At 70.9% G+C, this 57671-nt stretch carries 51 protein-coding genes (2 of these 51 cut by a window edge); 29 read left to right on the top strand and 22 right to left on the bottom strand.

Going from position 1 to position 57671, the window contains the following annotated elements; translation table 11 throughout:
- The 5 genes from AB0I77_RS22210 to AB0I77_RS22190 form a co-directional block, all read left to right on the top strand.
- Positions 1-1294, top strand: partial view of an urease subunit alpha gene (locus AB0I77_RS22210; protein WP_363284383.1) — the 3' portion only. It extends 428 nt beyond the left edge of the window; only the last 1294 of its 1722 coding nucleotides appear in the window; its start codon lies off the left edge, out of view; it ends in the stop codon at positions 1292-1294.
- A 23-nt stretch (positions 1295-1317) separates the two neighbouring features.
- Positions 1318-1992 carry an urease accessory UreF family protein gene (locus tag AB0I77_RS22205; RefSeq protein ID WP_363284382.1) on the top strand — a complete coding sequence of 225 codons (675 nt, stop codon included), beginning with the start codon at positions 1318-1320 and terminating at the stop codon, positions 1990-1992.
- Positions 1993-2159: 167 nt separating this feature from the next.
- A complete protein-coding gene (ureG, locus tag AB0I77_RS22200; protein ID WP_363284381.1) occupies positions 2160-2837 on the top strand; it encodes an urease accessory protein UreG in 678 nt (225 codons plus the stop codon).
- Positions 2834-3592, top strand: coding sequence for an urease accessory protein UreD (locus AB0I77_RS22195; protein WP_363284380.1), 759 nt, complete (start codon positions 2834-2836; stop codon positions 3590-3592). The genes ureG and AB0I77_RS22195 overlap by 4 nt, the downstream gene beginning before the upstream one ends.
- Before the next feature lie 131 nt (positions 3593-3723).
- Complete coding sequence (locus tag AB0I77_RS22190; protein WP_363284379.1) at positions 3724-5319, top strand: alpha/beta hydrolase; 1596 nt, start codon at positions 3724-3726, stop codon at positions 5317-5319.
- Positions 5320-5404: 85 nt separating this feature from the next.
- Here the strand turns inward: AB0I77_RS22190 and AB0I77_RS22185 are convergent, their stop codons facing one another.
- The 6 genes from AB0I77_RS22185 to AB0I77_RS22160 form a co-directional block, all read right to left on the bottom strand.
- A complete protein-coding gene (locus tag AB0I77_RS22185; RefSeq protein WP_363284378.1) occupies positions 5405-6124 on the bottom strand; it encodes a lysophospholipid acyltransferase family protein in 720 nt (239 codons plus the stop codon).
- A 213-nt stretch (positions 6125-6337) separates the two neighbouring features.
- The gene (locus AB0I77_RS22180) at positions 6338-7567 is read right to left on the bottom strand and encodes a SpoIIE family protein phosphatase (protein ID WP_363284377.1); all 1230 of its coding nucleotides are present in this window, start codon (positions 7565-7567) and stop codon (positions 6338-6340) included.
- A gap of 82 nt (positions 7568-7649) precedes the next feature.
- Complete coding sequence (locus AB0I77_RS22175; protein WP_363284376.1) at positions 7650-10106, bottom strand: SpoIIE family protein phosphatase; 2457 nt, start codon at positions 10104-10106, stop codon at positions 7650-7652.
- A 109-nt stretch (positions 10107-10215) separates the two neighbouring features.
- Positions 10216-11430, bottom strand: coding sequence for an ornithine--oxo-acid transaminase (gene rocD, locus AB0I77_RS22170; protein WP_363284374.1), 1215 nt, complete (start codon positions 11428-11430; stop codon positions 10216-10218).
- The gene (gene ddaH, locus AB0I77_RS22165) at positions 11427-12248 is read right to left on the bottom strand and encodes a dimethylargininase (RefSeq protein ID WP_363284373.1); all 822 of its coding nucleotides are present in this window, start codon (positions 12246-12248) and stop codon (positions 11427-11429) included. Before ddaH ends, rocD begins: the two co-directional genes overlap by 4 nt.
- Before the next feature lie 124 nt (positions 12249-12372).
- Complete coding sequence (locus tag AB0I77_RS22160) at positions 12373-12888, bottom strand: Lrp/AsnC family transcriptional regulator (protein WP_363284372.1); 516 nt, start codon at positions 12886-12888, stop codon at positions 12373-12375.
- A gap of 100 nt (positions 12889-12988) precedes the next feature.
- Here AB0I77_RS22160 and AB0I77_RS22155 point away from each other — a divergent pair, with 100 nt between their 5' ends.
- Genes AB0I77_RS22155 through AB0I77_RS22140 form a run of 4 tightly spaced genes read left to right on the top strand, consistent with a single transcriptional unit; the run spans position 12989 to position 17050 of the window.
- Positions 12989-13738, top strand: coding sequence for a LytTR family DNA-binding domain-containing protein (locus tag AB0I77_RS22155; protein ID WP_363284371.1), 750 nt, complete (start codon positions 12989-12991; stop codon positions 13736-13738).
- A gap of 2 nt (positions 13739-13740) precedes the next feature.
- A complete protein-coding gene (locus AB0I77_RS22150; protein ID WP_363284370.1) occupies positions 13741-14100 on the top strand; it encodes a hypothetical protein in 360 nt (119 codons plus the stop codon).
- 14 nt (positions 14101-14114) lie between these two features.
- Positions 14115-15839, top strand: a complete 1725-nt coding sequence (locus tag AB0I77_RS22145) for a cation acetate symporter (protein ID WP_363284369.1) — start codon at positions 14115-14117, stop codon at positions 15837-15839.
- Positions 15836-17050, top strand: a complete 1215-nt coding sequence (locus AB0I77_RS22140; RefSeq protein WP_363284368.1) for a histidine kinase — start codon at positions 15836-15838, stop codon at positions 17048-17050. Before AB0I77_RS22145 ends, AB0I77_RS22140 begins: the two co-directional genes overlap by 4 nt.
- 20 nt (positions 17051-17070) lie before the next feature.
- Here AB0I77_RS22140 and AB0I77_RS22135 read toward each other — a convergent pair whose 3' ends face one another.
- The gene (locus tag AB0I77_RS22135) at positions 17071-17241 is read right to left on the bottom strand and encodes a hypothetical protein (RefSeq protein ID WP_363284367.1); all 171 of its coding nucleotides are present in this window, start codon (positions 17239-17241) and stop codon (positions 17071-17073) included.
- 1037 nt (positions 17242-18278) lie between these two features.
- Complete coding sequence (locus AB0I77_RS22130) at positions 18279-18590, bottom strand: hypothetical protein (protein WP_363284366.1); 312 nt, start codon at positions 18588-18590, stop codon at positions 18279-18281.
- 82 nt (positions 18591-18672) lie between these two features.
- On the opposite strand from AB0I77_RS22130, the gene AB0I77_RS22125 reads away from it, so the two are divergent.
- On the top strand, positions 18673-18933 hold the full coding sequence (locus tag AB0I77_RS22125; protein ID WP_363284365.1) for a hypothetical protein: 261 nt from the start codon (positions 18673-18675) through the stop codon (positions 18931-18933).
- Positions 18930-19172, top strand: a complete 243-nt coding sequence (locus AB0I77_RS22120; protein WP_363284364.1) for a hypothetical protein — start codon at positions 18930-18932, stop codon at positions 19170-19172. The genes AB0I77_RS22125 and AB0I77_RS22120 overlap by 4 nt, the downstream gene beginning before the upstream one ends.
- Here the strand turns inward: AB0I77_RS22120 and AB0I77_RS22115 are convergent.
- The 4 genes from AB0I77_RS22115 to AB0I77_RS22100 form a co-directional block, all read right to left on the bottom strand.
- On the bottom strand, positions 19139-20092 hold the full coding sequence (locus AB0I77_RS22115) for a cytochrome c oxidase assembly protein (RefSeq protein WP_363284363.1): 954 nt from the start codon (positions 20090-20092) through the stop codon (positions 19139-19141). The two genes, AB0I77_RS22120 and AB0I77_RS22115, sit on opposite strands and share 34 nt — an antisense overlap.
- 114 nt (positions 20093-20206) lie before the next feature.
- A complete protein-coding gene (locus AB0I77_RS22110) occupies positions 20207-21232 on the bottom strand; it encodes a 6-phosphofructokinase (RefSeq protein WP_363284362.1) in 1026 nt (341 codons plus the stop codon).
- A 261-nt stretch (positions 21233-21493) separates the two neighbouring features.
- A complete protein-coding gene (locus AB0I77_RS22105; RefSeq protein WP_363284361.1) occupies positions 21494-22222 on the bottom strand; it encodes a glutamine amidotransferase in 729 nt (242 codons plus the stop codon).
- Between the two features lie 18 nt (positions 22223-22240).
- The gene (locus tag AB0I77_RS22100; RefSeq protein WP_363284360.1) at positions 22241-23479 is read right to left on the bottom strand and encodes a MurT ligase domain-containing protein; all 1239 of its coding nucleotides are present in this window, start codon (positions 23477-23479) and stop codon (positions 22241-22243) included.
- Positions 23480-23627: 148 nt separating this feature from the next.
- Here AB0I77_RS22100 and def point away from each other — a divergent pair, with 148 nt between their 5' ends.
- The gene (gene def, locus AB0I77_RS22095) at positions 23628-24167 is read left to right on the top strand and encodes a peptide deformylase (RefSeq protein ID WP_363284359.1); all 540 of its coding nucleotides are present in this window, start codon (positions 23628-23630) and stop codon (positions 24165-24167) included.
- Between the two features lie 71 nt (positions 24168-24238).
- Here def and AB0I77_RS22090 read toward each other — a convergent pair whose 3' ends face one another.
- Positions 24239-24883: a TetR family transcriptional regulator gene (locus AB0I77_RS22090; RefSeq protein ID WP_363284358.1), complete on the bottom strand. Its 645-nt coding sequence runs from the start codon at positions 24881-24883 to the stop codon at positions 24239-24241.
- A gap of 175 nt (positions 24884-25058) precedes the next feature.
- Between AB0I77_RS22090 and AB0I77_RS22085 the strand changes: the two genes are divergently transcribed.
- The gene (locus AB0I77_RS22085; protein WP_363284357.1) at positions 25059-26285 is read left to right on the top strand and encodes an acyl-CoA dehydrogenase family protein; all 1227 of its coding nucleotides are present in this window, start codon (positions 25059-25061) and stop codon (positions 26283-26285) included.
- 67 nt (positions 26286-26352) lie between these two features.
- Here the strand turns inward: AB0I77_RS22085 and AB0I77_RS22080 are convergent, their stop codons facing one another.
- The 5 genes from AB0I77_RS22080 to AB0I77_RS22060 form a co-directional block, all read right to left on the bottom strand.
- Entirely contained in the window at positions 26353-26589 is a 237-nt protein-coding gene (locus AB0I77_RS22080) for a DUF6213 family protein (protein WP_363284356.1), read from the bottom strand.
- A 25-nt stretch (positions 26590-26614) separates the two neighbouring features.
- On the bottom strand, positions 26615-28000 hold the full coding sequence (locus tag AB0I77_RS22075) for an NADP-dependent succinic semialdehyde dehydrogenase (protein ID WP_363284355.1): 1386 nt from the start codon (positions 27998-28000) through the stop codon (positions 26615-26617).
- A 75-nt stretch (positions 28001-28075) separates the two neighbouring features.
- Positions 28076-28549, bottom strand: a complete 474-nt coding sequence (locus AB0I77_RS22070) for an NUDIX domain-containing protein (RefSeq protein ID WP_363284354.1) — start codon at positions 28547-28549, stop codon at positions 28076-28078.
- Positions 28546-30084 (bottom strand): ATP-dependent DNA ligase, encoded by a 1539-nt coding sequence (locus AB0I77_RS22065; RefSeq protein ID WP_363284353.1) that lies wholly within the window; start codon positions 30082-30084, stop codon positions 28546-28548. The genes AB0I77_RS22070 and AB0I77_RS22065 overlap by 4 nt, the downstream gene beginning before the upstream one ends.
- Positions 30085-30113: 29 nt before the next feature.
- On the bottom strand, positions 30114-31055 hold the full coding sequence (locus tag AB0I77_RS22060; RefSeq protein WP_363284352.1) for an NAD(P)/FAD-dependent oxidoreductase: 942 nt from the start codon (positions 31053-31055) through the stop codon (positions 30114-30116).
- A 79-nt stretch (positions 31056-31134) separates the two neighbouring features.
- On the opposite strand from AB0I77_RS22060, the gene AB0I77_RS22055 reads away from it, so the two are divergent.
- The 6 genes from AB0I77_RS22055 (at position 31135) to AB0I77_RS22030 (ending at position 36378) form a co-directional block, all read left to right on the top strand.
- Entirely contained in the window at positions 31135-31713 is a 579-nt protein-coding gene (locus AB0I77_RS22055; RefSeq protein ID WP_363284351.1) for an XRE family transcriptional regulator, read from the top strand.
- Between the two features lie 98 nt (positions 31714-31811).
- On the top strand, positions 31812-32789 hold the full coding sequence (locus tag AB0I77_RS22050) for an NADPH:quinone oxidoreductase family protein (RefSeq protein WP_363284350.1): 978 nt from the start codon (positions 31812-31814) through the stop codon (positions 32787-32789).
- Complete coding sequence (locus tag AB0I77_RS22045; protein ID WP_363284349.1) at positions 32786-33967, top strand: acyl-CoA dehydrogenase family protein; 1182 nt, start codon at positions 32786-32788, stop codon at positions 33965-33967. Before AB0I77_RS22050 ends, AB0I77_RS22045 begins: the two co-directional genes overlap by 4 nt.
- A complete protein-coding gene (locus AB0I77_RS22040; protein WP_363284348.1) occupies positions 33964-35037 on the top strand; it encodes an acyl-CoA dehydrogenase family protein in 1074 nt (357 codons plus the stop codon). Before AB0I77_RS22045 ends, AB0I77_RS22040 begins: the two co-directional genes overlap by 4 nt.
- A gap of 171 nt (positions 35038-35208) precedes the next feature.
- A complete protein-coding gene (locus AB0I77_RS22035; RefSeq protein WP_363284347.1) occupies positions 35209-36063 on the top strand; it encodes a phosphatidylinositol-specific phospholipase C/glycerophosphodiester phosphodiesterase family protein in 855 nt (284 codons plus the stop codon).
- 120 nt (positions 36064-36183) lie between these two features.
- Positions 36184-36378, top strand: coding sequence for a hypothetical protein (locus AB0I77_RS22030; RefSeq protein WP_363284346.1), 195 nt, complete (start codon positions 36184-36186; stop codon positions 36376-36378).
- 30 nt (positions 36379-36408) lie between these two features.
- On the opposite strand, the gene AB0I77_RS22025 is transcribed toward AB0I77_RS22030, so the two are convergent.
- The 3 genes from AB0I77_RS22025 to AB0I77_RS22015 form a co-directional block, all read right to left on the bottom strand.
- Positions 36409-37650, bottom strand: a complete 1242-nt coding sequence (locus AB0I77_RS22025) for a phosphodiester glycosidase family protein (protein WP_363284345.1) — start codon at positions 37648-37650, stop codon at positions 36409-36411.
- Between the two features lie 75 nt (positions 37651-37725).
- Positions 37726-38124 (bottom strand): DUF779 domain-containing protein, encoded by a 399-nt coding sequence (locus tag AB0I77_RS22020; protein WP_363284530.1) that lies wholly within the window; start codon positions 38122-38124, stop codon positions 37726-37728.
- 50 nt (positions 38125-38174) lie between these two features.
- The gene (locus AB0I77_RS22015; protein ID WP_363284344.1) at positions 38175-43403 is read right to left on the bottom strand and encodes a family 43 glycosylhydrolase; all 5229 of its coding nucleotides are present in this window, start codon (positions 43401-43403) and stop codon (positions 38175-38177) included.
- Between the two features lie 244 nt (positions 43404-43647).
- Here AB0I77_RS22015 and AB0I77_RS22010 point away from each other — a divergent pair, with 244 nt between their 5' ends.
- Entirely contained in the window at positions 43648-45159 is a 1512-nt protein-coding gene (locus AB0I77_RS22010; RefSeq protein WP_363284343.1) for an MFS transporter, read from the top strand.
- Between the two features lie 110 nt (positions 45160-45269).
- Here AB0I77_RS22010 and AB0I77_RS22005 read toward each other — a convergent pair whose 3' ends face one another.
- On the bottom strand, positions 45270-46391 hold the full coding sequence (locus tag AB0I77_RS22005) for a glycosyl hydrolase 53 family protein (RefSeq protein WP_363284342.1): 1122 nt from the start codon (positions 46389-46391) through the stop codon (positions 45270-45272).
- A gap of 245 nt (positions 46392-46636) precedes the next feature.
- On the opposite strand from AB0I77_RS22005, the gene AB0I77_RS22000 reads away from it, so the two are divergent.
- The 9 genes from AB0I77_RS22000 to AB0I77_RS21960 form a co-directional block, all read left to right on the top strand.
- Positions 46637-48004: an amidohydrolase gene (locus AB0I77_RS22000; protein WP_363284341.1), complete on the top strand. Its 1368-nt coding sequence runs from the start codon at positions 46637-46639 to the stop codon at positions 48002-48004.
- Positions 47994-49034: a LacI family DNA-binding transcriptional regulator gene (locus tag AB0I77_RS21995; RefSeq protein WP_363284340.1), complete on the top strand. Its 1041-nt coding sequence runs from the start codon at positions 47994-47996 to the stop codon at positions 49032-49034. The genes AB0I77_RS22000 and AB0I77_RS21995 overlap by 11 nt, the downstream gene beginning before the upstream one ends.
- A gap of 78 nt (positions 49035-49112) precedes the next feature.
- Complete coding sequence (locus AB0I77_RS21990) at positions 49113-49862, top strand: glutamine amidotransferase (RefSeq protein ID WP_363284339.1); 750 nt, start codon at positions 49113-49115, stop codon at positions 49860-49862.
- Positions 49863-49873: 11 nt separating this feature from the next.
- Complete coding sequence (deoD, locus tag AB0I77_RS21985) at positions 49874-50602, top strand: purine-nucleoside phosphorylase (RefSeq protein WP_363284337.1); 729 nt, start codon at positions 49874-49876, stop codon at positions 50600-50602.
- 151 nt (positions 50603-50753) lie between these two features.
- Positions 50754-51809: a BMP family ABC transporter substrate-binding protein gene (locus AB0I77_RS21980; RefSeq protein WP_363284336.1), complete on the top strand. Its 1056-nt coding sequence runs from the start codon at positions 50754-50756 to the stop codon at positions 51807-51809.
- A gap of 16 nt (positions 51810-51825) precedes the next feature.
- Complete coding sequence (locus AB0I77_RS21975; protein ID WP_363284335.1) at positions 51826-53430, top strand: ABC transporter ATP-binding protein; 1605 nt, start codon at positions 51826-51828, stop codon at positions 53428-53430.
- On the top strand, positions 53427-54551 hold the full coding sequence (locus AB0I77_RS21970; RefSeq protein WP_363284334.1) for an ABC transporter permease: 1125 nt from the start codon (positions 53427-53429) through the stop codon (positions 54549-54551). Before AB0I77_RS21975 ends, AB0I77_RS21970 begins: the two co-directional genes overlap by 4 nt.
- The gene (locus tag AB0I77_RS21965; RefSeq protein WP_363284332.1) at positions 54548-55483 is read left to right on the top strand and encodes an ABC transporter permease; all 936 of its coding nucleotides are present in this window, start codon (positions 54548-54550) and stop codon (positions 55481-55483) included. The genes AB0I77_RS21970 and AB0I77_RS21965 overlap by 4 nt, the downstream gene beginning before the upstream one ends.
- 97 nt (positions 55484-55580) lie before the next feature.
- Positions 55581-57671, top strand: the 5' portion of a protein-coding gene (locus AB0I77_RS21960; protein WP_363284331.1) for an esterase-like activity of phytase family protein. Its footprint extends 897 nt past the window's final position; 2091 of the gene's 2988 nt are visible here — the first part of the coding sequence; it begins with the start codon at positions 55581-55583; its stop codon lies beyond the right edge, outside the window.

Genomic DNA, 57671 nt, shown 5'->3' with positions numbered 1-57671 from the left:
CTTCATCTGCCCGCAGATCGCCGACGAGGCGCTGTCCGCCGGCGTCACGACCTTGGTCGGCGGCGGCACCGGCCCGGCCGAGGGATCGAAGGCGACCACCGTCACGCCCGGCCCCTGGCACCTCGCGCGCATGCTGGAGGCGATGGAGCAGTACCCGCTGAACATCGGCTTCCTCGGCAAGGGCAACACCGTCTCGCACGATTCGATGCTGTCGCAGATCCGCGGCGGCGCGCTGGGCCTCAAGCTGCACGAGGACTGGGGCTCCACCCCGGCCGTCATCGACGCCTCGCTGACCGTCGCCGACCGCACCGGCGTCCAGGTCGCCATCCACACGGACACGCTCAACGAGGCCGGGTTCGTCGGCGACACACTGGCGGCGATCGCCGGACGCGGGATTCACGCCTACCACACCGAAGGCGCCGGCGGCGGGCACGCGCCGGACATCATGACCGTCGTCTCCGAGCCGCACGTGCTGCCGAGCTCGACGAACCCGACGCGGCCGTTCACCGTCAACACGGCCGAGGAACACCTCGACATGCTGATGGTGTGCCACCACCTCAACCCGGCCGTCCCGGAGGACCTGGCCTTCGCCGAGTCCCGGATCCGGCCGTCGACGATCGGCGCGGAGGACATCCTCCACGACCTGGGTGCCATCTCGATCATCTCCTCCGACGCCCAGGCCATGGGGCGCGTGGGCGAGGTCGTCATGCGGACCTGGCAGACGGCTCATGTGATGAAGCGGCGGCGGGGAGCGTTGCCGGGGGACGGGCGCGCCGACAATCACCGGGTACGTCGCTATGTAGCCAAGTACACGATCAACCCGGCCCTCGCGCAGGGCCTCGCCCGCGAGATCGGCTCCGTCGAGACCGGCAAGCTCGCCGACCTGGTGCTGTGGGAGCCGGCGTTCTTCGGCGTCAAGCCGCACCTGGTCGTCAAGGGCGGGCAGATCGCGTACGCGCAGATGGGCGACGCCAACGCGTCCATCCCGACGCCGCAGCCGATCCTCCCGCGGCCGATGTACGGGGCGATCGGACGGGCGCCCGCGTCCAACTCGTTCAACTTCGTGGCGCCGCTCGCCATCGAGGACGGGCTGCCGGAGCGGCTCTCGCTCGGCAAGCGGTTCGTGGCGATCGAGTCGACGCGGGCCGTGACCAAGGCCGACATGCGGGAGAACGACGCGCGGCCACGCGTGCAGGTCGATCCCGACAGCTTCGCCGTGCACATCGACGGCGAACTGGTCGAGGCGACGCCCGCCGCGGAACTGCCCCTGGCCCAGCGGTACTTCCTCTTCTGATGGCACGGGGTTGAGAGGTTCCGATGTCACGAGCAGCACTTCTCGTCCTGGCCGACGGCCGCTTTCCCGCCGGGGGGCACGCGCATTCCGGCGGTGCCGAGGCGGCCGTCAAGGCCGGGCGGATCACGGGGGCCGCGAGCCTGGAGGGCTTCTGCCGGGGGCGACTGCACACGGCGGGGCGGGTGGCCGCCGCGCTGGCTGCTGCGGCCGTACTCGGCGTGGATCCCCGGGCGTTGGACGCGGCCGCGGACGCGCGGACACCGTCGCCCGCGTTGCGTGTTGCCGCGCGCAAGCTGGGGCGGCAGTTGATGCGGGCCGCTCGGGCGACCTGGCCCTCGGACGAACTCGACGCTCTGGCAAGGGAGTTCCCCAAGGGGGCCCATCAGCCGGTGGTGCTCGGGATGACGGCGCGGGCGGCGGGGCTCGGGGCGCTGGATGCCGCTTACTGTGCGGCGTACGAGAGTGTCAGCGGGGCGGCTTCGGCCACGGTGCGGTTGTTGAGTCTCGATCCCTTTGACGCGACCGGGGTGCTGGCTCGGTTGGCGCCGGAGCTGGATCGTGTCGCGGATCAGGCGGTGGAGGCGGCGGGGCTGTGTGTCGACGAGGGGGTCGATGCGTTGCCCGCGGCGTCCGCGCCGTTGCTGGAGATCAGTGCGGAGGCGCATGCCGCTTGGGCTGTACGACTGTTCGCGTCGTGACTGGGGCTCCGTGACTGGGGGCTCCGCCCTCAGACCCCGTATCGGCCTGAACGGCCTCGTCCTCAAGCGCCGGACGGGCTGGAATTGCCTGGACCGGGATGAAAAGGAACCGCAGACAAGACACAGCAGACAAGACACAGCAGCCAAGACATACAGGAGCCGCCTTTATGCACCTCGACCACTCCCACGACGGCCCCGCCGCCGTCAGCGCCGACGCCCACCGCCCCGACGGCTCCCACCGTGCCCTCCGGATCGGGCTCGGCGGGCCCGTCGGATCCGGGAAGACCGCCACCGTCGCCGCGCTCTGTCAGGCGCTGCGCGACGAGTTGTCCCTCGCCGTCGTCACCAACGACATCTACACGCGCGAGGACGCCGAGTTCCTGCTCCGGGAGGCCGTGCTGCCGCCCGAGCGGATCACCGCCGTGGAGACGGGGGCCTGCCCGCACACCGCGATCCGGGACGACATCTCCGCCAACCTCGAAGCGGTCGAGGATCTGGAGGACGAGGTCGGGCCGCTGGATCTGATTCTCGTCGAGTCCGGTGGCGACAATCTCACCGCGACCTTCTCCAAGGGGCTCGTTGACGCGCAGATCTTCGTGATCGACGTCGCCGGCGGTGACGACATTCCGAGGAAGGGCGGCCCGGGCGTCACCACCGCCGACCTGCTCGTCGTCAACAAGACCGACCTCGCGCCGTACGTCGGCTCCGACCTCGGCCGGATGGCGGCCGACGCGAAGGCGCAGCGAGCCGAACTGCCGGTCGTCTTCCAGTCCTTGCGGGCTGAGGGCGGGGTCGCCGACGTCGCCGCATGGGTGCGGGCCCAGCTCGCCGCGTGGACGGCATGACCGCGAGCGGAGTGCGGGCCACCGCTCGGATCGTCGCACGGGACGACGGCCGGGGCGGTACGTCCCTGCCCGTCCTGGAGGGCGACGGGCCGCTGGCGCTCAGACGCACCCGGGGGACGGGCAGCGAGGCGCGGGTCATGCTCGTCGGCGCGATGAGCGGGCCGCTCGGCGGCGACCACTTCACGGTGGAGGCCGGCGTGGAGGCCGGGGCCCGGCTGCGCCTCGGATCGGCCGCCGCCACCATCGCCCTGCCGGGCCAGGCGAAGGGCGAGGCCCGCTACGACGTGCGCCTCACCGTCGCCGACGGGGGCGAACTGCACTGGCTGCCCGAGCAGTTGATCTCCGCGCACGGCAGCGAGCTGTACGTCACGACCCGCGCCGACCTCGCTGCCACGGCCCGGCTCGTGCTGCGCGAGGAGCAGGTGCTCGGGCGGGCGGGGGAGGAGCCCGGGCGGCTCAGCAGCCGTCTCGTCCTGCGGGTCGGCGGGCGGACCGTGCTCGACCAGGAACTGTCCTGCGGGCCCGGAGCGCCGGGCGGCTGGGACGGGCCCGCGGTACTCGGGGGGCACCGCGCCGTCGGCCAAGTCATCGTCGTACGGCCGGAGTTCGTGGACGAGCCGGTGGCGGCGCGGGTGCTGGGGGAGGGCGCCGCGGTCGTTCCGCTCGCCGGGCCCGCCGCCCTGGTGACCGCCGTGGCACCGGACGCGCTACGGCTGCGGCGGGTGCTGGAGGAAGCGATGACGTCTCTCGGTTAGGTCAAGGTTCGCCGAGCGAACGTCTTGTTCCGCTTATCGGATTGGCAAAGAAGGTAAACAACCTCTGTTCTCGGGCCCCGCACAGCCGAGAGGATCCCCGTACTCATCAACGACGTACGGGGAGGCCTCACTTGAGAGACAAGAGAGCGACAAGACGGGCGGCGGCGTTCGGTTCCGCCGGGGTGCTCGTCACGGCGACCCTGATAGCCGGGGCCGTCGCGGCGCCCACCGCGAGCGCGGACGCCCGCCACGGCCAGGACCGCGAGGCCCGGGGCGCGACGATCGCCGCCGCCAAGGCCGCGAAGACCGGGATCGACTGGCAGGACTGCCCGGCCGACTGGGGCCTGGAGAAGCCGATCCAGTGCGGCTACGTCACCGTGCCGCTCGACTACGCCAAGCCGTACGGCAAGCAGATCAAGCTCGCCGTCGACCGCATCGGCAACACCGGCACCAAGGAGGAGCGCCAGGGCGCCCTCATCTACAACCCCGGCGGACCGGGCGGCTCCGGTCTGCGCTTCCCGCGCCGGGTCACCACCAAGGCCCCCGTCTGGGTCAACACGGCCAAGGCGTACGACTTCGTGGGCTTCGACCCTCGCGGTGTCGGCCACTCGACGCCCATCTCCTGCGCCGACCCGCAGGAGTTCGTGAAGGCGCCCAAGATGGACCCGGTGCCGGACTCCGAGGCCGACAAGCTCGCCCAGCGCAAGCTCGCGCGCGAGTACGCCGACGGCTGCTACGAGCGCAGCGGCGAGATGCTGCCGCACATGACCACGCCGAACACCGCGCGCGACCTGGACGTCATCCGCGCCGCGCTCGGCGAGAAGAAGCTCAACTACCTCGGCGTCTCCTACGGCACCTACCTCGGCGCGGTCTACGGCACGCTGTTCCCGGGCCATGTGCGCCGGATGGTCGTCGACAGTGTCGTCAACCCGTCGCGGGAGAAGATCTGGTACGAGGCCAACCTCGACCAGAACGTAGCCTTCGAGGGCCGCTGGAAGGACTGGGAGGACTGGGTCGCCGCCAACGACGCCACCTTCCACCTCGGCGGCACCCGCGCGGAAGTCCAGTCGAAGTGGCTGGAGTTGCGCGCCACCGCGAAGAAGAGCCCCATCGGCGGGGTCGTCGGCCCGGCCGAGCTGACCAACTTCGTCCTGGGCGCGCCGTACTACGACTCCTCGTGGGTGCCGGTCGCGACGGTGTTGAGCGAGTATTTCGCCGGTGACACCCAGGCACTCGTCGACGCCGCCGCCCCCGACCTCACGGACACCGCGGGCAACGCGGCCTCGGAGAACGGGAACGCCGTCTACACGGCCGTCGAGTGCACCGACGCCAAGTGGCCCACCAGCTGGCGGAAGTGGGACCGGGACAACACCCGGCTGCACCAGGACTACCCGCTCCTGACCTGGGCCAACGCCTGGTTGAACCTGCCGTGCGCCACCTGGCCCGTCAGGCAGCAGACCCCGGTGGACGTCCAGACCGGCAAGGGGCTGCCGGGTGTGCTGATCGTGCAGTCCGAGGGTGACGCCGCCACCCCGTACGGGGGCGCCGTCGAACTGCACAAGCGCTTCAAGGGCTCCCGGCTGATCACCGAGAAGGACGCGGGCTCCCACGGCGTGACCGGCCTGGTCAACCCGTGCGTCAACGAGCGGGTGGACACCTACCTGCTCACCGGCAAACTGGACGGCGCGGACGTGACGTGCACCCCGCACGCCACACCGAAGCCGTAGACGTAGCCGACTCCGTGCGGCGATGAGGGGCGGCCGGGACATCCGGCCGCCTCTTCTCATGCGGAACACGCGGATCGCGCAGACGTCAACTCAGCGGGATCCGGGGAAACCTGCGACGCTCGTTGGCGGTGGCTTCCTCCGCCTTCACCACGGCCGCGTACTGGTCGACGTACTCCTGCTCGGACAGCGTCAGGATGGCGTACATGATCTCGTCGGTGACGGCGCGCAGGATCGCCTTCTCGTTCTCCATCCCGTCGTAGCGGGAGAAGTCGAGGGGCTTGCCGAAGCGGATCACCACGGGGTGGATGTTCGGGACGACCTTGCCGGGCGGCTGCGCCTCGAAGGTGCCGATCATCGCGCACGGGATGACGGGCGCCTTGGCCCTGAGCGCCATCACGGCCACGCCGACCTTGCCCTTGTAGAGCCGGCCGTCGTGGGAACGCGTGCCCTCGGGATAGATGCCGAGCAGTTCGTCCTTGCCCAGGACGCCGAGCCCCTCACGGATCGCGGCCTGGCCGGCCTCCTTGCCGGAGCGGTCCACCGGGATCTGCCCGGCGCTGCGGAAGAAGAACGCGGTCAGCCGGCCCCTGATGCCGGGGCCCGTGAAGTACTCGGCCTTGGCGAGGAAGGTGATGCGCCGCTTGAGGACCGCGGGCATCAGGAAGTGGTCCGCGAAGGAGAGGTGGTTGCCCGCGACGATCGCCGGGCCCGTATCCGGTACGTGTTCGAGGCCCTCGATTCGGGGCCGGAAGGCCAGTCTCAGCACGGGGCCCAGCAACACGTACTTGAGCACGTAGTAGAACAACGGGTCGCTCCTCACTCCGGCGGATCGGCGGGGCCGCCGTGTTCCAGCAGGTCAACCGGCGTGTTGTGGGGGTGCCAGTGTAGGGGCAGGCGGAAGACGGGGGAACCTGGGCGACCTCGCCACCCGGCCCCGGGCAAGGGCCCGTTGAGGGCTTGCCCCCAGCTTGAGGGCCTGCGCACATCAGCTTGAGGGTCTGCCCTCGCCGGCTCACCCTCACAGCCGCACGATGATGAGCGCGGTGTCGTCGGTGGCACCTCCCGGAGGCAGCAGTTCCAGCAGGACGGCGTCCGCGAGGGCCTCGGGGTCCTCCTCGCGGTGCCGGCCGAGGGAGTCGGCGAGCCGGGCCAGCCCCGTGTCGATGTCCTCGCGGCGCCGTTCGATCAGGCCGTCGGTGTACAGCACGAGGGTGGCGCCCTCGGTGAAGGTGGTACCGGCCTGCGGCCGGGGAAGCGGGTCGGGGCGGGCGTCGAGCGGCGGATCGGTGGCCCGGTCGAGGAACTCCACCCCGCCGTCGGGATGGACCAGCACCGGCGGCGGATGGCCGGCGCTGCTGTAGGCGATGGTGTGGTGGTCGAAGTCGATGAACGTCGTGACGACGGTGGCCGATTCCGCGCCGTCGACCACATGGGCGTACCGCCCCAGGACGTCCAGCGCCTGCGCCGGGCCCTCGGCGACCCGGGAGGTGGCGCTGAGCGCGCTGCGCAGCTGGCCCATGACACCGGCGGCCGGCAGCCCGTGGCCCACCACGTCGCCCACGGACACCCCGAGACGGTGGCCGCCGACCAGGTCGACCAGGTCGTACCAGTCGCCGCACACGTTCAGCGCGCCGACCGCGGGCCGGTAGCGCACGGCCGCCCGGTGGTCGCCCACCTGTCGGCGGGCGGGCAGCATCGCCTCCTGGAGGGCCAGGGCCACCTCGCGCTCACGGGCGTGCGCCCGCCGCAGCCGGTCGTTGAGCTCCTGAAGCTCGCGGGCGCGGTTGTACAGCTCGGCCTCCAGTACCCGGGCCCGGCCGGAGCCGCGGCTGCCGCGGGCCCGGATCAGTTCGGTGACCTCCTCCACCCGGTGCACCAGCAGCACCACCTGCCCGTCCGGGCCGAGCACCGGCGCGTTGCACGGGCTCCAGTACCGCTCCTCCCAGTGCCCGGGCCGTTCGGGATCCTCGACGTCGTACCGCTGGAGGGCCATGGCGTCGCGCTCGCCGGTGGCCAGCACGCGGCGCAGCGAGGCCTCCAGGTTGCGCATGCCCGTCGCCGCGGGGTCGTTGGGGTTGTCCGGGAAGACATCGAACAGCCGGCGTCCGATGACCTGGTCGCGCTTGCGGCCGGCCCCGCGCAGGAACTCCTCGTTCATGTCCGCGAAGACCAGCTCGGGCGTGAGCAGGGCCACCATTCCGGGCAGGGCCTGGAACACCGCCGCGTAGTCGATCGCCGAATCGTTCATGGCTCCCGCTCTCGCCGCCAGGATTCCACCAGTTTCCCACGATATGGGTGAGTCAAAGTCGTATCGTCAAGTCGTATCGTCGTCATATTGCCGGACCCGTCAGGGACTGCTCCGCCCAGATGATCTTCCCCTCCGGGGTGAAGCGCGTGCCCCACCGCTGGCTGAACTGGGAGACCAGCAGCAGACCGCGCCCGCCCTCGTCCGTGGTGCGCGGATGACGCAGGTGCGGTGCGGTGGCGCCGCCGTCGAACACCTCGCAGATCAGCGCCCGCTCCTTGATCAGGCGCAGCCGGATGGGACCGGCGGCGTGCCGTATGGCGTTGGTCACCAGTTCGCTGACGACCAGCTCCGTGGTGAAGGCCAGCTCCTCCAGGTCCCATTCCGTCAGCTGCCGCGCGGCGGCCTTGCGCGCCTCGGCGACGACGGCCGGGTCGCCGGGCAGGTCCCAGTCCGCGACCTGGTCGTCGCCGAGGAGCCGGGTGCGGGCCATCAGCAGGGCCACGTCGTCGTCCGGACGGGCCGGGACCAGTGCGTCGACCACGGTCCGGCAGCGCAGGTCGATGGAGGCCGTGTCCCGCTCCAGGGCTCGGCGCAGCCGCTCCCGGTCCGCGTCCACGGCCTGCTCGGGCCCGCCGGCCAGCAGACCGTCGGTGTGCAGGGCCAGCACGCTGCCCTCCGCCAGGGCCAGCTCGACCGACTCGAAGGGCGGACCGCCCGCGCCGAGCGGCGACCCCTGCGGAAGATCGACGAACACGACACTCCCGTCGGGCAGCACGACGGCGGGCGCGGGATGGCCCGCGGACGCCATCGCGCACTGTCCGTCGACGGGGTCGTAGACGACGTAAACACACCCGGAGCCCAGATCCTGGGTGCCGTCGGACTCGGGCTCCGGCCCGACACCGTCCTCGCGGGCGTTCCGCGCGACCAGGTCGTCGAGGTGGGCGAGCACCTCCTCGGGCGGCAGATCCAGCGCCGCGAGGGTCCGTACGGCGGTCCGCAGCCGGCCCATGGACGCGGCGGCGCCGATGCCGTGCCCGGGCACCTCGCCCACCACGAGGGCCACCCGCGCGCCGGACAGCGGGATCAGGTCGTACCAGTCGCCGCCGAGGCCGGTCAGCTCGTCGGCCGGCCGGTAGTAGGCGGCCACCTCCACCGCGTTCTGCTGCGGCAGCCGGTGCGGGAGCAGGCTGCGCTGAAGGACCAGCGCCGCGTCTCGCTCGCGGGTGTAGCGGCGGGCGTTGTCGACGCAGACGGCCGCCCTCGACACCAGGTCCTCGGCCAGGCTCAGGTCGTCCGCGTCGAAGGGGTCCTGGCGGCGCCGCCGGAAGAACGTCGTCACGCCCAGGGTGACGCCCCGCGCGCGGACCGGCACGATCAGCACGCTGTGCAGCCCCAGCTCCAGGAAGGTGGCCGCACGGCCGCCGGGCAGGCCCGTCGCCCACTCCTTGGCACGCGGATCGAGCCGCTCCTCGTACCAGGACCGGCCGGTGGTCAGACTGCGGACCGGGGGCGAACCGGCCAGGTAGGCGGCCACCTCTCCGATGCCGACGACGGCCTCGGGAAGGTTCTCGTCCACCGACTGCTGCCCGGCCCGGCGCAGCGGCACCAGGTCCGTGTCGCTCAGCGGCCCGGGGGGCAGCTCGCCCCCGCGCAGCACCGACTCCAGCAGGTCCACGCAGACCAGGTCGGCGAATCCCGACACGGCCACGTCGGCCAGCTCCTGCGCGGTCCGCGTGATGTCCAGGGTGCGGCCGATCCGCTCCCCGGCCCGGTCCAGCAGGGCCAACCGCTGCCGTGCCCGGTGCCGATCGGTGATGTCGACGACCGTGTAGTACACGCCCATCGGACGGCCCTGCTCGTCGTCGAGCCGCGTGAACGACAGCATGTGCGCCGTCTCCCGGTGCGGCGCGGACCGCAGCCGGGCCACGTGCTCGTACCCCACCACCGGCTCACCGGTCGCCAGCACGCGCCGCATCTGCGCCTCGACCGATTCGGCGTCCATCCCCGGCTGGATGTCCGCCAGCCGCCGCCCGAGCCGCTGCTGTGCCGGTCCGCCGCCGAACTCCTCCAGAGCCGCGTTCGACCACACGAAGCGCAGGTCCACGTCCACGACGGCGATGCCGACCGGCGAGCGGGCGACCATCTGCTCCAGCGTCGGCCGGCTCATGTCCCAGCCGGGTGCCTGAGCCATCTCCGACAGCAGCACCAGCCATCTCGCCGGCCCCCGGGCGTCCACGGCCGAGGTGATCCGCACCATCACTCTGACCGGCTGCCCGTCCCGGCGCCGGGCGGTCAGCAGCCCCGCCCAGCCGCCTGCCGCACGGCACCGCTCGCCCAGCTCGGGCACGCGCCCGGCATCCTCGGCGGCCAGCAGGCCGGTCACCTTGGTACCCACCACCTCGGCGGCCGGGTACTCGAGCAGCCGCTGGGCGCCCCGGGTCCAGCTCGTCACCACGCCCCGCGCGTCGAGCAGCAGGGGCGCGGCGTCCGCCACGTCGAACCGCTGCCGGGCAACGCCCCGCTCCTCGTCTGCGCCCACGGCCGACCTCTCTGTCGCTGAGAGCGGTCTACCACCTCTTGTCCCTATCTTCACCCTTCCGGTCCGGGCTGCCTCCCGACCGCGGCCGAGCGGGAAACGCGGACAGGGATCAGAGCACCCTCTCCAGCACTCCGATCGCGGACCGCAACTCCTCCGCCGTGATCGTCAGCGGCGGTGCGAGGCGGATCGTCGAACCGTGGGTGTCCTTGACCAGGACGCCCTCCTCCATGAGGCGCCCGCTCACCTCGCGTCCGGTGCCGAGGGCGGGGTCGATGTCCACGCCCGCCCACAGCCCGCGCGAGCGGAATCCGACGACGCCCCGGCCCACGAGCTCGGTGAGCCCGTCGCGCAGGATCACGCCCAGCTCGGCCGCCCGGCGCTGGAACTCGCCCGTCTCCAGCAGCTCGACGACCGCCGTGCCGACCGCGGCGGCCAGCGGGTTGCCGCCGAACGTCGAACCGTGCTCGCCCGGCCGCAGCACACCGAGCACCTCCCGGCGGGCGACCACCGCGGACACCGGGACGATGCCGCCGCCCAGCGCCTTGCCCAGGAGCAGCACGTCGGGCACGACCGACTCGTGCTCGACGGCGAGCGTGCGGCCGGTGCGGCCGAGGCCCGACTGGATCTCGTCCGCGATGAACAGACAGCCCTTGCGGCGGGTCAGTTCGCGTACGCCGGTCAGGTAGCCCTCGTCCGGGATGACGACCCCCGCCTCGCCCTGGATGGGTTCGATCAGCACGGCCGCCGTGGTCTCGTCGACCGCCGCCTCCAGCGCGGCCAGGTCGTTGTACGGGACGATCCGGAAGCCCGGGGTGAACGGGCCGAAGCCCGTCCGTGCCGTCTCGTCCGTCGAGAAGCTGACGATCGTCGTCGTACGGCCGTGGAAGTTGTCCGCCGCGACCACGATCGTCGCCTGGTCGGCCGGGACGCCCTTCACCTCGTACGCCCACTTGCGGGCCACCTTGATGCCGCTCTCGACCGCCTCGGCGCCCGTGTTCATCGGCAGCACCATGTCCAGGCCCGTCAACTCCGCGAGCCGCTCGGCGAATTCGGCGAGCTTGTCGTTGTGGAAGGCGCGCGAGGTGAGCGTGAGCCGGTCCAGCTGGCGGTGCGCCGCCTCGACCAACGCGGGGTGGCGGTGGCCGAAGTTGAGGGCCGAGTAGCCGGCCAGCAGGTCGAGGTAGCGGCGGCCCTCGACGTCCTCCACCCAGGTGCCCTCGGCACGGGCGACGACCACGGGCAGCGGGTGGTAGTTGTGCGCGAGGACCGGCTCCTGAGCGCGGATGAGGTCGGCGGACGTACGCGTGCGGGCGGGTGCGGTCATGAGCGGATCTCCTGAGTGCAGCACTTGATGCCGCCGCCGGCCTTCTGGAACTCGGACAGGTCGACGGGGACGGGGACATAGCCGCGGTCGGCCAGACGGGCGGCGAGGGCCTCGGCCCGGGGCGCGATGAAGACATGGCGTCCGTCGGAGACGGAGTTCAGTCCGAACGTTCTCGCGTCGTCGCGGGTGGCGAGCACCGCGTCCGGATACAGCCGCGCGAGCACCTCACGGCTGCCCGACGAGAACGCCTCCGGGTAGTACACGATGTTTCCTTCGTGCCCGCCGTCCAGCACGAACAGCGCCGTGTCCAGGTGGTAGAAGTACGGGTCCACCAGCGTCAGGCTGATCACCGGGTGGCCGAAGAACTCCTGCACCTCGCGGTGCGCCTCACGGGTCGTACGGAATCCGGTGCCGGCCAGCATGTACCGGCCCGTCCACACCAGGTCGCCCTCGCCCTCGCAGACGGAAGCGGGCCGGTGGACGTCGTAGCCCGCCGTCTTGAACCAGGTGTCGTAGTGCGTGGATTCGGGGCGGCGCTCGGGGGCGTGGAAGAGGGAGCCGAAGACGCGGCCGTCGACGACGACCGCCGAGTTCGCGGCGAAGACCATGTCCGGGAGTCCGGGGACCGGATCCACGGTGTCGACCGCGTGGCCGTGGGCCCGGTAGGCGCGGATCAGCGTCTGCCACTGCTCGTGGGCCAGATCGACGTCGACATGGTTGTCGGGATGCATCCAGGGGTTGATCGCGTACTGCACGGCGAAGTGTCTGGGTTCGCAGACGAGGAAGCGCCGTCGGCGCGGCACACGGGAATCGGTCACAGAGGGGTACCTCCGCTTCCTGCGGTGTCGACTGAGGGTTGACACCAAGGTAGGAACTGACCCAGACGGCCGACAAGGAACGAGACTTGCGCGTTCGCGCAGGAACGCTGCGTCTTTGGCCCCTTCAGCGCAGGTCTGTTGCGCGCCCCGGCGTTTCCTCCGGCGCGGCCTGGCTGGCGCCCGCCTCCGGGCTTTCCGGGAGCAGATGGGACAGCACCATCACGCTGATCGTCTTCCGGATGAACGGCTCGATGCGGATCCGCTCCAGCACCTCCTCGAAGTGCTCGACGTCCCGCGCCCGCACATGCAGCAGCGCGTCCGCCCCGCCCGTCACCGTCATCGCCGCCGTGATCTCCGGATGGTTGCGCACGACCTCCGCGAGCCGCCGGGGCGGGGCCGCGCCCTCGCAGTACACCTCGACGTACGCCTCCGTGCGCCAGCCCAGCGCCGACGGCTTCACGGTGGCCGTGAACCCCGTGATGACGCCCGTGTCGCGCAGCCGGTCCACGCGCCGCTTGACCGCCGTCGAGGACAGCCCGACGCTCGCGCCGATCTCGGCGAAACTCGTCCTGGCGTTCGCCATCAGCGCGGTGAGGATCTTCCGGTCGAGCTCGTCGAACGGCGTGGGCCTGCTGTTCATCCGGGCACTGTATCCAGCACCCGCGTACCACCCCCTCCAGCGGTACCTCCGCACCTCGGAACGTGTCCTGACGTAGGAATTGCTCCTACACTCCGGGTTCATGCTGCGCGCCCTGGCTGTCGACGACGAACGCCCCTCGCTGGAGGAACTGCTCTACCTCCTGAACGCCGACCCGCGCATCGGCAGCGCGGAGGGCGCCGGCGACGCGACCGAGGCGCTGCGCCGCCTCAACCGTGCGCTGGAGTCGGGGCCGAGCGGGCCCGAGGCGATCGACGTCGTCTTCCTCGACATCCAGATGCCCGGCCTCGACGGGCTCGACCTGGCCCGGCTGCTGACCGGGTTCGCACAGCCGCCGCTCGTCGTGTTCGTCACCGCCCACGAGGACTTCGCCGTCCAGGCCTTCGACCTCAAGGCCGTCGACTACGTCCTCAAACCCGTCCGCAAGGAACGGCTCGCCGAGGCTGTCCGCCGGGCCGCCGAACGCAGCGACGCAGGCCCCCGCATCCCCGTGCACGAGCCCGACCCCGACCACATACCCGTCGAGCTCGGCGGCGTGACCCGCTTCGTCTCCGTCGACGACATCACCCATGTCGAGGCCCAGGGCGACTACGCCCGGCTGCACACCGGCCGGGGCAGCCACCTCGTCCGGATCCCGCTGTCCACCCTGGAGGAGCGCTGGCGCACCCGCGGCTTCGTCCGCATCCACCGCCGCCACCTGGTCGCCCTGCGCCACGTCGGCGAACTGCGCCTGGACGCGGGCACCGTGAGCGTCCTGGTCGGCGCCGAGGAGCTCCAGGTCAGCCGCCGCCACGCCCGCGAGCTGCGGGACCTGCTGATGAGGAGGCCCTGACGGTGCCCCAGAGCCCCGCCGAACGCCGTGTCGTCGTCACCGGCCCGCCCCGCCGCTCCCGCCCGGTCCCCGGCTACTACCGGCCACGCACCGAGATCGACGAGCAGACCACCCTGGGCCACACCTACGTCCGCTCCCTGATGCGCAGCCAACTGCGCGCCGCCCTCACCGTGTTCGCGGTCCTCGTGCTGCTGGTCGGCCCGCTGCCGCTGCTGTTCGCCGCGATGCCGGACGCCCGCCGCCTGGCCTGGGTGGTGCTCGGCTTCTGCCTCTACGCGCCGCTGGTCCTGCTCGCCCGCTGGTACGTGCGGCGCGCCGAGCGCAACGAACGGGACTTCGTGCGCCTCGTCGAAGACCGATGAGCTGACGGGGACCGATGAACTCCAGCTACGCCGTTCCCGCCGTCGCCCTGGTCGTCGTCGCGACCGTCCTCGTCGGCGCCTTCGGCCTGCGCATCTCCCGCACCACCTCCGACTTCTACGTCGCCTCCCGCACCGTCGGCCCCCGCCTCAACGCGGCCGCCATCAGCGGCGAGTACCTCTCCGCCGCCTCCTTCCTCGGCATCGCCGGCCTGGTCCTCGTCCAGGGCCCGGACATGCTCTGGTACCCGGTCGGCTACACCGCCGGCTATCTCGTCCTGCTCCTGTTCGTGGCCGCCCCGCTGCGCCGCTCCGGCGCCTACACGCTGCCCGACTTCGCCGAGGCCCGGCTCGGCTCCCAGGCGGTACGGCGACTGGCGGGCGCCTTCGTCGTCGGCGTCGGCTGGCTCTACCTGCTGCCCCAACTCCAGGGCGCCGGGCTGACGCTGACCGTGCTGACGGGGGCGCCCGCGTGGCTCGGCGGAGTGATCGTCTCGGTGGTCGTGGTCGCCACCGTCGCCGCCGGCGGCATGCGCAGCATCACCTTCGTGCAGGCCTTCCAGTACTGGCTCAAGCTCACCGCACTGCTCGTCCCCGCCCTCTTCCTGGTCCTCGCCTGGCAGAGCGACGGCGCCCCCCGCCACGCCTTCGAGGAACCGTCCACCTTCCGCGAGCAGCGGGCCGTCACCGTCGACGAGAGTCTCGACCTGGAGCTGGACCGGCCGCTGACCGTCACGGTGAGCGGCACGGTAGACGGCCGCCCGCACGACGACCAACGCTTCCGGCTCTCGGCGGGCACCCACCGCATCGAGCAGGGCACCCGGCTGACCTTCGACAAGGACACACCCGTCCCGGCCGCCGACCGCGACAGCAACGGCGGCATGTCGACCTCCCCGACCGCGAGCCGCGAGGAACGCCCCCTGTACGCCACGTACGGGCTGATCCTCGCCACCTTCCTCGGCACCATGGGCCTGCCCCACGTCGTCGTCCGCTTCTACTCCAGCCCGCACGGCGTCGCCGCCCGCCGCACCACGGTCGCCGTGCTCGCCCTGATCGGCGGCTTCTACCTGCTGCCGCCCGTGTACGGCGCCCTCGGCAGGCTCTACGCCCCCGAACTCACCCTCACCGGCGACGCGGACGCCGCCGTCCTGCTGCTGCCCGAGCGCGTGATCGGCGGCCTCGGCGGCGACCTGCTCGGCGCGCTGGTGGCGGGCGGGGCCTTCGCCGCGTTCCTGTCCACGGCCTCGGGGCTCACCATGGCGGTGGCTGGCGTGCTGACCCAGGACGTCCTGCCGACACGTGGCGTACGGCACTTCCGGCTCGGCACCGTGCTCGCCATGGCCGTACCGCTGGCGGCGAGCGTGCTGGTGGGCGGGCTGCCCGTGGCCGACGCGGTGGGGCTCGCCTTCGCCGTGTCGGCCTCCTCCTTCTGCCCGCTGCTCGTCCTCGGCATCTGGTGGCGGCGGCTGACCCCGCCGGGCGCGGCCACGGGCATGCTGGTGGGCGGCGGCTCCGCGTTCGTGGCCGTGGCGGTGACCATGGCGGACGTCCCGAGCACGGGCCCGCTGCACGCCCTGCTCGCCTGGCCCGCGCTCTGGTCGGTGCCGCTGGGCTTCCTCACCATGGTGCTGGTGTCCCTGGCCACCGCGGGCCGGGTCCCGGCGGGGACGGCGGCGATCCTGGCGCGCTTCCATCTGCCGGAGGAACTGCGGGAGGAACTGCGCGAGGAGGTGAAGGCATGAGCGGATTCGTCGCCGGGTTGTGCGTGGCGATCCTCCCCCTCCTGGCCGCCGGGTTCTGGCTCGGCCGGCGCACCGCGCGTCCCCAGAACCTCGGCGGGCTCGGCACGCCGGTCGAACACGCCACCTTCCAGACCCTGCACACCGCCTCCCTCGCCGCGCCCCCGCTGCGGGCGGGCCTGACGGAGGAGACCGCCCGCAAGTCGGCCCGCAGACTGCGCACACTGCTCGGCACGGACGCCCTGTGCCTGACCGACCAGCAGGAGGTCCTGGTCTGGGACGGCGTGGGCGACCATCACCGCGCCGAGATCATGGAACTCCTCGCCGGACCGCTGGAGACCGGCCGGGGCGAGGCGTTCCGGCTCAAGTGCGACGAGCCCGACTGCCCGGTGCGCTGGGCGGTCGTCGCCCCGCTCACCGTCGACGACCGCGTCCACGGCACCCTGGTCGCCTGCGCGCCCCGCGAGTCCGCCGTCCTGGTCCGGGCCGCCGGGGAGGTCGCCCGCTGGGTCTCGGTGCAGTTGGAGCTGGCCGACCTCGATCAGTCCCGCACCCGCCTGATCGAGGCCGAGATCAAGGCCCTGCGCGCCCAGATATCCCCGCACTTCATCTTCAACTCGCTCGCGGTGATCGCCTCTTTCGTGCGCACCGACCCCGAGCGCGCCCGCGAACTGCTTCTGGAATTCGCCGACTTCACCCGCTACTCCTTCCGCAGGCACGGCGACTTCACCACCCTCGCCGACGAACTCCACGCCATCGACCACTACTTGGCACTCGTGCGGGCACGCTTCGGCGACCGCCTCTCCGTCACGCTCCAGATCGCCCCCGAGGTACTGCCGGTCGCGCTGCCGTTCCTCTGCCTCCAGCCGCTCGTCGAGAACGCGGTCAAGCACGGGCTGGAGGGCAAGGCGGCGCCGGCCGGCAAGAGCCACATCAGCATCACCGCGCAGGACACCGGCGCCGAGGCCCTGGTCGTCATCGAGGACGACGGCGCCGGAATGGACCCCGTCCTGCTGCGCCGCATCCTCGCGGGCGAGGTCAGCCCTTCGGGCGGGATCGGACTGTCCAACGTCGACGACCGGCTCCGCCAGGTCTACGGAGACGACTACGGCCTGGTCATCGAGACCGCCGTCGGCGCGGGCATGAAGATCACCGCCCGGCTGCCGAAGTACCAGCCGGGGGTGCACTCGGCGAGCCGGCTCACCGGCGGCTGAGGATCAGGTGGCAGTACCCGTCATGTACTGCGGCTGGCCACCATCCCGAGGGTGATCAGCCCGAGCACGACCCAGCCGAACCACAGCCAGCCGTTGCTGCCGAGCGCCACCGTGTAGGCGGTCACCGTGACGAGTCCGCCGACGGTGAGCACCCCCATCGTCTTGGTCGAGCCGTCCGTAGAACCGGGCATCGCAACACCCTCCTCATGGTTCGTTCCCCTCCATGGTGCCCCTGTTCCGCGTCCGAACGGTGCATACGACGAAATGTGTGCCGTTCTTCCAGGGGCCCGCGCTTGTCCAGGGGCCTGCCGTGTACACCGACGGGTCGAAGCCGTAGTGGCCCGGCGGCACCTACGCCCGCACGCCACGTCGGACTCGGTGCGCGCCTCGGCGAGCGTGACGTCGGCGCCCAGCCGGGCCTCCCGGTTCGACCGGACGTCCAGACGGTCCCGCCGCTGCATGGTCGCCGTGTCCGCGAAGGCCGACCCCGGCTCGCGGTGCCCGCCCAGCACCAGACAGGCGGTGCGCCGCCCGGCGGCCTCGAAACCGTCCGAGGCCGGCACCAGGGCTGGCTGCGCACGTCGCCGAGCTTCTCCCGGACCTCCCGCGTCCGCTCCTCGCAGCGAACCGGCCCCATTCGCCGCACCTCGTCCACCGAGTCGGCCGCCACCTGCCCGTCCGGCGCCTGGTCCCGGCAGGTGGGGTCCAGGGGTCCAGCGCCAGCCGGGGCACCCTCGGCGGGCTTGAGCCAGGTGTTGCCGGGGGACCTCAGCGGTGGGGTGCGCCACCGCGGGACCTGAGCCGTGCGGCTCTGCTGCGGGCCTATGCCTTGTGGCGCTGGCGACGGGCCTATGCCCTGGGGTCGTGCGGGTGTGCCGTGGCCTTCCGGCCCGGCGGCCCTGCCGTGACCTTCCGGCCCCCAGCTCTCCCGTAGCCTTCCGGTCCCGCAGCCGCCCTGTAGCCCTCCCGCCCCGCAGGCGTCCCGTAGCCCGCGTGCCCCGAGTTCGCCTCGACGCCACCCCCCCGGACTCGCGGGCGGCTCGAATCCTTGGGGAGCCGCAGGTGGTGCGGGTGCCCCCCGCCCACGGTGGCTGCGACCCGAGGTCGGTCAGGGTTCGGGCATAGGTCTCGGCCTGCGATGTGACGATCCGCGACAGCGCCGCCTCCGCCTCCTGAGCGGTCAGCCGCTGTCCGGGATCCTTCGCGAGCAGCGCCCGCAGTACGGCCCTCAGCGCCCGGCCCGCACGACCGACCGCGGCTCCTCCACGACCACCGCGGTGATCTCGGCGAGGTGGGACTCCCGCTCGAAGGGGTCCAGGCCCTCGACGGCGTAGTAGAGCGTGCAGCCCAGCGAGAAACAGGTCGGCGGCCGGGCTGGGCGCCCCGCTGCACGGAGATACCGTAGTCGGTGAGCAGGACGCGTCCGTACGGCGACCCGGTGCGGTCCGGCGCGAGCAGGGATGTTCGCCGGTTTCACGTCCCGGTGCAGGACACCCCGCTCGTGCCCGGCGGTCAGCGCGTCGAGTACGGCGCCCCCCACGCGAGCGCACTCGGCCCGGGCGAGGGGCCCGCAGGTCCACGGCGTCCGTCACGTACTCCATGACGATCCAGGGCAGCCCCTCGTGCTCCAGCACGTCGTGCACGGTCACCACATGCGGATGGCCGCGCAGCCCGGCCGCGCGCCGGGCCTCCCGCTCGTGACCGGCCTCGGCGGGGTCGCGGAACACGATCTCCTTGAGCGCGACCTCGCGGGCGAGTCTCTCGTCGTGGGCGAGCCACCCATGGCCCATACCGCCACTGCCGAGCCGGTTCAGCAGCACACACCGGCCGGCGACGACCGGGCCCACTGGTGGCGGGTCCCCTGCTCGCCGGGGCGGTCGTGACCGGGTCACCGGCCGGTGGCGAGCTGCTCACCTCCGGTGGTGGGTCGGGGTCGGGCGGCGGGCTCGACGGCGGCGGTGTCGTCGTCGACTCGTCGGGCGTGGACACCGGGGGAGCGGTCGACCCCCCGGAAGTGTCCGCGCCCCCGCCCACCCTCGAGGAACGCTCGTATCCCCGCCACTTCGCGCGAAGTGTCGAAGAAGCCCGTCAACGCCCGCGTGCGTTCAATGAGGCCAAGTAGGCGTTGTATGCCTCGAGTTCCTTGTCGCCGTCCCGGTCGGCGGCCCGGTCCTCGCGCTTGGACTGCCGCTGCTCGGAGCTGTACCACTGGAAGAGCAGCGCGATCAGCACCAGCACGGACGGAATCTCGCTGAACGCCCAGGCGATGCCGCCGGCCGCGTTCTGGTCCGAGAGCGCGTCGATACCGAGCGAGGCGGGCGGGTTCTTGAACGTCTCGACCATGGGCTCGGACGCCATCATGAGCGCGATGCCGAAGAAGGCGTGGAAGGGCATGCCGGCGAACAGCTCCAGCATCCGCATCAGATAGCCGGGGCGGCTGGGCCCCGGGTCCACCCCCATGATCGGCCAGAAGAAGACCACACCGACGGCGAGGAAGTGCACCATCATCGCGATGTGCCCCGTCTTGGACCCCATCAGGAAGTCGAAGATCGGTGTGAAGTACAGCGCGTAAAGGCTCGCGATGAACAGCGGGATGGTGAAGGCGGGGTGCGTGATGATCCGCATGTACCGGCTGTGCAGGAACATCAGCAGGAACTCCCGCGGCCCCTTGCGGCGACCGCGTCCCGCCGCCGGCAGCGCCCGCAACGCCAGCGTGATCGGGGCGCCGAGCAGGAGCAGGATCGGCGACAGCATGCTGATCACCATGTGCTGCACCATGTGCACGCTGAACATGACCATGCCGTAGTCGTTCAGCTTGGTGCACATCACGAGGCCGACGCTCAGCACGCCCAGGACGTACGCGATCGTCCGCCCCACCGGCCACGCGTCCCCGCGCCGCCGCAACCGCACGACACCCCACCCGTACAGGGCCAACCCCAGCAGACAGGCGACGAGGAAGAACGGATCAGCCGACCACTGAAGTCCCCGTCCCAGCGTGAACGGCGGCAGATCCATGGTCATGCCGTGCCCGCTGTGATCCATCCAACGGCTCCTGATTCATGGGGGTTGTACGAGTCTGTCCGCCCCAGATTAGAACTGCCCCCGGCGACGATCGTCACCGGGGGCTACCGAACGAACCGAGCTCTCACCGGCACGTCACAACACGCACTCCGCCTCGGCGTACCGCTCCGCGGGAACCGTCTTCAACGTCTCCACAGCCTCCGCCAGCGGCACCATCACGATGTCGGTCCCCCGAAGAGCCGTCATCTCCCCGAACTCCCCCCGATGCACAGCCTCCACCGCATGCCACCCGAACCGAGTCGCCAGCACACGGTCGTACGCCGTAGGCGTCCCACCCCGCTGCACATGCCCGAGGATCACCGGCCGGGCTTCCTTCCCCAGCCGCTGCTCCAGCTCGATCGACAGCTGCCGCGCGATCCCCGCGAAGCGCTCGTGACCGTAGACGTCCTTGGCACCCTCGTCGAAGGCCATCGTGCCGGGCCTGGGCTTAGCCCCCTCCGCCGCGACGACGATCGCGAACCGCTTCCCCGCCTCGAACCGCTCGCCGACCTTCGCGGCCAACTCCTCGATGTCGAAGGGCCGTTCCGGTACGACGATGGCGTGGGCGCCCGCCGCCATCCCGGAGTGCAACGCTATCCAGCCGGTGTGGCGGCCCATGACCTCCACGACCAGCACGCGCTGGTGGGACTCGGCGGTGGTCTTGAGCCGGTCCAGGGCCTCCGTCGCGACACCCACGGCCGTGTCGAAGCCGAAGGTGACGTCGGTGACCGCGATGTCGTTGTCGATGGTCTTCGGGACGCCCACGATGGGCAGCCCGGCGTCCGACATCAGCCGGGCCGCCTTGAGCGTGCCCTCGCCGCCGATCGGGATGATCGCGTCGAGACCGAGCTCCGCGACGTGGCCCCGGGCGCGCTCCACACCGTCCCGCAGGTGCGAGGGCTGGACCCGGGAGGAGCCGAGGATCGTGCCGCCGCGCGCCAGGATGCCGCTCACCGCGTCGAGGTCGAGCTTGAGGTAGTCGCACTCCAGGAGGCCTTTCCAGCCGTCCCGGAAACCGATGACCTCATCGCCGTGGTCGGCGACGGCACGATGCACGACGGACCGGATGACGGCGTTCAGGCCGGGGCAGTCGCCGCCGGACGTGAGGACACCAATGCGCATAGCCCGAATACCTTCTCAACGTGGGCCGGGGCCCGGACCGTGTTGTCCGGGTGGATTCCGGCCACCTTATCGGCGTATGGGGGTGGCTCCCCAGCAGGCGTCCGCCTGGTGGACGCGGCCGCACAATTGAGCGGACGAGGTGTCAGGCGGGCCCTGTGAAGACCATGCCGGACGGCACTGGCGGGCCCCTTTAATTCCCTTGAACACCGGGGAACGCGCTCGTGGCCGAGAGGCTGTACGCAGGCTGCTGCGCAACTGTGATCACGCGGGCTGCTGCGCGGAAGCGATGCGCTCGTTGCGGAGTGCCTCGTACCAGCGGTCGTCGGTCGGCGGCAGCGCGTTCACGTCGAGCGCCAGCTTCAGCAGCAGGTCGGCGATCAGCGGGTTGCGGGCCAGCACCGGGCCGTGCATGTACGTGCCGAAGACCGTGTCGTTGTACGCCCCCTCCGTACCGTCCCCCGTGCCGTTGCCGTTGCCGAGGCGGACCTGGGCGAAGGGGCGGGCGGTGGGACCGAGGTGGGTGACGCCCTGGTGGTTCTCGAAGCCGGTCAGCGGGGGCAGACCCAGGCGCGGGTCGATGTCGCCCAGCACGTCACCGACGCACCGCTCGCCCTCGCCGCGCACCGAGACCACGTCGAGCAGGCCGAGGCCGGGCTCGCGCTGGCCGAGGTCGTTGACGAACTCGTGGCCGAGGATCTGGTAGCCGGCGCACACCGAGAAGACGATCGCGCCGTTCTCCACGGCCCGGTGCAGACCGCCGTCCCGCCGCAGCCGCTCGGCCGCGAGCCGCTGCGGCCGGTCCTCGCCGCCGCCGATCAGGTAGATGTCGCCGGAGGTAGGAATCGGCTGGTCGCTGCGCACGTCGAGCCGGGCCACGTCGAGGCGGCGCTGCCGGGCTCGGCGCTCCACGACCAGGACGTTGCCCTGGTCGCCGTACGTGCTGAGCAGGTCGGGATAGATCCAGACGACCCGCAGGCTGTTGTCGCTCACAAAAGTCCCCTGAATGTGTCAGTTGCCGACGCGGCGGCGCAGGTCCTGGAAGGCGGTGTAGTTGGCGATGACCTCGATCCGGCCCGGCGGACTCATCTGTACCGCCTGGTCGAGGTTCTCGCACACCTGGAAGTGCTGGTTCGCGACCTCCAGGCGCACCGCGAGGTCGAGCTTGCGGTCGCCGACGACGCAGATCGGGTGGCCGCTCAGACGCGTGTAGTCGACGTCCCACAGCCAGGAGGTGTCGGTGCCGTCGGCGCCGCGCGCGTTCACCGAGAGGATCACCGGGGTCGGCGGCGGATCGATCAGGCTGAACGTTTCGAGCCAGCCGGCCGGGTTCTTGGCGAGCAGCAGGCGCAGATCACGCTCCATGAACTGCACCACGTCATAGCGCCCGGCCACCGCCTGCACCTGGTACATGCGTTCCAGGGCGACCTGCGGCGGCACACCGAAGACGGCGGCGACGGCGGCCGAGGAGGCGGCGTTGGCCTTGTTGGCGCGGCCGGGCAGCTGGAGGTGGATCTGCCAGGCGGAACCGTGCGGGTCGAGAACATGATCACCGGAGAGCGCCCAGCTCGGTGTGGGCCGGCGGAAACCGCAGTCGCCGCAGAACCAGTCGTCGCCCGGACGCCGCATCACACCACCGCAGGACGGGCAGGACCAGGCGTCGTCCTTCCACATCTGCCCGGCGGCGACCCAGATCACATTGGGGGAGGAGGAGGCGGCCCACACCACGAGCGGGTCGTCCGCGTTGGCCACGACGACCGCCTTGGAACCCGCGAGCCCCTCCCGCCAGTTCTCCGCGAGCATCCGGGTCTCGGCGGCGCGGTCGAGCTGGTCGCGGGAGAGGTTGAGCAGGGCGATGCACTTCGGGTCGGTGTCCCGGGCGACCCCGGCGAGGTACTTCTCGTCCACCTCGATGACGCCGTACTTCGCCTCCGAGCGGCCCGCGAGAGCCGAGGTGATGCCGGCCGGCATGTTGGCGCCGAGCGCGTTGGACACGACCGGCCCCGCGGCGCGCAGCGCCTCGGCGATCAGCCGGGTGGTGGTGGTCTTGCCGTTGGTCGCCGACACCAGGATGACGTCCAGGTTCTGGGCGAGCCGTGCGAGGAGGTCGGGGTCCAGTTTGAGTGCCACCCGGCCGCCGATCACCGAACCGCTCCCGCGCCCCGCGGCACGCGATGCCGCCGCGACCGCCTTGCCCGCGGTCACGGCCAGCTTGGCCCGCGGCGAAAGCGGGTCCGAGTTGCCTGCCATCAGTTCTCGATCCTCCCTGCGTACGCGCCGCGCCCTCTGCCTCCGGCAACGTGGTGTGGGACCTCAGCCTATCGAGATCCATTCGCACTCCCGAATCGCGGCGCCCGCACGACCTTCGCGTGACAGGAAGGACCGTACCCTTGCCGCCATGCGACACGGCCCGATCCCGGGCGCCCACGGGCGCGTCCGGCCCCTCACCCTGCTCGGTGACCCGCTGCTCCACGCCCCCTGCGAGGAGGTCACCGACTTCGGCCCCGAACTGAGCCGACTGGTCGAGGACTTGTTCGCGACCATGTACGCCGCACGGGGCGTCGGCCTCGCCGCGAACCAGATCGGCGAGCCGCTACGGGTCTTCGTCTACGACTGCCCGGACGACGAGGAGGTCCGCCACGTGGGCCACGTGGTGAACCCGCGCCTGGTGGAGACCGACGGTGTGGTGCTGCGCGGCCCGGAGGGCTGTCTGTCCCTACCGGGCCTGGAAGCGGGAACCGAACGCCACGACCACGCGGTGGTCGAGGGCTTCACGACGACGGGCGATCCGATCACGGTCCACGGCACGGGCTTCTTCGCCAGATGCCTACAACACGAGTACGACCACGTGGAGGGCCGGGTCTACGCGGACCACCTGAAGGGCTGGCGCCACAGACGCCTGATGAGACAGGTAGGCCGAGCTTCATGGCACCGGTGAGCGGTCCTACTTCAGGGGCGCGGGGAACTGCGCGACCAGCCCCCACCGAGCCCGCAGACGAAATACGACCGTCAAAACCCAGGCCCCCCCACCTTGTCCCCCGCAGCAGCAAGCCGCCCCCACAAAAGATCGGCCAAACTCCGCACCAACTCCGCCCGAGAACACGGCCGTTCCCCCAACCACCAGTCCCCGGCCGCATGCATCATCCCGACAATCCCATGCCCCCACACCCGAGCCAACTGCTGGCTCCCGGGCCCCAGATCCAGCCGATCCTCAATGACCTGGGCCAGTTCCTCACCCATCCGCCGCAACAGCGGAACGCTGTGCTTGCCGACGTCGAAACCCTGGTCCGCGGTCTGCCCGCCCTCGGCGGGATGCATCAGGAACCGGTACACCTGAGGCCGCGCCTCGATCGCCGCGAGGTACGTGTCCAGCGTCGCCTCGACCCGCTTCCGCCGATCCGCGGGCGCGTCCAGCGCGGCCCGCAGCGAATCCAGGAGGGCATCCGTGTGCCGCTTGGCCAATGCCGCGTAAAGTCCGCCCTTGTCACCGAAGTGCCGGTACAGAATCGGCTTGGTGATACCCGCCTCCGCGGCGATCGCGTTCATCGAGGCATGTGGGCCGTCGCGGAGCACCACTCTGTCCGCGGCCTCCAGCAGCTCGCGTCGGCGGCGGTCGGCGGACCGTTGCTGATCGGTCCGCTGCGTGGTGTCCATGTGCTCTCCCCACCCGTGCTGCTGATTCGGTAATGCCTGCGCAAACTAACACCTGACAGCAGCCTGACATCGAACGGGCTGCCGAGCGGTTGCCCGGAGTTGACTTTTCCTACCCGCCGGTAACAGACTCGAGTTACCGCAAGTAACATGTGTATGCGTCGCCTCTGGAGGGGACATGGCCGAGTTCACCATGGAGCTCAACGACGAACAGAAGGAGGTCCGGGACTGGCTGCACGGCTTCGCCGCCGATGTGATCCGCCCCGCGGCCGCCGAATGGGACGAGCGTGAGGAGACTCCCTGGCCGGTTATCCAGGAGGCTGCCAAGGTAGGCATCTACTCCCTCGACTTCTACGCCCAGCAGTACTTCGACCCCACCGGCCTCGGCATCCCGATGGCCATGGAGGAGCTGTTCTGGGGGGACGCGGGCATCGCCCTCTCGATCGTCGGCACGGGCCTCGCCGCCGTAGGCGTCCTCGCCAACGGCACCGAGGAGCAGGTCGGCACCTGGATCCCCCAGATGTACGGCGATGCCAACGATGTCAAGGTCGCCGCGTTCTGCTCCTCCGAGCCGGACGCCGGCTCCGACGTGGCCTCGATGCGGACGCGTGCCGTGTACGACGAGGCCAAGGACGAGTGGGTGCTCAACGGCACGAAGACCTGGGCGACCAATGGCGGTATCGCAGGCGTCCACGTGGTCGTGGCCGTGATCGACCCGGAGCTGGGCTCCAAGGGCCACGCCTCCTTCATCGTCCCGCCGGGCACGCCGGGCCTGTCCCAGGGCCAGAAGTTCAAGAAGCACGGCATCCGCGCCTCGCACACCGCCGAGGTCGTCCTGGACAACGTCCGGGTGCCCGGCTCCTGCCTCCTCGGCGGCAAGGAGAAGCTGGACGAGCGGCTGGCGCGGGCCCGTGAGAAGGCCAAGGCGGGCAGAGAGCGCGTGAAGAACGCGGCGATGGCGACGTTCGAGGCTTCGCGGCCGGCCGTTGGCGCGATGGCCGTCGGTACGGCCCGTGCCGCGTACGAGGTCGCCCTCGACTACGCGACGACCCGCGAGCAGTTCGGCCGGCCGATCATCGACAACCAGGGTGTCGCTTTCCAGCTCGCGGACATGCGTACGTCCATCGACGCCGCTCGTCTGCTGGTCTGGCGGGCGTCCTGGATGGCCGTCAGCGGCAAGCAGTTCACGGCGGCCGAGGGCTCGATGTCGAAACTGTTCGCGAGTGAGACGGCGAAGAAGGTGACCGCGCAGGCGATTCAGATCCTGGGCGGCAACGGTTACACCAGGGAGTACCCGGTGGAGCGCATGCACAGGGACGCAGCGATCTACACGATCTTCGAAGGCACGAGCGAGATCCAGCGGTTGGTGATCGCGCGGACCTTGTCGGGGATGCCGATCCGGTAGCGCCGTGGGGGTGCGGATCCGTCGCGGTCTGTACCCCCTATGGGGTCACCCCCTATGGGGTCACCCTCTATGGGGTCCCTCCGCTGCTGTGAGCGATGCACGCCACATCAATACGGTCGGCGAGCTTGGCCAACTCGATGGTCAACGCCGCCACCGTGTCCTCGTCGAGCCCGTCCGCCCCGGCTTCCACGAGGTGCAGCCACCGACCCCCCACCGTGCGGAGCAATTTGCTCACATCGGCGGCAGCCACCTGCAAGGTCCCGCGGTCGTCGACGATCAGAGGCAGAGTCACTTCGCGGTTCACAAAGGGGATCGTAGCCGCGGAAGACTCACGCTCCGTGCCATACGGTGGTGATGTTGCAGAACTCGCGGATTCCGTGCCCGGACAGCTCACGCCCGTACCCGGACCGCTTCACCCCGCCGAACGGGAACGCCGGGTGGGACGCCGTCATCCCGTTGACATACACGCTGCCGGCCTCCAGGTCCCGTACGAAGCGGTCGACCTCGGTCTCGTCACGCGTCCAGACGTTGGAACTCAGGCCGAACGGCGAGTCGTTGGCGATCAGCACGGCCTCGTCCAGGTCGCCGGCGCGGTACAGCGTGGCGACCGGCCCGAAGGCCTCCTCGCGGTGGATGCGCATCTCGCGGCTGATGCCGGTCAGGACGGTCGGCGGGTAGTACCAGCCGGGCCCGTCGGGCCGCTCCCCGCCGCACAGCACCCGCGCGCCACCGCGCTTCGCGTCGTCGACCAGCTCCTCCAGATCGGCCCGTCCCCGCTCACTCGACAGCGGCCCGACCTCCGTGTCCTCCTCCAGCGGATCGCCGGTCTTCAACGCCTTCATGCCCTGGACGAATCGCTCGGCGAAGGCGTCGTACACGTCCGTGTGCACGATGAACCGCTTGGCGGCGATGCACGACTGTCCGGTGTTCTGCACGCGCGCGGTCACCGCCACCTGCGCGGCGCGGTCGAGGTCGGCGGAGGGCATCACGACGTACGGGTCGCTGCCGCCCAGCTCCAGCACCGTCTTCTTGACCATCTCCCCGGAGGTGGACGCCACCGCCCGGCCCGCGGGCTCGCTGCCGGTGAGGGTGGCCGCCTTGACGCGCTCGTCGCGCAGGATGTCGTCGACCGCGCCGGAGTGGATGAGCAGGGTCTGGAAGGTGCCCTCGGAGAAGCCCGCGCGGTGGAAGAGGTCCTCCAGGTAGAGGGCGGTCTGCGGGACGTTCGAGGCGTGCTTGAGCAGGCCCACGTTGCCCGCCATCAGCGCGGGCGCGGCGAAGCGGACGACCTGCCACAGCGGGAAGTTCCACGGCATCACCGCGAGCACCGGGCCCAGCGGCCGGTAGCGGATCAGGGCGCGGGAGGCGCCGGAGTCCTTCACGTCGGCGGCGGCGGGCTCCTCGTCGGCGAGCAGTTCCTCGGCGTGGTCGGCGTACCAGCGCATCGCCTTGGCGCACTTCGCGGCCTCGGCGCGGGCCTGCTTGATCGGCTTGCCCATCTCGGTGGTCATGACCCGGGCGATGTCCCGCTGGTCCTCGTCGAGGAGATCGGCGGCCCTGTGCAGGAGGCGGGCGCGTTCGGCGAAGGTCGTCGCGCGGTAGGTGCGGAACGTGGCCTCCGCGAGCTGGAGCCTGCGCCGGATCTCCTCCTCGCCCATGGCCTCGTACGTCTTGAGCGTCTCGCCGTTCGCCGGGTTCACCGTTGCGATGGGCATGACCGACCTCCTGGGAGCGGGTTGTGCTTCGACCTTCCCGCGCGGCGGTGGGGACCGCAACGCGTACGCATCTGCTCAGGTCGAGTGCTCCGCCAGGCGGTCGAGAAACGCGGCCTGCGCCTTGACGATCACGGCCCGCGCGCGGTCGAGGCCGAACCACTCGACGCGGTCCAGCTCGGGAAACTCCTGGGTCTTGCCGGACTTCGGCGGCCACTCCATCCGGAACGTGCCCGGGTTGACCGTGGCCGGGTCGAGGTCCGCCTCGATCGCCCACGCCGTGACGATCTTGCCGCCTGTCTGCCGGACCTCGCCGAGCGGTACGGCCTCGCCGTCGGGCACAGCCAGCCCCAGCTCCTCCTGGAACTCGCGGCGGGCCGCGTCCCAGGCGGGCTCCTCGGGGTCGTACTCGCCCTTCGGCACGGTCCACGCCCCGGCGTCGCGGCGCGCGAAGAAGGGGCCGCCCATGTGGCCGAGCAGCACCTCCGGGCCGTGCTCGGTGCGGCGGAACAGCAACAGGCCCGCGCTCCGTTTCTTGGCAGCCTGCGTCACGGCCGCACCTCCGGGTGCGCGGCCAGCAGAGTCTCGACCGTGTCCGCCTCCTCCGGTCGCTTGTCCTCGCGGTAGCGGACCACGCGGGCGAAGCGGAGGGTGACGCCGGCCGGGTAGCGGGTGGACTTCTGCAGGCCGTCGTAGGCGATCTCGACGACGAGTTCGGGGCGTACGGTCACCACGTACCCGTTGTCCTCGACGGCCAGCTCCTGGAGCCGCTCGGTCTGCCAGGTCAGCATCGCGTCGGTCATGCCCTTGAAGGTCTTGCCGAGCATCGCGAAGGAGCCGTCGGCCGTGCGGGCGCCGAGGTGCAGGTTGGAGAGCTTGCCCGTGCGGCGGCCGTGACCCCACTCGACGGCCAGCACGACCAGGTCGAGCGTGTGGACCGGCTTGACCTTCAGCCAGGACGCACCGCGCCGGCCCGCGCTGTAGGGGGCGTCGAGGGACTTCACGACGACGCCCTCGTGGCCCCGCTTGAGCGTCTCGGCGAGGAACTCCTCTGCCGCGTGCACGTCCTCGGGCCCCGACACCGGTGTCCGCCGCACCCGCATCGGCTCGGGCACCAGCCGGGCCAGTCGCGCGTGCCGCTCGGCGAACGGCAGGTCGAGGAGGTCGTGGCCGTCTACGGACAGCGCGTCGAAGAAGACGGGGGAGACGGGGACCGTCCCGGCGGCCGTCGCCACGTCGACGCGGGAGCCGACGCGGCCGGCGATCTCCTGGAAGGAGCGGGGCCGTCCGTCCGCGTCGAAGGCGATGACCTCGCCGTCCAGGATGAACCGCTCGCCCCTCAACTCCAGGGCGGCCGAGGTCAGTTCGGGCAGGCGGCCGGTGATGTCGTCCAGGGTGCGGGTGTAGAGCCGTACCGTTTCGCCGTCGCGGTGCACCTGGACGCGGATGCCGTCCAGCTTCTCCTCGACCGCGCACGCGCCGAGCTTCTCGACCGCCTCCGCGACCGAGGAGGCGCTGTGCGCCAGCATCGGCAGGACCGGACGGCCGACGGTGAGCCGGAAACGGTCCAGGGCGGCGGGGCCCTCCGAGAGCAGGGCCTCGGCCACCGTCTGGAGCGAGCCCGCGAGCATGACCGCCCGCCGGACGTCCGTCGGCGGTGCCCCAGTCGCCTGGGCGAGGCCCTCGATCGCGACCGCGTCCAGCGCGCCCTGCCGCACCTCTCCGCTGATCAGCCCGAGCAGGAACCGCTGCTCGTCCGCCGTGGCCGCGCCCATCAGCTCACCGACCAGCCGGGCCCGCTCGGCCTGGGAACCGGCGCCCGCCACCTTGCCCAGCTCGCTCAGCCGGACGTCCACCTCGCGCACGGTCAGGGTCGGCTCGGCGGCCGGGGCGGCCGGGCGGCTCAGCGCCTTCCAGCCGACGCCGAGCCGCCCCTGCGGCAGTCGTCCCGCCAGGTACGGGATGACGATCGGCACGTCCGCCGCCTCGGCGTCCCGGAACAGCTCGGCGAGGAGCGCGATCTTCCGGGAGCGTGCGGAGGTGGCGGCGACCTCCTGGGACACCTGGGCCAGCCGGGTCAGCAGCATGCAGCCATGGTGCACCGGAGGCGGGCGGTCTACACCCGGACGGCGGCGTCGAGGTCGGTCATCAGGAGCTCCCCGTTGATGGTCGCGCCCGCCCGGTACCCGCCGGCCGCCGCGTTCACGACCTGCTCCGCGAAGCCCATCGCGTTGCCCGCGGCCCACACGCCGGGCACGGTGGTCAGGCCCGTCTGGTCGACCACGGGATACGCGCCGAACGGGGTCTCGTGCAGCTCGGCTCCCAGCCGCTGGAGCAGATCGGTCCGCGGAACGGCCCGGGGCGCCACGAACAGCACCTCGCGCTCGTGCGTGGCGCCGTCCGCGAGGCGGATGCCGGTGAGCCGGTCGTCCTCCGCGATCACTTCGGAGACCTCGCCGGGCACGACCTTGACGCCGGCCGCGGCGAGCCTGCGCAGGTCGTCGTCCGACAGTTCCTCCTCGGCGACCGTGTGCAGGAAGAAGGTCACGTCCTTCGACCACTGGGACACGATCAACGCCTGGTGCACGCTCATCGGGGTGGTCGCGAGCACGCCGAACGCCTGGTCGCGGACCTCCCAGCCGTGGCAGTACGGGCAGTGCAGCACGTCCCGGCCGAAGCGCTCGGCGAGGCCCGCGACCTGGGGCAGCTCGTCTCTCAGACCGGTCGCGATCACGAGGCGTCGGGCGTGCACGGTGCGCCCGCCGGCCAGGTCCACGGCGAAGCCCTGTCTGACGTCCACCGCCCGGTCCCGGACGAGCTCGACGCCGTACCGCGCGATCTCCTCCCGGCCGACCGCCAGGAAGTCGGCCGGGGACATGCCGTCCCGGGACAGATAGCCCTGCATGTGCGCGGCGGGAGCGTTGCGCGGCTCGCCCGCGTCGACGACCAGCGTGTGGCGCCGGGCCCGGCCCAGGATCAGCGCGGCGGACAGTCCGGCCGCGCCGCCTCCGACGACGACCACTTCGTAGTTCTCGGTCACTTCGCGGTTCTCGGTCATGGGTGACCACCTCCACCGAGACGGTCGCTCTCCCGCTGCCGCATTGACAAATGTGTTTGCCGAAACTGCAATGGATGTCATGAGTGACGACATGGGCGAGGTCCTCGCCGAGGTGGGCCCGCGGCTGCGGCGGATCCGGAAGGAGCGGGGGGCGACGCTGGCCGGGCTCTGTGAGGCCACCGGCATCTCGGTGAGCACGCTCTCCCGGCTGGAGTCCGGTCTGCGCAAGCCCAGCCTGGAACTGCTGCTGCCGATCGCACGGGCGCACGAGGTGGCGCTGGACGAACTGGTGGGCACCCCCGCGGTGCGCGATCCGCGCGTGCGGGCCGCGCCGATCTGCCGGCACGGCCGCACCCACTGGCCGCTCACCCGCCAGCCCGGCGGGCTCCAGGCCTTCAAGGTGCTGGAACCACAGCGGCAGGAAGAACCGGAACTGCGGACCCACGAGGGGTACGAGTGGTTGTACGTGCTGTCCGGGCGGCTCCGGCTGGTGCTGGGCGAGCACGATGTGGTGCTCACGGCGGGGGAGGCCGCCGAGTTCGACACCCGGGTGCCGCACTGGTTCGGGTCGACGGGGGAGGGGCCGGTGGAGTTCCTCAGCCTGTTCGGGCCGCAGGGCGAGCGGATGCATGTGCGGGCGCGGCCCAAGCGGTCGTGACGCAGATGACTGTTCCCTGATGTGCAAGCGACCGCTTAGTATGCGGGGGACTCCGGTCATGACTCCGGTAAGACGACGCAGTCCCGTGGAGGCTCCGCATGCAGGCATGGCAAGTGCACGAGAACGGCGAGCCCGGCGAGGTGCTGCGCCTGGCGGAGGTGGCGCGGCCCACGCCCGGTGACGGCCAGGTCCTGCTGAAGGTGCGTGCCGCGAACATCAACTTCCCGGACGTGCTCATGGTCCGGGGCCACTACCAGGTCCAGCCCCCACTGCCGTTCACGCCCGGCGTGGAGATCTGCGGCGAGACCGAGGACGGCCGGCGGGTCATCGCCAACCCCGCGCTGCCGTACGGCGGTTTCGCCGAGTACGCCGTCGCGGACACCGCCGCTCTCCTGTCCGCGCCCGACTCGCTGGACGACGCCGAGGCCGCCGCCCTGCACATCGGCTACCAGACGGGCTGGTTCGGCCTGCACCGCCGGGCCGGGCTGGAGGCCGGCGAGACACTGCTCGTCCACGCTGCCGCGGGAGGGGTCGGCAGCGCGGCCGTGCAGCTCGGCAAGGCGGCCGGCGCGACCGTGATCGGTGTCGTCGGCGGCGCCGAAAAGGCCGCAGCAGCCCGGGAGTCGGGCTGCGATGTGGTGATCGACCGGCGTGCCGAGGACGTGATCGCCGCCGTCAAGGAGGCCACCGGCGGCCGGGGCGCCGACGTGATCTACGACCCGGTCGGCGGCGAGGCCTACGCCCAGTCCACGAAGGTCGTCGCCTTCGAGGGCCGGATCGTCGTCGTGGGCTTCGCGAGCGGGACGATCCCCAGCCCGCCGCTGAACCACGCCCTGGTGAAGAACTACTCGGTCCTCGGCCTGCACTGGGGCCTGTACAACACCAAGGCTCCGAAGCTGGTCCAGCACTGCCACGAGCAGCTCACCGAACTGGCCGCCCGCGGTGCGATCAAGCCGCTGGTGAGCGAACGTGTGCCGCTGGGCGGGGCCGCGGCGGCCGTGCAGCGGCTCGCCGACGGTGTCACCACCGGCCGGCTCGTCGTCATCCCCGGCCTCACCGAGGCAGGCGCGGCATGATCGACGCAGCCGAACTCAAGCGCCGCACAACTAAGTTGCTGGCCGCCTGTCCGCCCGCGAGCACCGACCGGACGGACTTCCTCAAGGCCCGCTTCGACGCCGGTCTGGCGTGGGTGCACTACCCCGAGGGTCTCGGCGGGCTCGGCGCCCCCCGCTCCCTCCAGGCCGTCGTGGACGCCGAGTTGGAGGCCGCGGGCGCTCCCGACAACGACCCTCGGCGCATCGGCATCGGCCTCGGGATGGCCGCGCCGACGATCCTCGGCTACGGCACGGAGGAGCAGAAGGGGCGGTATCTGCGGCCCTTGTGGGTGGGGGAGGAGGTCTGGTGCCAGCTGTTCAGCGAGCCCGGCGCCGGGTCCGACCTCGCCGCGCTCGGCACGCGGGCCGTGCGGGTGGGCGACAGCTGGGTCGTCAACGGCCAGAAGGTGTGGACGTCCAGCGCCCATAGCGCCCGCTGGGCCATCCTCATCGCCCGCACCGACCCGGACGTGCCCAAGCACCAGGGCATCACGTACTTCATCTGCGACATGACCGACCCGGGTGTCGAGGTACGGCCGCTGCGCCAGATCACCGGCGAGGCCGAGTTCAACGAGGTCTTCCTCACCGACGTCCGCATCCCCGACTCCCGCCGTCTCGGCGAGGTCGGCGACGGCTGGCGGGTCGCGCAGACGACCCTCATGAACGAGCGCGTCTCCATCGGCGGCATGCGACTGCCCCGCGAGGGCGGCATGATCGGCCCGGCCGCCAAGGCCTGGCGCGAACGCCCCGAACTGCGCACCCACGACCTGCACCAGCGGCTGCTGCGGCTCTGGGTCGAGACCGAGGTCGCCCGCCTCACCGGCGAGCGGCTGCGCCAGCAACTCGTCGCGGGCCAGCCCGGCCCCGAGGGCTCCGGCATGAAGCTCGCCTTCGCCCGCCTCAACCAGGAGATCAGCGGCCTGGAGGTCGAACTCCTCGGCGAAGAGGGCCTGTTGTACAGCGACTGGACCATGCGCAGGCCGGAACTCGTGGACTTCACCGGCCGCGACGCCGGTTACCGCTACCTCCGTTCCAAGGGCAACAGCATCGAGGGCGGGACCACCGAAGTCCTGCTGAACATCGTCGCCGAGCGCGTTCTGGGCCTGCCCGCCGAGCCGCGCACCGACAAGGACGTCGCCTGGAAGGACCTCGCCCGATGACCGACCTGCTCTACTCGGAGGAGGAAGAGGCGCTCCGCGCCGCCGTCCGCGACCTGCTCACCGACCACTGCGCCCCGCCCGACGTGATCGCCCGCACCGAGTCGGACACGCCGCACGACCCCGAGGCGTGGAAGGCGCTGGCCGAGGGCATGGGCCTCGCCGGACTCCTGGTGCCCGAGGCGCTCGGCGGCCAGGGCGCCACCCACCGCGAAGTCGCCGTCGTCCTGGAGGAGTTGGGGCGGGCGGTGGCCCCCGTGCCGTATCTGACGAGTGCCGTCGTCGCCACCGAGGCGCTGCTGGCCTGCGATGCCGACGACCTGCTGACCGAGCTGGCCTCGGGGCGGACGATCGGCGCCCTGGCCGTCGCACTGAACGTCGCTCCGGGCGGCGCCTACAAGGCCGTACGACACGAAGGCGGCGCCCTGTACGGCGAGTTGACCGGCATCGCGGACGCGGTGGCCGCCGATGTGCTCCTCGTCCCCGCGGACGACGGCGGGCTGTACGCGGTCGACGCGGACGCCGTGACTCTCACCCCGCAGGTGTCCCTGGACCTGACCCGGCCCGTGGCGACGGTCCTCCTCGAAGGTGCCGCGGGCCGCCGGACCGGCGACGCCGAACCCGCCGTACGCCGTGCCCTGCGCGCCGGAGCCGGGCTGCTCGCCTCCGAGCAACTGGGCCTCGCCGAATGGTCGTTGACGGAGACCGTCCGCTATCTGAAGGATCGCAAGCAGTTCAACCGGCCCGTCGGTGGCTTCCAGGCGCTCAAGCACCGGCTCGCCCAGCTGTGGCTGGAGGTCGTCCACCTGCGCGCGGCTGCCCGGGGCGCGGCGGACGCGCTCACGACCGGTGAGGACGTCGACGTGGCGGTCGCCGTCGCGCAGGCGTACGCGGCGCCCGTGGCCGTCCGGGCCGCCGAGGAGGCGCTCCAACTGCACGGCGGAATCGGTATGACCTGGGAGCACCCGGCCCATCTGCACCTGAAGCGGGCGAAGGCCGACTCGATCGCCCACGGCACGGCGGGCGCCCACCGCGAGGCGCTGGCCGAACTGATCGACCTGCGAGCCCCCTGACCGTCACTTGGTGAAGCCCGCCCCACCTGGGGCGGGCTTTTTCGTGCGCCCGCGAGGAAGGAGTGAACAAGCGAGGACAGTCCGGCCAATTCCTGGCATGTACAGGTTCATTGAAGCCCGGTCAGCTTCATACTCCCTGTGGTTCGGACCCGCCCCACAGGGAGGCAGAGCATGGCCCTCATCACCCGTCGCAGAGCCCTCACTACGTTCGGTGCCGCGCTCGCGGCAGTGCTCGCTCCGCCCGCCGGCAGCGCGTTCGCCGGCGACCAGAAGCACCGCTCCCGCCCGTTGTGGCGCGCCCACGCCCACAACGACTACGAGCACCCGCGTCCCCTCCTCGACGCCCTCGACCACCGCTTCGGCAGCGTCGAGGCCGACATCTACCTCGTCGGCGACCAGCTCCTCGTCGCCCACGACCCGGTCGACCTCGACCCGACCCGCACGCTCGAATCCCTCTACCTCGAACCGCTGGCCGCCCGCGTCAAGGCCAACCACGGTGCGGTGTACCGGGGTTACCGCAGACCGCTGCAACTGCTCATCGACATCAAGACCGAGGGCTCGTCGACGTACCTCGAACTCGACCGGCACCTTCGGCGCTACAAGCACCTGTTCACGACGTACGCCCACGGCCGTGTCCTCCCCGGCCCGGTCACCGCTGTCATCTCCGGTGACCGCGCGGCCCGTACGCCGATGGAGGCCCAGAGTGTCCGCCGCGCCTTCTACGACGGCCGGCTCGCCGACCTCGGCACCTCGGCCCCCGCCTCCTTCGTCCCGCTGATCTCCGACAACTGGACGCTCAACTTCACCTGGGCGGGCGTGGGCGCGTTCCCGGACGCCGAGCGGCAGAAGCTGCGCGGCATCGTCCAGGCGGCGCACGCCCGCGGGCAGCAGGTGCGGCTGTGGGCCACCCCGGACGTGGCAGGCCCCGCCCGGGACGCGGTGTGGACCGAACTCCTCGCCGCCGACGTCGACTACATCAACACCGACGACCTGGCCGGCCTGGAGGCCTTCCTCGACGCCCACTGATCGACGCGGACACCACACGTTCGGAGTACATGTCAGCCGCCCGGACGAACCCTCCGCTACGCCACACTTGCGGCCGAACGCCGTGAATCGGACAAGGCGGCGTGGCGGAGGAGGTTGACGATGGCGATTTCCATCTCTGTGGTGCTGTTGCTGGCGGTCCTGGCGGTGATCTTCCTGCGCAGTGGCGGGCTGAAGTTCTCCCACGCGCTGGTGTGCCTGCTGCTCGGCTTCTATCTGGCCGGCACGGACATCGCACCCAGCATCAACAGCGGTCTGACGGCTACGGCGGACATCGTGAGCAGCCTCAGACCATGAGCCTCATGGTGCGCACGGGGATCACAGGACTCATGGGGCCGAGAAGATCCCGATGCCGTTCGGGACCGGGCGTTCCTCGCCGTCCGAGGGGTGGTTGCGCACGGATACGGCGCTCGCACCCGGCTCCCGGGCGACCAGGGTCGTCGACCCGCCGCCGTCCAGACTGAAGGCGTCGGCCGAACCCAACTCCCGCATGACATCCGCTACTTCGGCGATCGTCAGGCCGGTGCGGTACTCGGGCGCGCCGTCCAGCGCGAGCAGCAGCAGGCGCCGCCCGCCGTCCGCGATGCCCACGGCGGTCCGCACGGCCGAGGTGGTGTCGTCCAGGCCGGGCAGCGGCTGCCCGCCGGTGAGGACCGGGTACCCGCCGAGCGCGAAGCGGTACGGGATCCGGGACGCGGCCGCCACCAGGCGGTGCCGCACGCTCACCCGCTCGCCCGTGAAGAACTTCCGCAGTTGCCACGCGCCCGCCTCCCGGCCGACGAGCACCGTGGTGCCCGGCGGGATCGGGCCGCTGCCCGGGGTGTCGGCGCTCGACACGACCCGGCCGCGGCGGACCGTCACCTCGTACGTGTCCGTGCTGCACGGGGCCGCCCGGTCGGTGTCGGTGCCGCAGGTGGCGCGGACCCGCGACGCGCTGCCCCACCGCGCGGTGAACGCCCCGATGGACCCGAGCGGCAGCGCGTACTGGTTGAGCCCGCCGAGCGGCAGCCGTCCCTCGGGTGTGCGGATCGAGCCGTCGAGCGCCAGGTCGTCCAGCCGGGCCCGGCGGTCGACGCCCACGCCGATCACGTCCTCGGTGCTGGTGCCGGGCGGCAGCGCGGGACCGAAGCGCTGGCCGTTCGGCACCGCCGCCTTGAGGACACGGCCCTTCGCGATCGCCGGACCCACGCTCGCCCCCGTGGCCTCGACGCCCGGGTGCTGGGTCTCGGTGATGTTGAAGAAGTCGCCGTTCACGCCCGCCACGGCACCGGCCGCGTCGGCTATGCCGGACACGGGGGCCCGCGCGGCCACCGCCCCGGGATGCAGCAGGTCGAGGCGTACATGGGAATCGCGCAGGTCGACGCTCAGCACATGGGCGTGTGCCACCCCGTCGGCCGCCGGGATGTCGAACTGCTCGTAGGCGACACCTGGCGCGATCTCGGTCCCGCCCCCCGGGACGGCGTCGGCCGGTGCCGCCCCGAACAGGGCCGCACCGGCCAGGGTGCCGAATGCCGCGAGTAACGTCAGTGCCGTTCTGCAAGCCGCGAACCGTCGTTGACGATGCGTCACGCTCTCCCCTGAGGTCTCGTCATCCGTCCCGGAACTCAGGGGAAGTGCACCAGACGACACCGACTGTCGAGGTGTCTATGCGCCGACGACCCGCGAACGGATGAGAAAACGCACCCCCTCGGGGGCCTCCAGCGAGAAGCCGCTGCCCCGCCCCTCGACGACGTCGACGATCAGCCGGGTGTGGCTCCACACCTCGTACTGGCTCCGCGACATCCAGAACGTCACCGGCTCCTCGACCCCCGCCACGACCAGCTCCGCCAGCAGCACGTCGGAGCCGCCGGTGCGGAACTCGCCCGCCAGGTAGCACATGGGCGCGCTGCCGTCGCAGCAGCCGCCGGACTGGTGGAACATCAGCGGCCCGTGCGCCTCGCGCAGCCGGCGCACCAGCCCGGCCGCCGCTGGGGTGAGCTCGACGCGCGGGACCTCGTCGTACGCGGCGGGTAGGGATGCCTCGGACGTGGTTTCCTCCGACATGGTCACCGAGTTCAGCACGCGGAAGGTTGCGAGCACGTTGCACCCACTCCTCACGCGCTCCGTGGAGCCTGACCCCCGGTGAGACCCCCGACGGTGATGAAACCCGTGCTCCGCACTCCGCTGCCGTTGTCGTAGACCACGCTCCCGGTGGACTTCTTCCAGATCTCGATGCGGAAAGTGTCCGGGCCGTCCGTCGCGGTGACGCGGAAGCCGTATCCGCCGGTGCCGTCGACCGTCCCCGAGCCCTGGAAGACGGCCGTCGAACCGGTGACCACGAGCCAGTCGGCGCCGGTGGAACGGAACTTCAGGCGACCTGCCCCGAAGTCGAAGGCGGCCTTCGCGGACGGGACGGTCGAGTTCTTCCCGTAGCCGGCGACGAAGGAGAAGACCGCCTTGCCGGTCAGCCCCGGCCGGGCGGGTTGGGCTCCGGCCGGCGAGGTGATGACCCCGGTACCGGCCGTGGGGCCGGCGGCGCGGTCGTAGGCGATCAGCTCGGGGAGTGTCGTACGGTCCGAGGCGCCGTCGTCGTCGGTCACCGTGACCACCGGTCGGCGGATGCCCGCCGTGGTGTAGGTGTGGGCGGCCTCGCAGCCGGAGGCGGTGACGGTGCCGCCCGTCGGCTCGGTGCCGTCCTTCCAGTCGACCTCGCAGGTGTGGGTGTCACCGGTGCCGGGGTCGGCGAACGCGGCGGTGACGACCGTACGGTGGCCGACCGCGACGGGTGACTTCGGGCCGGCGGCGGAGGTGATCGCCGGGGCCGCGTTGTCGACGGTGACCGTGGCGCTGTCCCTGCTGCGGCCGCCGGTGAGGGTGACCTGGTAGGTGCCGTCGTCGGTGCAGGTGATCGTGGTCGCGGCTGCCCCGGGGTTCTCGATGGTGCAGGGCGCTCCCTCTTCCACCCTCCACTGCGGACTGCCCGCACCGGAGACGGTGCCGGTGAGCCGGATCGCGGCGCCCTCGGTGCCGCGGGCGTCGGCGCCCGCGTGGACGACGGTGACCGGGTCGATGCTCGTCAGCGTCGGGACGACCTTCTTGATCAGGCCGTCGGAGTCGAACTCCAGCTTGTCGACGGTGGTTTCGCGGTGGGTGCCGTCACCGCCCGGGATGGCGAAACGGTGGTAGGCGATGTACCAGTCGTCGGTGTTCGGGACCTGGACCACGGAGTGGTGGCCCGGACCCTTGATGCCCAGCGAGAGGTCCTTCTCCAGGATCACGCCCCGCTTGGTCCACGGGCCGGTGGGGGAGGGGCCCGTGGCGTAGGCGACGCGGTAGTTCTCGTCCCGGGTGTCGTTCTCCGACCACATGAAGTAGTAGGTGCCCTCGCGCTTGATGACGAAGGAGCCCTCGTTGTAGCCGCTCGGGGTCATGTCCTTGATCTTCGAGGCGTCGAAGGACGTCATGTCGTCGTTCAGCGGGACGACGTAGGCCCGGCCGTTGCCGAAGTGCAGGTACGACGTGCCGTCGTCGTCCGTGAAGACCGCCGGGTCGATCATCTGGCCGGTCAACTGGCCCGCCTTGAGCAGCGGTCGGCCGAGCGGGTCCTTGAACGGGCCGGTGGGCGAGTCGGACACCGCGACGCCGATGTTCGCGTCGGCGCTGAAGTAGAAGTAGTACTTCCCGTTCTTCTCGGCGATCGTCGGCGCCCAGGCCCTGCTGTCCGCCCAGGAGACGTCCGGCCCCAGGTCGAGGATCACGCCGTGGTCCTTCCAGTGGACCAGGTCGGTGGAGGAGTACGCCTTGAACTGCGTACCGCTCCAGCCCTCGAAGCCGTCGGTGGTCGGGTAGATGAAGAAGGTGTCCCCGAAGCGGACGATGTTCGGGTCGGCGTTGAGCCCTGGCAGGACCGGGCTCTTCATGATCAGTGCCCTCACCGTCCAGCCGCGCTTCTTGCCGTCGGAGCCCGTCACCTCGTACGTCACCGGCTTGCTGAAGTCCTGGACGCTGCCGGAGGCGGGGCTGATCGTCGCGCCCCGGGCGAGGGTGAACTCCGGTGCCTGTGCGGTGAGATCGGTGCCCTCCCGCATCGGCAGCGTGATCTCGCCGGCGGAGTTGTCGATGATCGCGTCGACCTTCAGCGCGGGGTGCGTCGCCTTGGCGATGCCCGCGGTGTTGCCGCTGAGCTCCATGATCTCCGCGGCCGGCAGGGCCCGGTCGTAGACGCGGAAGTCGTCGACCTCGCCGCCGAAGTACGGGTCGGCCGAGTACAGGGACCTGCCGATGTAGCCGCTGTGGTCCTTGTTCGCGTCGTACAGCTCGGACGGCTTGACGGTGGTCGTCGTCCGGGCCGCCTCGACGCCGTCGAGGTAGAGGACCATCGTGCCGGTCGAGCCGTCGAGGGTGACCGTGACGTGCCGCCACTCGCCGGGCGTGAGCTGCGAGCCGGCCGTCAGTTTCGACTCGGCCGACCAACTGGCCTTGGTGATCGCGGAGTAGAGGCTGTTGCCTCCGTTGGACGGGGTGGCGAAGAGATACTTGTCGCTGTCGGGACCGAGCCCGAACAGCCACTGGAAGCTGTCGCCGCCCTTCCACTTGGCGTACGTCGAGACGGTGACGCTGTCGGTGTCCTTGAGTACGCCGTTCGGGATCTTGACGTACGGCGAGGAGGTGGAGCTCCCGGACATCTTGAACGAGCCGCCGTGCACGCCGGTGCCGAAGTCGGGCGTACGGACATAGGTGCCGTGGTAGCCGTGCCCGCTGGAGTCGCGGGCGATGCTGCCGCCGGTCTCGTCGAAGTCGTAGCGCAGGAGCAGGTCGGCCGGGACCTCGGGGCCCTCGGGCGAGACCGTGACCTCGGCCTTGAGCGTGGTGCCGTCCGGCAGGCCGCCGGTCACCGTGAAGGCACCGGCCTGCGCGTACTGGGATGCCGGTACGTCCGCCCAGGTGACGGAGACGGGACGCTTCAGGCCGTCCGCGTACGTGGCGACGACCGTGGCCGGCAGCACCGGCGCGTCACCGATGCGCGTCTCGACCTCGATGTCCTCGACGCTCTCCACGAGCTGGTCGGGCTGATAGGCGCGCAGCAGCCGGTCGTACTCGGCCTGGGTGACCGGCAGGACGGTGCCGTGGCGGGGCTTGGCGGGCAGGTCGTAGCCGGTGGACGGGGTCCAGACGCCGGAGTCGAGGTCGGTCGTCTCGAAGGGGAGGTAGCCGCGGCCGCCGAACTCGTCGAGGAACGCGTACCACTTCTCCTCGGTGTTGGACTTGAACACCAGCGGTCCCTCGGCGGCGCTCATCGCGCCCTTGCCGATGCCCTCGGCGACCGCGCTCCAGGACGTGTCCAGGAGCGAGTCGCTCTTCTCCTCGAAGATGAACTTGCTGTTGGGCGTCGAGGAGGTGTTGTTCCGCTCGTCCTTCGACAGACGGAAGTACGTTCCGTCGTGCTGGACCACCGTGGAGTCGATCACCGAGTAGCCGCGGTCGATCCACACCTTGGGCTCGCTGAAGGTGTGGAAGTCGCGGGTCGTCGCGTACATCATGCGGTTGTACGTGTCGCCCGAGTGCGCCTCGTTGTCGTACAGCTTCGAGGCCCAGAAGACGACGTACTCGCCGCGCTGTTCGTCGTAGAACGCCTCGGGCGCCCAGGTGTTGCCCGCGCTGTCGGGGGAGACCTGCACCAGGCGCTGGTCGGTCCAGTGGACGAGGTCGGTGGACTCCCAGACCATGATCGACTTGCTGCCGGTGCGCTGGGAGGCGTCCCAGTCGCCGTTGCCGTAGATCCTCAGGTCGGTGGCGATCTGGTAGAACTTGTCGCCCTCCGGGGAGCGGATGATGAACGGGTCGCGCAGGCCCCGCTCGCCGAGCGTGGACGTCAGGACGGGCTTGCCGTCGTTCAACTCCCGCCATTTCAGCGGGTCGTTGCCCTTGCTGAGGGCGGTGTAGAGCTGCTCGCCGTCCGTGGTGCCCTCGCCGGTGAAGTAGCTGAACATATAGCCCTTGAGGGGCGCCTGGGCGGGGAGCTCGGGGACCTTGGCGGTCAGCACGCGGGTGGCCTTCGCCTCGCCCTTGGTGACCGTGGCCGTGAGTTCGACGGTGGTGGCGCCGTCGCCGTGCGCGGGACGGCGGACCGTGCCGTCGGCGGCGACGACCTCCGGCTTCGCGGAGGACCAGGTGACGCGCGTGCCGTAGGCGCCGTCCGTGGGCAGGGTGAGGTTGCCGCGCACGTCGTCGAGGTTGTGGACGGTGAGCGCCTCGGCGGCCTGCCGGGTGGCGGTCTCGTCGTCGAAGGCGGCGCGGACCGTGACGTCGAAGGTCTTGGTGTCGGTCACGGCGCCCTTCTTCAAGGTGGCCGTGAGCGTGACGCGGGCGTCCGGTTCACCGGCGGCGGGGCGGGTCACCTTGCCGGTTTCCGACACCACGGCGGGGTCGTCGCTCGCCCAGCTGATCGCGGAACCGCCGGCGGTGCCGGTCCTCGGCAGGTTCAGGTCGGCCGTGACACCGCTGGTGTCGCCGAGGGCGAGGGCGGCCTTGTCGTCGGCGACGCCCTGGGTGGCGACGGGAAGGGCGAGCTGCTCGACCTCGGCGCCGGCGAGCGCCCGGTCGTACACCCTGAAGTCGCGCATCCGGCCCTTGAACAGCTTGTCGCCCGCGTACACGGACTTGCCGATGTAGTTGGCGGTGGTGGTGCCGGAGCCGATGGCGCCGGGGGTGATGGTGACCGCGGTGTTGCGGGCCACCTCCACGCCGTCCTCGTACAGGACGCCGGTGGTGCCGGTCTGGGTGTAGGTGATGTGCTTCCACACCGAGCGGGTCAGGTTGTGGGCGTCGGAGGGCCTGGTGGTCTGCTCCGTCGACCAGTTGCCGGTGGCTATGGAGGTGCGGAAGGTGTTGCCGGTGGTGAACAGATAGCCGTTGCCGTTGCTCCCGCTGGAGTTGCCGAAGCCGTAGAGGAAGTACGGGGTGGTCTGGGCGGAGTCGATCAGCACGTCCGTCGAGACGGTGATCGCGTCCATGCCCTTCATGACGTCGTCCGGCACCTTGACGGCGGTGTCGGAACCGTTGAAGCCGAGCCCCTGACGGGTGTCCGACCAGTCAGCGGTGCCGCCCACCGTGCCGGTCCGGCCGTTGCCGGAGGCGTCGGTGACGGTGCTGCCCGACGCCGCGTCGAGCTTGTACCAGAGGGCCAGGCCGTCGGTGATGTCCGCGACCTCGGCCGCCTGCGCGGGAGCCGCGGTCCCGACCAGCCCCATGAGCAGTGACGCGGCGGTCAGCGTGGCCAGGCGGCCCGCCCGGCCTCTCGCCCGGCGTCTCGCGCGGCTGCGAAGTCGTGCGACGTACGTCATCTCGGCCCGCCATTTCAGCTGTGTGACGTTGTGTTGCGAGAGTGTCAACCGGTGCGTGACGGGGCGTCAAGGGTTTTCGAACGATGTCCGACAGGTCGAACGAACGCGGGTTGGCCATTTCTCGTCCATGGGGCGCCCTCAATCGAAACGTTTGCGTTTCGCTCGCGGAGGGCTTAGAGTCTGGTGTACGAAACCGTTTCGTTTCACGCGTTCGTAACCTGATCTACGACTGGAGTACGTCCCCATGGCTCAGACAGCAGCAGCACCGGACACCGTGGCGCTCGGGAAGACCGGCGATCGAACCGAGGAGGCCGGGTCCCGTCACAGATGGTGGATTCTCGCCATGATCGGGCTCGCTCAGCTCATGGTCGTGCTGGACGCGACCATCGTGAACATCGCCCTGCCGTCCGCCCAGGCCGACCTCGGCTTCTCCGACGGCAACCGGACCTGGATCGTCACCGCCTACTCACTCGCCTTCGGCAGCCTGCTGCTGCTCGGCGGCCGGATAGCCGACCTCTTCGGCCGCAAGCCCGCCTTCCTGGTGGGCGTCGGCGGCTTCGCGGTCGCCTCGGCCGTGGCCGGTGCCGCCACCAGCTTCGAGATGCTCGTCGCGGGCCGCGCCCTGCAGGGTCTGTTCGGCGCACTGCTCGCTCCCGCCGCGCTCTCCCTGCTGACCACCACCTTCACCGACCCCAAGGAACGCGCCAAGGCCTTCGGCATCTTCGGCGCCATCGCCGGCTCCGGCGCGGCCGTCGGTCTGCTGCTCGGCGGTGTCCTCACCGAGTACATGGACTGGCGCTGGACCCTCTTCGTCAACCTGATCATCGCCGTGCCCGTCCTCATCGGCGGCTGGACGCTGCTGAGGAGCACCGGCCGCGACCGGAGTGCCAAGCTCGACCTCCCCGGTACCGTCCTGGTCACCACCGGCCTCTTCAGCATCGTCTACGGCTTCTCCAACGCCGAGTCGCACGACTGGAGCTCGCCGCTGTCCTGGGGCTTCCTCGCCACCGGTGCCGTACTGCTGACGGCCTTCACCTGGTGGCAGACCAGGGCCTCGCACCCGTTGCTGCCGCTGCGCGTACTCCTGGACCGTGACCGTGGCGCGTCCTTCGTCGCCATGCTGATCTCGGCTGCCGGAATGTTCGGTGTGTTCCTGTTCCTCACCTACTACCTCCAGCTCAGCCTCGGCTTCTCCGCCGTCCAGACGGGTCTGGCCTTCCTCCCGATGGTCGGCGCCCTCATGGTGAGCGCCACCATGTCCACCAGCGTCCTGATCCCGCGCATCGGGCCGAAGATCGTGGTCCCGCTCGGCATGGTCCTCGGAGCCGTCGGCATGGTCTGGCTGACCGCCCTCGGACTGGACAGCACCTACGCGGCCAACGTCCTGCCCCCGCTGCTGGTCACCGGCCTGGGCATCGGCCTGATCATGGCCCCGGCCATGAGTCTGGCCACCAGCGGTGTGGCCGCCGACGACTCCGGAGTCGCCTCGGCCTCCGTCAACACGATGCAGCAGATCGGCGGTTCCATCGGCACGGCGCTGCTCAACACGCTCGCCGCCAGCGCCGCCACGTCGTACCTGGTCGGCAAGAACCCCACCGACAAGCTCGTCCAGGCCCAGGCCGCACTGGAGTCCTACTCCGCCGCCTACTGGTGGTCGGCCGGCTTCTTCGCGGTCGGCGCCCTGCTCACGGTGCTGCTCTACCGGCGCGGCGTCCCGGCGGTCGACGCGGAGGCCGCCCCCACGGTCCACATGTGAGCGGCATGTGGTGATCCGCGCCCTCCTGTGGGGACGGGGCGGGCACGGGTGACGGGCCCGGTGCTTTCGAGCACCGGGCCCGTGGTCTTGGTCGCTATGGCGCTACGGCGCTACGGCGTCCACTTGACGTTCGGGTTCACCTGCCCGGTCCAGTTGAAGATGGCCATGTTGTCCCAGCCGTTTCCGCTGTTGTTGATGTCGGCCGGGTCCCATCCGTTGCCCTTGACCGCGTACCAGGTCGGCTCCCAGTAAAAGACACCGATCGCGCCGGCGTTGCGAGCCGTGTTCTGTACGGCGGTGAAGTTGTCGGCCTGACCCTGCCAGGTGAGCGGGTAGCCCGAGCAGCCGGAGGTGATCGAGTTGCTGGTGCTGTCCGCGTTCGCCGAGGTGAAGGGGTAGGCCGTCTCGGCGATGATCACGTTCTTGCCGTACCGGGACTTCATGTCGGACACCACGCTGCCCATGTTGGCCAGCGTGCCGTGCCACGGGCAGTAGTAGGACAGCCCGGTGATGTCCCAGTTGACGCCCTTCGCCTTGATGCCGTCGTAGAACCAGCGCGCGTGCGCGTCGCTGTCCGAGTTGGCCGTGTGGATGATCACCTGAGTGCTGCTGTTGCACGCCTTGGTCGCGTTGTAACCCGACTTGAGGAGCAGGCTGAGGTTGGTGAAGTCGTTGTTGACCACCTTGCCGTCGTCCCACAGCATGCCGACGTTGATCTCGTTGCCGATCTGCACGCTGTCCGGGGTGGTGCCCTGGGACTTGAGGCTGTTGCAGACGTCGTACGTGTAGTCGTAGACATCCGTCTGCAGCTGGTTGATGCCGTGACTGGACCAGGCCCTGGGCTTGTACTGCTTGCCCGGGTCGGCCCAGGTGTCGGAGTAGTGGAAGTCGACCAGCAGCTTGAGGCCCTTGGCCTTGACCTGCTTCGCGTACGCCAGCACCTTGGCCTTGTTGTTGTAGCCGCTGGCCGGGTTGTTCCAGACGCGCAGGCGGACGTAGTTCACCCCGGCGCCCTTGAGGATGTCGAGCGGGTCCCTGGCGGTACCGCTCGCGTCGTAGTACTTGGCACCCAGGTCAAGGGCTCGTTGGGCGGTGGAGACGTCGGCGCCGAGCATGCTGAGCGAGTTCGCGGCAGAGGCGCTGGTGGGCATGGTGAGCAGGGACGCGGGCAGGGCGAGGGCTGCCATGAGCAGGGCTGCCTTCACGGTGCGGCCTGGACCGGTCACGGTCATCCCGACCTCCTATTTGATCGAGACGTGGCGAAAGTCGAAGCCCTGAGGCCTGACATGCGCATGTAGGGGATCCTGTGATCGTTCACAGTAAGAGAGGTGACAGTGGCTGTAAATACATGTGTCAGCTGTATTTCATGCAGCTGAGAGGCTTGGTGGCCGGGTCAACGGATTGGGTACGTGCACAGACCCGGACGAAGACGCGTCATCGGTTGTGCAAAACGTTTTGGATATCTAGCTTGTGCGCCATGAGCGACAGAACGCCTCCCCCGACCCGGCGGCTCCTGGTGAGCGGCTGCGATGTGCTGCGGGTCCCGCCGCGGGGCGAGTGCGAGGTTCTGCCGGCGCAGGACATCGTGGTGGCGGACGGCGTCATCGAGGACGTACGACCGACCGGCGGCCCCTTCGGCCCGGGCCCCGCGGCCGACGTGATCGACGGGCGTGGGCTGCTGGCCGTTCCCGGCCTGGTCAACGCGCACACACACAGCCCCATGGTGCTGATGCGCGGTGCGGCCGAGGACGTGACGGTCGAGGGCTGGTTCAACGACCGTGTCTGGCCGATGGAGTCCAACCTCACCCCCGCCGACGTACGGGCCGGGGCCAGGCTCGCCTGTGCCGAGATGATCCGCTCCGGTGTCACCACCTTCGCCGACCACTACTTCTTCCCCGAGCAGATCGCCGAGGCGGTCACCGAGACCGGACTGCGGGCCGACATCGCGCCCACGTACTTCAGCAGCCGGGGCCAGGAAGCCCTGGAGGACACGGTGAGGTTCGCGGAGGCCTGGCACGGCGGTGCCGACGGCCGGGTGACCGTCTCGCTCGGGCCGCACGCCCCGTACACGGTCGACGACGGCGACCTGCGGACCCTCGCCGGGCACGCCCGGCGCCTCGGCCTGCGGATGCACATCCACGCCGCCGAGCACCTGGAGCAGACGCACTCCAGCCTGGACCGGCGCGGTATCACGCCGATCCGGGTGCTGCACGAGACGGGTGTGCTGGAGGCCGGGGCGCTGATCGCGCACGGCTGCGGGATCGTCGAGGACGACCTGCCGCTGCTCGCCGAGTACGCGGGCACGACCGCCGTGGCCTGCTGCCCCAAGGTGTACCTCAAGCACGCGCTGTCCCCGCTCACCCCGGTGCGGGAGTTGCTCGGCGCCGGAGTCACGGTGGCGGTCGGCACGGACGGCGCCGCCGGCCACAACACGCTCGACGTGTGGGAGGCCCTGCGGCTGGTCGCGCTCACACAGAAGCAGGCCGTGCGGGACGCCACCTGGATGACCGTCTCCGACACCCTGCGCCTGGCCATGCGCGGCGGAGCCCGAGCCCTCGGCCTGGAGAAGGAGATCGGTGCGCTGGAGCCGGGCATGCGGGCCGACATCGTCCTGACCGACCTGTCGGGGCTGCACTGCCGTCCGCTGCACGATCCACGCGCCGCGCTGGTCTACAGCGCCCGCGCCAGTGATGTACGGACGGTCGTCGTCGACGGCCGGGTCCTGATGCGCGACGGCCGGCTGCTCACCGTGGACGAGCCCGCGCTGCTGGCCGAGGCCGACACCCGGGTGGCCCGGATCCTCGACACCTCCCACGGCGGGGCGGTGCAGCACTATGACCCCTGAGCCGTACCAGCGGGCGGCGGTCCGGCGCCCCGCGTCCATCAAGGACGTGGCCGCGGCGGCAGGCGTCAGCGCCACCACCGTCTCCCACGTCCTCAGCGGCAACCGGCCGGTCAACGAGCACACCGCCGCCCGCGTCCGCAGCGTCGTCAACCGGCTCGGCTATGTCCCGGCCTCGCTGGCCCGCAGCCTCCAGGCCGGTGCCACCTCGGTGATCGGCCTGCTGATCCCGGACATCAGCAACACCTTCTTCGCCGAACTCGCCAAGGGCGCCGAGGACGCCGCCCACGACCTCGGCTACGGCCTGATCCTGTGCAACACCGAGTTCGACGCCGACCGCGAGGACCGCTACCTCGGCATGATCCGCAGCCGGTTCATCGACGGCATGGTGTACGCCTCGGGGTCCGCGCCGTCCCGGCGGCGGCTGGAGGCCCTGATGGGCAAGTTCCCCATCGCGCTCGCCGACGAGGAGGTCGAGGGCCTCGAAGGCGCCCTCATCGCCACCGCCGACCACGAGGCGGGCGGGCGGCTGGTGGGGGAGCACCTCCGGGCGCTCGGCCACCGACGGGCCCTCATGCTGACCGGCCCGCGCGCCCTGAAGAGCAGCAACGCCCGGGCGAACGGTTTCGTCGGGGCCTTCCGGGGCGAGGTCGTCGAACGCGTCGGCGACTTCAAGGAGAGCTCCGGATACGGCCTCGTCGCGGGGCTCCTTGAGGAAGGCGGTCTCCCCGAGGACTGCACGGCCGTCTTCGCGGCCAACGACCTGATGGCCTTCGGCGCCCTCCTGGCGCTGAGGGAGGCGGGGCTGTCGGTGCCGGACGACGTCTCGGTGGTCGGCTTCGACGACATCCGGGCGGCCTCGCTGGCGCACCCGCCCCTGACCACCGTCCACCAGCCGGCCTACGACGTGGGCCGCACCGCGACCGCGCAACTCCTCCAGTACGTCACCCGGGGCGAGGTCCCGCCCGCCTCCCGGCACACCCTTCCCGTCGAACTCAAGGTCCGCGGCAGCACGGCACCCGCCGCCCGCTGACCCTCTCCTGACCTCAACCGCCGTAGCGCGGCACGGAGTTGCCGTGCCGATACCCCCTGCCACGAAAGGTGGTTCGCCATGCCCAGAGTGCTCGTTGTCGGCGAGTCCTGGTTCACCTACACGGTCCACCAGAAAGGCTTCGACGCCTTCCACAGCTCCGAGTACACCGAGGGCGGAGGCGCCTTCCTCGACGCGCTCCGCTCGCGCGGCCACGACGTGACCTACGTCCCCTCGCACGAGATACCGACCCGGGTCCCGGCCACCGCCGACGGCTTCGACGCGTACGACGTCGTCGTCATCAGCGACGTGGGCGCCAACAGCTTCCAGCTCCCGCCCGAGACCTTCACCCGCTCCGTGCCCTCGCCCGACCGGTCCGAGCTGGTGCGCGGCTTCGTGGAGCGGGGCGGCGGGGTGCTGATGATCGGCGGCTACCTGACCTTCAGCGGTATCGACGCCCGCGCGCGATGGGGGCGCTCCCCGCTCGCCGCCGCCCTGCCGGTGACGATGCTGGACCGCGACGACCGGGTGGAACTCCCGGCCGGTGCCGTCCCCGAAGTGGTGGGCGAGCACGCGGTCGTACGGGGGCTGGAGCGGTCCTGGCCCGCGCTGCTCGGCCTCAACGAGGTCACGGCGAGACCGGAGGCGTCGCTGCTGGCCGAGTGCGCCGGGCACCCCCTGCTCGTCGTCGGCCGGCACGGCGCGGGCAGATCCGCGGCGTTCACCTCCGACGTGGCACCGCACTGGGCGCCGCCGCCGTTCCTGGCCTGGGAGGGATACGCCGAGCTGTGGGACCGGCTGGTGCGCTGGCTCGCCGGAGCGGGACTGTGACGCCCGGGCAGGTGAGCACGTCCGTCACCGGCACACCCCATATCGCGGCTCGGCCGGGCGACTTCGCGCCGCTGGTGCTGATGCCGGGGGATCCGCAGCGGGCCCGGCGCATCGCCCAGACGTTCCTTGAGGACGCGCGGCAGGTCACCGACGTACGCGGCATCCTCGGCTACACCGGCAGCCACCGGGGCGTGCCGATGTCGGTCCTCGCCTCCGGTATGGGCATCCCGTCCGTGACGATCTACGCGACGGAGCTGTTCCGCCACTACGGCGTGCGCAGGATCGTCCGGGTCGGCACCGCCGGCGCGATCCCGGCCTCGGTTGCCGTACGGGACGTGGTGATCGCCTCCGCGGCGCACACCGACTCCAGCCTCAGCCGCCTCCTGGTCGACGGCCTCACCCTCTCCCTCGCCCCCTCCTACCGGCTGCTGCGTGCCGCCGCGGACGCCGCCGAGCGAGAGCCCGCCGACGTGCACATCGGACCGGTCTTCAGCAGCGACCACTTCTACCTCGACCGCCCCGCCCTCTTCGACGCCCTGGAGCGCCGGGGCACGCTCGCGGTCGAGATGGAGGCGGCGGGACTGTACGCCGTGGCCTGCGCCGAGGGCGGCGAGGCCCTCGCCGTGCTGACCGTCTCCGACCACCTGCGCACCGGTGACGCCCTCACCGCCGAGGAACGCGAGAGCGACTTCGACCGGACGCTGCGCATCGCCGCGACCGCGTTGCTGACCGATGTCTGAAATTCCCTCACCGGAAATCAAACCGAAACCGGGCAACGTAGCCAAAACGTTTTGCACTTTCTACTGTCAACGCAGCCGCTCACTCAGCAACGAAATGATCAGGAGATCGATGATGCGATACGGAAGAAGTGCCGCCATCGCGGTGACAGGCATGCTCGCACTGAGCGCGTGCGGAGGATCCGGTGGCGGGGACGATTCCGGAGCGGCATCCTCCGGCAAGCCGCGCATCAAATTGGTGATCAATGGCGGGCTGGGCGACAAGTCGTTCTTCGATTCCGCCTACGCGGGCCTGCAGCGGGCCTCGAAGGACCTCGGCTACCAGCTCAAGGTGGTGGAGCTCGGCTCCGACCGCACCAAGTGGGAGCCCGGCTTCGAGGACGCGGCCTCGGCCGACGACTACGACATCCTCGCCTCCGGCACCTTCGACGTCACCGACTACATCGGCAAACTCGCCCCGGAATTCCCGGACAAGAAGTTCTGGGTCTTCGACGCCCCGGTCGACTACAGCGGCAAGAACGGCGCCTGTTCCAACAAGTGCGAGAACGTCTACTCCGTCACCTTCAAGCAGAACGAGGGCGCTTATCTCGCGGGATTCCTGGCCGAGAAGCTGGTGGCCGCGAAAGCCCTCGAGGGAACCGAATCCCAGAAGAAGGTCGGCGTCATGGGCGGCGTGAAGATCCCGTTGATCGAGGACTTCGTCGTCGGCTTCAAGTCGGGCTTCACGGCCGCCGGCGGAAAGAACTCCGATGTCCTCGTGCAGTACGTGGGCGGCGACAAGCCGTTCGGCGACCCGGCCAAGGGCAAGGAGATCAGCACCGCCATGTACGGCCAGGGCGCCGCGCTGGTGTGGCCGGTCGCCGGGCTCTCCGGGCTCGGCACCTTCGAGTCGGCCGTCAGCGCCAAGCGGTACGCGTTCGGCGTCGACTCCGACCAGTACCAGACCCTCACCGACCAGGCGCAGAAGAACACCGTCGTCACCTCCATCCTCAAGAACGTCGGCAACGCCCTGTACGAGGCAGCACAGAAGGACCAGAAGGACACCCTGAAGTACGGCGCCGTCTCCACCGTCGGCCTCGCCGAGGACGCCGTCGGCTATGTGAACGACGACCACTTCAAGGAGTTGGTGCCCGAGCAGATACGCACCCAGGTCCAGGAAGCCGCCGACCAGGTCAAGTCCGGCTCCGTCACGGTGCCCAGCGCCCTCTAGTCGAACGGCCTTGATGATGAACGAGCCATGGGGCAAGGACGGACCGGCCGTCGCCGCCCGCCAGGTCACCAAGACCTACGCCAACGGGGTGCGCGCGGTCCGCACCGTGGACCTGGCGGTCCCGCCGGGCGAGATCCGCGCGGTCGTCGGTGAGAACGGCGCGGGCAAGTCCACGCTGATGAAGATGTTCTACGGCCTCGAACAGCCCAGCGCGGGCGAGATCCTGGTCGGCGGACGGCCCCGGGTGCTGCGGGGCCCGGCCTCGGCGATCGCCCTCGGCGTGGGCATGGTGCACCAGAACCTCATGCTGGTGCCGTCCTTCACCGTCGCCCAGAACGTCGTCCTCGGCGTGGAACCGGGCCGCCGCGGCCTGGTCGACCCGAAGGCGGCCGTGGAGCGGACCGCCCGGCTCGCGGAGCAGTCCGGACTCGTCGTCGACCCCAGGGCACGCGTCGACGAGGTGTCGGTCGGGATGCGCCAGCGCACCGAGATCCTCAAGGCACTTCACCGACAGGCACGCGTACTGATCCTCGACGAGCCCACCGCCGTGCTCACCCCGCAGGAGACCGAGGACCTGTTCGCCGCCGTGCGCCGGCTCCGCGACGGCGGGATGACCGTGCTGTTCATCTCGCACAAACTGCGCGAGGTACGGGAGATCAGCGACCAGGTCAGCGTGATGCGCGCCGGCTCCCTGGTCGCGACGGTCGCCACCGCCGACGCCACCGAACGGTCGCTCGCCTCCATGATGGTCGGCCGGGACATGTCCCTGGACGTGGACCGTTCCCCAGCCCGCCCCTCTGAGACCACCCTGCGGGTACGCAGCCTCGGCCACGAGGCCCCGACCGGCCAGTCCCTGCACGACCTCGACTTCGATGTGGCCGCCGGGGAGATCGTCGGCGTGGCCGGCATCGAGGGCAACGGCCAGAGCGAACTCGCCGAAATCCTGGCCGGGTTGCGCCGCCCCACCGCGGGCACGGTCCACATCGACGGCACCGACACGGCCGGTCTCGACGTGGCAGGACACCGCAGGGCCGGCATCGGCTACGTACCCGAGGACCGGCTGCACAACGGCGCCGCCCTCGACGCGTCCATCGCCGACAACCTCGTCGTCGACCGCCACGACCGACCGCCCCTCGCCCGCCGTGGCGTCCTGCACCCGGGTGCCGTACGCGCCCACGCCGAGCGACTGATCGACGAATACGCCATCCGCACGCCCGACCCGTCGGTCCCGGTGAGCGCACTGTCCGGCGGCAACATGCAGAAGGTGATCGTCGCCCGCGAACTCTCCGCCGGACCACGGCTGTTGATCGCCTCGCAGGTCACCCGCGGGGTGGACATCGGCGCGATGCGGTTCATGTACGAGCGTCTGGTCGCCGCGCGCGACACCGGCGCCGCCGTCCTGCTGATCTCCGCCGACCTCACCGAACTCCTCGCCCTCTCCGACCGGTTGCTCGTCCTCAAGGACGGCCGCCTGGTCGCCCGCTTCGACGACACGACCGGCCTCACCGAGAAGCGGGTCGGGCTCTACATGCTCGGTGTGGAGCAGCACGACCGCGACCGGCTCACGGCCGGCCTGGACGACCTCACGACCGGCCCAGAAGACCTGGGGGAGACCCCGTGACCACCACCACCCCCATGACGGCGATCGAGACCGAGGACCGCCGCCAGTACCGAGCCACCCGGCGCCGCGACTTCGCCGTCGACCTCAGCATGGCCCTGGCCACCATCCTGGCCGCCCTGGCCATCGGCTTCCTCGTCATGCTCGCCACCGGCAACGACCCGATCCGCGCCTACGAGGTGATGCTCACCGGCCCGCTCGAACGCTCCTTCCGCGTGGGCCGCTGGCTGGAGGACGCCACCACCCTCACCCTGCTCGGGCTGTCGGTCGCGATCCCCTTCCGCGCGCGGCAGATCAGCCTCGGCGCCGAGAGCCAGGTCTACGCCGGTGCGCTCGCGGCCGCGACCGTGGCGATCTTCCTGCCGCTGCCGCCCGTCGTCGCCGTGATCGTGCCGATGGCCGCGGCCGCCGCCGCGGGCGCCGGAATGGGCCTGATTCCGGGATCGATGAAGGCCCGCCTCGGCGCCAACGAGATCGTGGCGACCCTGATGCTCAACGCCATCGTCGTGCGCGTCTACGACTACCTGGTCAACGGCCCGCTCAAGGAGTCCGGCAGCAGCGCCGTGCACTCGAAGAACATCCAACAGGACTCCGCGCTCACGCCGCTGAGCGACTGGTTCGGCATCCCGCTGGGCCGGGCCAACATCGGTCTCGGGGTCATGCTGCTGACCGCCGTCGCCCTGTGGCTGCTCATCACCCGCACCCCGCTCGGCTACCGCATCCGGATGACCGGGGCCAACCCCGACTTCGCGGCGTACGGCGGCATCCGCGTGCCCCGCGTCATCGAGTGGAGCTTCGTCATCGGCGGCGCCGTCGCGGGCCTCGCCGGAGCCCATCTCGTCCAGGGCGTGTACGGGCGCCTCGAACCCGGCCTCGCCGGAAGCCTCGCCTTCGAAGGGATCGTGGTCGCGTTGCTGGCCAGGAACAACCCGCTGGTCGTCGTGGTCGCCGGACTCTTCTACTCCTACCTGCGCGCCGGGGGCGACATCATGGAACAGCAGACGGACGTCGGCACCGAGATCGTGGTCGTCATCCAGGCGGTCATCGTGCTGCTGGTCACCGCCCAGGCCCTGCCGAACCTGCTCAAGCGGCGGATCGCGCGCAGGCAGGCGGGTGTCCGATGAGTTCCGTGCTCGACGTCGTCCTCAGCAGCGCCTTCCTGGCCGCCGCGCTGCGGATCGCCACGCCGTACCTGCTCGCCGCGTTCGGCGGACTGGTCGCCGAACGCGCCGGCATCAGCAACATCGCCCTGGAAGGCCAGATGCTGAGCGCGGCCTGCACCGGTGCGCTCGTCGCCGGATACAGCGGCTCCGTCGCCGTGGGCGCGCTGTGCGGAGTCGCGGTGGCGACACTGCTGGGCCTGCTGCTCGCCGCCCTCCGCCTGGAACTGGGCGCCGACGCGATCATCGCGGGCATCGGCCTCAACCTGCTCGCCTCCGGCGGCACCGCCTACGCCGTCTACAGCCTCCTCGACGACAAGGGCGGCACCTCCGGCCTGAAGAGCGGCAGCCTGCCGACGGTCACGCTGCCGGGCGTCGAGAACGTGCCGGTGGTCGGCGATGTGCTGAGCGGCCAGAACCTGGTCACCTGGCTGGCCTTCCTGGCCGCGCCGTTCGTCGCCTGGCTGTTCTACCGCACCCGCTTCGGCTTCCACCTGCGGGCGGTCGGCGAGATGCCCGCCGCCGCCGAGTCGGTCGGCATCGCCGTACGGCGCGTGCAGTACACCGGACTCGCCCTCAGCGGGGCCCTCGCCGGACTCGCCGGGGTCTTCCTCAGCATGGGCTACGTCTCCTTCTTCGTACGGGACATGACGGCCGGCCGTGGCTTCATCGCCCTCGCCGCCGTGTTCCTCGGCGGCCTGCGGCCCTGGGGCGTCTTCCTCGCCGCGCTCGGCTTCGGAGCGGCGGAGGCACTGGCCGTGCAGCTCGGTTCGCTCGACGTACCGCCGCAGCTGGTGTCGACGATCCCGTACGCGATGACGCTGGTCGCGCTCGCCCTGTACGCGTGGCGCCGCAAGCGCCGGGGCCGTGCCGTGCCGGCCGCCGCCTCACTCTGACGCCTCGACAGCACCTCTCTTCCCTCAGCCGCAGAGCTCTCTTGCAGACGGCCGGCCATGCCCGCACGCCCGTCCGCCTCCCCTTGGAAGGACACCCATGCGCCACAGATCCCCAGCGCGCCGCAGACGCGCGCTCCTCGCCTCCCTCGCCGCAGCCGGCCTCCTCGGCACCCTGGCCCTCACCAACGGCTTCGCGGCGGAACCCGGGGCGGAGGCGTCCGCGAAGCCGCAGGACGTGCGGCTCCTCGACACCCTCACGGTGCCCGCCGGTACGACCGAATTCGGCATGCCGTTCGGCGGACTGTCCGGAATCGACTACGACCCGCACTCCGGCGAGTACGTCGCCGTCAGCGACGACCGCTCGGAGAACGGCAAGGCCCGCTTCTACACCCTCCGACTGCCGCTCGACGGGGCGGCGTTCGCCGGTGACAAGCCCGACCTCGACGGCCTGACCGTGCTCGCCGACACCACCGGCGAACCCTTCGCCCCCAAGGCGGTCGACCCCGAGGCCATCCGCTGGAGTCCGGGCGGCAAGAGCCTGCTGTGGACCAGCGAGGGCGCCTCTTCCGCCGGGCAGCCCGCCTTCGTCCGCGAGGCGACCGCCTCCGGCGGGTACGTACGCGAACTGCCGCTGCCCAAGGCGTACGCCCCCGTCCGGTCGGCCTCGGGCACACTCACCGCCGGGGTGCGCAACAACCAGGCCCTGGAAGGGCTCACCCTCTCCCCGGACGGGCGCAAGGTGGTCACCATCACCGAGAACGCCCTCGTCCAGGACGGCCCCGCGGCCGGACTGACCGCAAAGAGCCCCTCCCGCCTCCTGCTGATGGACCGTCAGACGGGGAAGCCGGAGGCCGAGCACGTCTACGAGGTCGACCCGATCTCCGACGCGCCCACCGCCCCCCTGCCCGCCCCGGTCGGCACGTACTCGGCGGACCGGGGAGTCTCCGAGATCCTCGCGATCAACGAGACCGACTACCTCACCGTCGAACGGTCCTTCGCCTCGGGCGTCGGCTTCTCCATCCGCCTCTACTGGACCAGCACCGTCGGCGCGACGGACGTAGGCGGCAAGGAAGCCCTCTCCGGCACCGAGAAGCCCATGCCGAAGAAGCTGCTGTACGACTTCACCACCTCCGGCACCGACGCCGACAACGTCGAGGGCATCACCTGGGGCCCGCGACTGCCCGACGGCTCCCGCTCGCTCGTCCTCGTCGCCGACGACAACTTCGGCTTCAACGGCAGCGTCACGAAGTTCCATCTGCTGTCGGTCCGGCCGGATCTCCTCGCCACCCGCACCCCGGACGTCAACGGCGACGGTGCCGTGGACGCCAAGGACCTGGCGGCGATCCCGACCGCCGGCCCGGCCGGAGACCTCGACGGCAACGGCCGTACGGAATCAGCCGACGTGAAACTCTGGATCTCGTACACCCGCGCCTTCCCCACGACGCCGAAGCCGCCGTCCACCGTCGACGTCCAACTGCTGTCCTTCAACGACTTCCACGGCAACCTGGAGCCGCCCACCGGACGCGACGCCAACCTCGGCTCCAAGCTCGATGCGAAGGCCACGCCGGTCGGCGGCGCGGAATACCTCGCGGCCCGGCTGGGGCAGCTCCGGCAGGGCACCGGCACCTCGCTGACCGTCGCCGCGGGCGACATCATCGGCGCCAGCCCCTTCCTGTCCGGGCTCTTCCACGACGAACCCACCGTCGAATCCATGGAGAAGCTGCACCTGGACGTCACCAGTGTCGGCAACCACGAGTTCGACGAGGGCACCGACGAACTGCTGCGCATGCAGAACGGAGGCTGCCACCCCGAGGACGGCTGCTTCATCAAGGACGAGCCGTACGATGGCGCCGCGTTCCCCTGGCTGGCCGCCAACGTCATCGACCGCGAGTCCGGCAAGCCTCTCCTGGCGCCCACCTGGGTGAAGAAGGCGGACGGGGTGAAGGTCGGCTTCATCGGCATGACGCTGGAGGGCACCCCCGAGGTCACCGGCCAGTCCGGCATCAAGTCCGTACGCTTCCTCGACGAGGTGCGGACCGCCAACGCCGCCGCCCGCGAACTGCGCCGCCAGGGCGTGGAAGCGATCGTCGTGCTGCTGCACGAGGGCGGGGTGCAGGCCGGGTCGTACGGTCAGTGCGACGGCATCTCCGGCCCGATCGTGGACATCGCCAAGAACCTCGACCCGTCG

The organism is Streptomyces sp. NPDC050619 (assembly GCF_040654815.1).
In the GTDB taxonomy this organism is placed as follows: domain Bacteria; phylum Actinomycetota; class Actinomycetes; order Streptomycetales; family Streptomycetaceae; genus Streptomyces.
Note: the sequence above shows the minus strand (reverse complement) of the source record. Positions and strands in the feature narration are given on the sequence as shown.

Coding starts and splice junctions, on each gene's coding strand:
- AB0I77_RS22205 (WP_363284382.1), top strand. CDS start 1,318: ATGTCACGAGCAGCACTTCTCGTCCTGGCCGACGGCCGCTTTCCCGCC.
- ureG (WP_363284381.1), top strand. CDS start 2,160: ATGCACCTCGACCACTCCCACGACGGCCCCGCCGCCGTCAGCGCCGAC.
- AB0I77_RS22195 (WP_363284380.1), top strand. CDS start 2,834: ATGACCGCGAGCGGAGTGCGGGCCACCGCTCGGATCGTCGCACGGGAC.
- AB0I77_RS22180 (WP_363284377.1), bottom strand. CDS start 7,567: ATGAACGATTCGGCGATCGACTACGCGGCGGTGTTCCAGGCCCTGCCC.
- rocD (WP_363284374.1), bottom strand. CDS start 11,430: ATGACCGCACCCGCCCGCACGCGTACGTCCGCCGACCTCATCCGCGCT.
- AB0I77_RS22160 (WP_363284372.1), bottom strand. CDS start 12,888: ATGAACAGCAGGCCCACGCCGTTCGACGAGCTCGACCGGAAGATCCTC.
- AB0I77_RS22155 (WP_363284371.1), top strand. CDS start 12,989: ATGCTGCGCGCCCTGGCTGTCGACGACGAACGCCCCTCGCTGGAGGAA.
- AB0I77_RS22145 (WP_363284369.1), top strand. CDS start 14,115: ATGAACTCCAGCTACGCCGTTCCCGCCGTCGCCCTGGTCGTCGTCGCG.
- AB0I77_RS22140 (WP_363284368.1), top strand. CDS start 15,836: ATGAGCGGATTCGTCGCCGGGTTGTGCGTGGCGATCCTCCCCCTCCTG.
- AB0I77_RS22135 (WP_363284367.1), bottom strand. CDS start 17,241: ATGCCCGGTTCTACGGACGGCTCGACCAAGACGATGGGGGTGCTCACC.
- AB0I77_RS22115 (WP_363284363.1), bottom strand. CDS start 20,092: ATGGATCACAGCGGGCACGGCATGACCATGGATCTGCCGCCGTTCACG.
- AB0I77_RS22110 (WP_363284362.1), bottom strand. CDS start 21,232: ATGCGCATTGGTGTCCTCACGTCCGGCGGCGACTGCCCCGGCCTGAAC.
- AB0I77_RS22100 (WP_363284360.1), bottom strand. CDS start 23,479: ATGGCAGGCAACTCGGACCCGCTTTCGCCGCGGGCCAAGCTGGCCGTG.
- def (WP_363284359.1), top strand. CDS start 23,628: ATGCGACACGGCCCGATCCCGGGCGCCCACGGGCGCGTCCGGCCCCTC.
- AB0I77_RS22090 (WP_363284358.1), bottom strand. CDS start 24,883: ATGGACACCACGCAGCGGACCGATCAGCAACGGTCCGCCGACCGCCGC.
- AB0I77_RS22085 (WP_363284357.1), top strand. CDS start 25,059: ATGGCCGAGTTCACCATGGAGCTCAACGACGAACAGAAGGAGGTCCGG.
- AB0I77_RS22075 (WP_363284355.1), bottom strand. CDS start 28,000: ATGCCCATCGCAACGGTGAACCCGGCGAACGGCGAGACGCTCAAGACG.
- AB0I77_RS22065 (WP_363284353.1), bottom strand. CDS start 30,084: ATGCTGCTGACCCGGCTGGCCCAGGTGTCCCAGGAGGTCGCCGCCACC.
- AB0I77_RS22060 (WP_363284352.1), bottom strand. CDS start 31,055: ATGACCGAGAACCGCGAAGTGACCGAGAACTACGAAGTGGTCGTCGTC.
- AB0I77_RS22055 (WP_363284351.1), top strand. CDS start 31,135: ATGAGTGACGACATGGGCGAGGTCCTCGCCGAGGTGGGCCCGCGGCTG.
- AB0I77_RS22050 (WP_363284350.1), top strand. CDS start 31,812: ATGCAGGCATGGCAAGTGCACGAGAACGGCGAGCCCGGCGAGGTGCTG.
- AB0I77_RS22045 (WP_363284349.1), top strand. CDS start 32,786: ATGATCGACGCAGCCGAACTCAAGCGCCGCACAACTAAGTTGCTGGCC.
- AB0I77_RS22040 (WP_363284348.1), top strand. CDS start 33,964: ATGACCGACCTGCTCTACTCGGAGGAGGAAGAGGCGCTCCGCGCCGCC.
- AB0I77_RS22035 (WP_363284347.1), top strand. CDS start 35,209: ATGGCCCTCATCACCCGTCGCAGAGCCCTCACTACGTTCGGTGCCGCG.
- AB0I77_RS22030 (WP_363284346.1), top strand. CDS start 36,184: ATGGCGATTTCCATCTCTGTGGTGCTGTTGCTGGCGGTCCTGGCGGTG.
- AB0I77_RS22020 (WP_363284530.1), bottom strand. CDS start 38,124: ATGTCGGAGGAAACCACGTCCGAGGCATCCCTACCCGCCGCGTACGAC.
- AB0I77_RS22015 (WP_363284344.1), bottom strand. CDS start 43,403: ATGACGTACGTCGCACGACTTCGCAGCCGCGCGAGACGCCGGGCGAGA.
- AB0I77_RS22010 (WP_363284343.1), top strand. CDS start 43,648: ATGGCTCAGACAGCAGCAGCACCGGACACCGTGGCGCTCGGGAAGACC.
- AB0I77_RS22005 (WP_363284342.1), bottom strand. CDS start 46,391: ATGACCGTGACCGGTCCAGGCCGCACCGTGAAGGCAGCCCTGCTCATG.
- AB0I77_RS22000 (WP_363284341.1), top strand. CDS start 46,637: ATGAGCGACAGAACGCCTCCCCCGACCCGGCGGCTCCTGGTGAGCGGC.
- AB0I77_RS21995 (WP_363284340.1), top strand. CDS start 47,994: ATGACCCCTGAGCCGTACCAGCGGGCGGCGGTCCGGCGCCCCGCGTCC.
- AB0I77_RS21990 (WP_363284339.1), top strand. CDS start 49,113: ATGCCCAGAGTGCTCGTTGTCGGCGAGTCCTGGTTCACCTACACGGTC.
- AB0I77_RS21980 (WP_363284336.1), top strand. CDS start 50,754: ATGCTCGCACTGAGCGCGTGCGGAGGATCCGGTGGCGGGGACGATTCC.
- AB0I77_RS21975 (WP_363284335.1), top strand. CDS start 51,826: ATGAACGAGCCATGGGGCAAGGACGGACCGGCCGTCGCCGCCCGCCAG.
- AB0I77_RS21965 (WP_363284332.1), top strand. CDS start 54,548: ATGAGTTCCGTGCTCGACGTCGTCCTCAGCAGCGCCTTCCTGGCCGCC.